Annotated in this window: 55 protein-coding genes, 2 tRNA genes and 2 pseudogenes (1 of these 59 running past the window's edge); 26 read left to right on the top strand and 33 right to left on the bottom strand. The window is 67.2% G+C overall.

Going from position 1 to position 54925, the window contains the following annotated elements; translation table 11 throughout:
- A protein-coding gene (minD, locus tag E4P24_RS01830; protein WP_188148025.1) for a cell division ATPase MinD crosses the window boundary here: on the bottom strand, positions 1 to 1320 show its 5' portion. Its footprint begins 462 nt before the window's first position; only the first 1320 of its 1782 coding nucleotides appear in the window; the start codon lies at positions 1318 to 1320; its stop codon lies beyond the left edge, outside the window.
- A gap of 156 nt (positions 1321 to 1476) precedes the next feature.
- Between minD and prf1 the strand changes: the two genes are divergently transcribed.
- Positions 1477 to 2721 carry a peptide chain release factor aRF-1 gene (gene prf1, locus E4P24_RS01825; protein WP_004044602.1) on the top strand — a complete coding sequence of 415 codons (1245 nt, stop codon included), beginning with the start codon at positions 1477 to 1479 and terminating at the stop codon, positions 2719 to 2721.
- A 57-nt stretch (positions 2722 to 2778) separates the two neighbouring features.
- Here prf1 and E4P24_RS01820 read toward each other — a convergent pair whose 3' ends face one another.
- The 11 genes from E4P24_RS01820 to ahaH form a co-directional block, all read right to left on the bottom strand.
- A complete protein-coding gene (locus E4P24_RS01820; RefSeq protein ID WP_188148024.1) occupies positions 2779 to 3162 on the bottom strand; it encodes a DUF6276 family protein in 384 nt (127 codons plus the stop codon).
- An 81-nt stretch (positions 3163 to 3243) separates the two neighbouring features.
- On the bottom strand, positions 3244 to 3951 hold the full coding sequence (locus E4P24_RS01815; RefSeq protein ID WP_163488493.1) for a V-type ATP synthase subunit D: 708 nt from the start codon (positions 3949 to 3951) through the stop codon (positions 3244 to 3246).
- A 198-nt stretch (positions 3952 to 4149) separates the two neighbouring features.
- Positions 4150 to 6126, bottom strand: coding sequence for a bacterio-opsin activator domain-containing protein (locus tag E4P24_RS01810; protein ID WP_188148023.1), 1977 nt, complete (start codon positions 6124 to 6126; stop codon positions 4150 to 4152).
- 129 nt (positions 6127 to 6255) lie between these two features.
- Positions 6256 to 7662 (bottom strand): ATP synthase subunit B, encoded by a 1407-nt coding sequence (locus E4P24_RS01805; protein WP_188148022.1) that lies wholly within the window; start codon positions 7660 to 7662, stop codon positions 6256 to 6258.
- Between the two features lie 4 nt (positions 7663 to 7666).
- Complete coding sequence (locus tag E4P24_RS01800) at positions 7667 to 9427, bottom strand: ATP synthase subunit A (RefSeq protein ID WP_188148021.1); 1761 nt, start codon at positions 9425 to 9427, stop codon at positions 7667 to 7669.
- 6 nt (positions 9428 to 9433) lie between these two features.
- Positions 9434 to 9754 carry a V-type ATP synthase subunit F gene (locus tag E4P24_RS01795; protein ID WP_004044608.1) on the bottom strand — a complete coding sequence of 107 codons (321 nt, stop codon included), beginning with the start codon at positions 9752 to 9754 and terminating at the stop codon, positions 9434 to 9436.
- Positions 9751 to 10797 carry a V-type ATP synthase subunit C gene (locus E4P24_RS01790; RefSeq protein ID WP_115802102.1) on the bottom strand — a complete coding sequence of 349 codons (1047 nt, stop codon included), beginning with the start codon at positions 10795 to 10797 and terminating at the stop codon, positions 9751 to 9753. The genes E4P24_RS01795 and E4P24_RS01790 overlap by 4 nt, the downstream gene beginning before the upstream one ends.
- Positions 10794 to 11378 carry a V-type ATP synthase subunit E gene (locus E4P24_RS01785; protein WP_004065384.1) on the bottom strand — a complete coding sequence of 195 codons (585 nt, stop codon included), beginning with the start codon at positions 11376 to 11378 and terminating at the stop codon, positions 10794 to 10796. The genes E4P24_RS01790 and E4P24_RS01785 overlap by 4 nt, the downstream gene beginning before the upstream one ends.
- Positions 11379 to 11399: 21 nt before the next feature.
- Positions 11400 to 11657 carry a F0F1 ATP synthase subunit C gene (locus tag E4P24_RS01780; RefSeq protein WP_004044611.1) on the bottom strand — a complete coding sequence of 86 codons (258 nt, stop codon included), beginning with the start codon at positions 11655 to 11657 and terminating at the stop codon, positions 11400 to 11402.
- Between the two features lie 174 nt (positions 11658 to 11831).
- Complete coding sequence (locus E4P24_RS01775; RefSeq protein ID WP_223173863.1) at positions 11832 to 14033, bottom strand: V-type ATP synthase subunit I; 2202 nt, start codon at positions 14031 to 14033, stop codon at positions 11832 to 11834.
- A complete protein-coding gene (ahaH, locus tag E4P24_RS01770) occupies positions 14020 to 14352 on the bottom strand; it encodes an ATP synthase archaeal subunit H (RefSeq protein ID WP_004044613.1) in 333 nt (110 codons plus the stop codon). Before ahaH ends, E4P24_RS01775 begins: the two co-directional genes overlap by 14 nt.
- A gap of 154 nt (positions 14353 to 14506) precedes the next feature.
- On the opposite strand from ahaH, the gene E4P24_RS01765 reads away from it, so the two are divergent.
- On the top strand, positions 14507 to 15130 hold the full coding sequence (locus tag E4P24_RS01765; protein ID WP_188148020.1) for a methyltransferase domain-containing protein: 624 nt from the start codon (positions 14507 to 14509) through the stop codon (positions 15128 to 15130).
- 66 nt (positions 15131 to 15196) lie between these two features.
- On the opposite strand, the gene E4P24_RS01760 is transcribed toward E4P24_RS01765, so the two are convergent.
- Together E4P24_RS01760 and E4P24_RS01755 are read right to left on the bottom strand one after the other, a co-directional pair.
- Positions 15197 to 15679, bottom strand: a complete 483-nt coding sequence (locus E4P24_RS01760) for a type IV pilin (RefSeq protein ID WP_115802100.1) — start codon at positions 15677 to 15679, stop codon at positions 15197 to 15199.
- A gap of 39 nt (positions 15680 to 15718) precedes the next feature.
- Positions 15719 to 17110 (bottom strand): hypothetical protein, encoded by a 1392-nt coding sequence (locus tag E4P24_RS01755; protein WP_115860570.1) that lies wholly within the window; start codon positions 17108 to 17110, stop codon positions 15719 to 15721.
- Positions 17111 to 17256: 146 nt separating this feature from the next.
- On the opposite strand from E4P24_RS01755, the pseudogene E4P24_RS01750 reads away from it, so the two are divergent.
- The 4 genes and pseudogenes from E4P24_RS01750 to E4P24_RS01735 all read left to right on the top strand — a co-directional run bounded on the left by E4P24_RS01750 (position 17257) and on the right by E4P24_RS01735 (position 21403).
- Positions 17257 to 18440: pseudogene (locus E4P24_RS01750) on the top strand (hypothetical protein).
- A gap of 69 nt (positions 18441 to 18509) precedes the next feature.
- Positions 18510 to 19307 carry an electron transfer flavoprotein subunit beta/FixA family protein gene (locus tag E4P24_RS01745; RefSeq protein WP_115860572.1) on the top strand — a complete coding sequence of 266 codons (798 nt, stop codon included), beginning with the start codon at positions 18510 to 18512 and terminating at the stop codon, positions 19305 to 19307.
- On the top strand, positions 19304 to 20257 hold the full coding sequence (locus E4P24_RS01740; protein WP_115860574.1) for an electron transfer flavoprotein subunit alpha/FixB family protein: 954 nt from the start codon (positions 19304 to 19306) through the stop codon (positions 20255 to 20257). Before E4P24_RS01745 ends, E4P24_RS01740 begins: the two co-directional genes overlap by 4 nt.
- 303 nt (positions 20258 to 20560) lie before the next feature.
- Positions 20561 to 21403 carry a polyprenyl synthetase family protein gene (locus E4P24_RS01735; protein ID WP_004065397.1) on the top strand — a complete coding sequence of 281 codons (843 nt, stop codon included), beginning with the start codon at positions 20561 to 20563 and terminating at the stop codon, positions 21401 to 21403.
- Between the two features lie 39 nt (positions 21404 to 21442).
- Here E4P24_RS01735 and E4P24_RS01730 read toward each other — a convergent pair whose 3' ends face one another.
- Both E4P24_RS01730 and E4P24_RS01725 read right to left on the bottom strand, forming a co-directional pair.
- Positions 21443 to 22576, bottom strand: coding sequence for a DUF373 family protein (locus E4P24_RS01730; protein ID WP_004044621.1), 1134 nt, complete (start codon positions 22574 to 22576; stop codon positions 21443 to 21445).
- A gap of 130 nt (positions 22577 to 22706) precedes the next feature.
- On the bottom strand, positions 22707 to 24596 hold the full coding sequence (locus E4P24_RS01725; protein WP_223173862.1) for a PAS domain S-box protein: 1890 nt from the start codon (positions 24594 to 24596) through the stop codon (positions 22707 to 22709).
- A 107-nt stretch (positions 24597 to 24703) separates the two neighbouring features.
- Between E4P24_RS01725 and E4P24_RS01720 the strand changes: the two genes are divergently transcribed.
- Positions 24704 to 25699, top strand: coding sequence for a radical SAM protein (locus E4P24_RS01720; RefSeq protein WP_013035304.1), 996 nt, complete (start codon positions 24704 to 24706; stop codon positions 25697 to 25699).
- Between the two features lie 48 nt (positions 25700 to 25747).
- On the opposite strand, the gene E4P24_RS01715 is transcribed toward E4P24_RS01720, so the two are convergent.
- The gene (locus E4P24_RS01715) at positions 25748 to 26434 is read right to left on the bottom strand and encodes a hypothetical protein (protein ID WP_188148019.1); all 687 of its coding nucleotides are present in this window, start codon (positions 26432 to 26434) and stop codon (positions 25748 to 25750) included.
- A 90-nt stretch (positions 26435 to 26524) separates the two neighbouring features.
- Here E4P24_RS01715 and E4P24_RS01710 point away from each other — a divergent pair, with 90 nt between their 5' ends.
- From E4P24_RS01710 to E4P24_RS01700, 3 genes are all read left to right on the top strand, one after another.
- Positions 26525 to 27007, top strand: coding sequence for a TRAM domain-containing protein (locus E4P24_RS01710; RefSeq protein ID WP_004065411.1), 483 nt, complete (start codon positions 26525 to 26527; stop codon positions 27005 to 27007).
- Between the two features lie 76 nt (positions 27008 to 27083).
- The gene (locus E4P24_RS01705) at positions 27084 to 27578 is read left to right on the top strand and encodes a Tfx family DNA-binding protein (RefSeq protein ID WP_004044626.1); all 495 of its coding nucleotides are present in this window, start codon (positions 27084 to 27086) and stop codon (positions 27576 to 27578) included.
- Positions 27579 to 27689: 111 nt separating this feature from the next.
- The gene (locus E4P24_RS01700; protein WP_115802095.1) at positions 27690 to 28475 is read left to right on the top strand and encodes an SDR family oxidoreductase; all 786 of its coding nucleotides are present in this window, start codon (positions 27690 to 27692) and stop codon (positions 28473 to 28475) included.
- A gap of 13 nt (positions 28476 to 28488) precedes the next feature.
- Here the strand turns inward: E4P24_RS01700 and E4P24_RS01695 are convergent, their stop codons facing one another.
- From E4P24_RS01695 to E4P24_RS01685, 3 genes are all read right to left on the bottom strand, one after another.
- Positions 28489 to 29136, bottom strand: a complete 648-nt coding sequence (locus E4P24_RS01695) for a hypothetical protein (RefSeq protein WP_004044628.1) — start codon at positions 29134 to 29136, stop codon at positions 28489 to 28491.
- 41 nt (positions 29137 to 29177) lie between these two features.
- A complete protein-coding gene (locus tag E4P24_RS01690; protein WP_115860578.1) occupies positions 29178 to 30182 on the bottom strand; it encodes a mannose-1-phosphate guanylyltransferase in 1005 nt (334 codons plus the stop codon).
- Positions 30183 to 30248: 66 nt separating this feature from the next.
- The gene (locus tag E4P24_RS01685) at positions 30249 to 30530 is read right to left on the bottom strand and encodes a hypothetical protein (protein WP_004065423.1); all 282 of its coding nucleotides are present in this window, start codon (positions 30528 to 30530) and stop codon (positions 30249 to 30251) included.
- 168 nt (positions 30531 to 30698) lie between these two features.
- Here E4P24_RS01685 and E4P24_RS01680 point away from each other — a divergent pair, with 168 nt between their 5' ends.
- From E4P24_RS01680 to E4P24_RS01670, 3 genes are all read left to right on the top strand, one after another.
- On the top strand, positions 30699 to 31634 hold the full coding sequence (locus E4P24_RS01680) for a hypothetical protein (RefSeq protein WP_004065425.1): 936 nt from the start codon (positions 30699 to 30701) through the stop codon (positions 31632 to 31634).
- A complete protein-coding gene (locus E4P24_RS01675) occupies positions 31635 to 32225 on the top strand; it encodes an RPA family protein (protein WP_004969002.1) in 591 nt (196 codons plus the stop codon).
- A 164-nt stretch (positions 32226 to 32389) separates the two neighbouring features.
- On the top strand, positions 32390 to 32803 hold the full coding sequence (locus tag E4P24_RS01670) for a ribbon-helix-helix protein, CopG family (RefSeq protein WP_004044633.1): 414 nt from the start codon (positions 32390 to 32392) through the stop codon (positions 32801 to 32803).
- A gap of 39 nt (positions 32804 to 32842) precedes the next feature.
- On the opposite strand, the gene E4P24_RS01665 is transcribed toward E4P24_RS01670, so the two are convergent.
- Entirely contained in the window at positions 32843 to 33304 is a 462-nt protein-coding gene (locus E4P24_RS01665) for a DUF5814 domain-containing protein (RefSeq protein WP_144859988.1), read from the bottom strand.
- 150 nt (positions 33305 to 33454) lie between these two features.
- Here E4P24_RS01665 and E4P24_RS01660 point away from each other — a divergent pair.
- Positions 33455 to 33527 (top strand) — tRNA-His (locus tag E4P24_RS01660).
- A gap of 585 nt (positions 33528 to 34112) precedes the next feature.
- A complete protein-coding gene (locus E4P24_RS01655; protein ID WP_188148018.1) occupies positions 34113 to 34937 on the top strand; it encodes a molybdopterin-binding protein in 825 nt (274 codons plus the stop codon).
- Between the two features lie 20 nt (positions 34938 to 34957).
- Here E4P24_RS01655 and E4P24_RS01650 read toward each other — a convergent pair whose 3' ends face one another.
- Positions 34958 to 36130 carry a M50 family metallopeptidase gene (locus E4P24_RS01650; protein WP_008606066.1) on the bottom strand — a complete coding sequence of 391 codons (1173 nt, stop codon included), beginning with the start codon at positions 36128 to 36130 and terminating at the stop codon, positions 34958 to 34960.
- 87 nt (positions 36131 to 36217) lie between these two features.
- Here E4P24_RS01650 and E4P24_RS01645 point away from each other — a divergent pair, with 87 nt between their 5' ends.
- The 5 genes from E4P24_RS01645 (at position 36218) to E4P24_RS01625 (ending at position 41165) form a co-directional block, all read left to right on the top strand.
- The gene (locus E4P24_RS01645; protein ID WP_115860580.1) at positions 36218 to 36607 is read left to right on the top strand and encodes a cupin domain-containing protein; all 390 of its coding nucleotides are present in this window, start codon (positions 36218 to 36220) and stop codon (positions 36605 to 36607) included.
- 140 nt (positions 36608 to 36747) lie between these two features.
- Complete coding sequence (locus tag E4P24_RS01640) at positions 36748 to 38802, top strand: DEAD/DEAH box helicase (protein ID WP_188148017.1); 2055 nt, start codon at positions 36748 to 36750, stop codon at positions 38800 to 38802.
- 71 nt (positions 38803 to 38873) lie between these two features.
- Positions 38874 to 40730, top strand: coding sequence for an SLC13 family permease (locus tag E4P24_RS01635; RefSeq protein ID WP_115802089.1), 1857 nt, complete (start codon positions 38874 to 38876; stop codon positions 40728 to 40730).
- A 49-nt stretch (positions 40731 to 40779) separates the two neighbouring features.
- Positions 40780 to 40852: transfer RNA gene (locus E4P24_RS01630), tRNA-Pro, on the top strand.
- Between the two features lie 121 nt (positions 40853 to 40973).
- A complete protein-coding gene (locus E4P24_RS01625; protein ID WP_115802074.1) occupies positions 40974 to 41165 on the top strand; it encodes a hypothetical protein in 192 nt (63 codons plus the stop codon).
- Positions 41166 to 41226: 61 nt separating this feature from the next.
- On the opposite strand, the pseudogene E4P24_RS01620 reads toward E4P24_RS01625, so the two are convergent.
- Both E4P24_RS01620 and E4P24_RS01615 read right to left on the bottom strand, forming a co-directional pair.
- Positions 41227 to 41511 (bottom strand): annotated as a pseudogene (locus E4P24_RS01620) (hypothetical protein).
- A 3-nt stretch (positions 41512 to 41514) separates the two neighbouring features.
- Complete coding sequence (locus E4P24_RS01615; protein WP_115802073.1) at positions 41515 to 43128, bottom strand: spermidine synthase; 1614 nt, start codon at positions 43126 to 43128, stop codon at positions 41515 to 41517.
- A 137-nt stretch (positions 43129 to 43265) separates the two neighbouring features.
- Between E4P24_RS01615 and E4P24_RS01610 the strand changes: the two genes are divergently transcribed.
- The gene (locus tag E4P24_RS01610) at positions 43266 to 43955 is read left to right on the top strand and encodes a hypothetical protein (RefSeq protein ID WP_188148016.1); all 690 of its coding nucleotides are present in this window, start codon (positions 43266 to 43268) and stop codon (positions 43953 to 43955) included.
- 66 nt (positions 43956 to 44021) lie between these two features.
- On the opposite strand, the gene E4P24_RS01605 is transcribed toward E4P24_RS01610, so the two are convergent.
- The 3 genes from E4P24_RS01605 to E4P24_RS01595 all read right to left on the bottom strand — a co-directional run bounded on the left by E4P24_RS01605 (position 44022) and on the right by E4P24_RS01595 (position 45484).
- Positions 44022 to 44621, bottom strand: coding sequence for an L-threonylcarbamoyladenylate synthase (locus E4P24_RS01605; RefSeq protein WP_006600763.1), 600 nt, complete (start codon positions 44619 to 44621; stop codon positions 44022 to 44024).
- 93 nt (positions 44622 to 44714) lie between these two features.
- Positions 44715 to 45221, bottom strand: a complete 507-nt coding sequence (locus E4P24_RS01600) for a redoxin domain-containing protein (protein WP_004045368.1) — start codon at positions 45219 to 45221, stop codon at positions 44715 to 44717.
- A complete protein-coding gene (locus E4P24_RS01595) occupies positions 45221 to 45484 on the bottom strand; it encodes a glutathione S-transferase N-terminal domain-containing protein (protein ID WP_004045367.1) in 264 nt (87 codons plus the stop codon). The genes E4P24_RS01600 and E4P24_RS01595 overlap by 1 nt, the downstream gene beginning before the upstream one ends.
- A gap of 260 nt (positions 45485 to 45744) precedes the next feature.
- On the opposite strand from E4P24_RS01595, the gene E4P24_RS01590 reads away from it, so the two are divergent.
- On the top strand, positions 45745 to 47058 hold the full coding sequence (locus E4P24_RS01590) for a hemolysin family protein (RefSeq protein ID WP_006600764.1): 1314 nt from the start codon (positions 45745 to 45747) through the stop codon (positions 47056 to 47058).
- A 67-nt stretch (positions 47059 to 47125) separates the two neighbouring features.
- On the opposite strand, the gene E4P24_RS01585 is transcribed toward E4P24_RS01590, so the two are convergent.
- Genes E4P24_RS01585 through E4P24_RS01575 form a run of 3 tightly spaced genes read right to left on the bottom strand, consistent with a single transcriptional unit; the run spans position 47126 to position 48807 of the window.
- Complete coding sequence (locus tag E4P24_RS01585; protein ID WP_115802071.1) at positions 47126 to 47401, bottom strand: hypothetical protein; 276 nt, start codon at positions 47399 to 47401, stop codon at positions 47126 to 47128.
- The gene (locus E4P24_RS01580) at positions 47398 to 48597 is read right to left on the bottom strand and encodes an inorganic phosphate transporter (protein WP_008606070.1); all 1200 of its coding nucleotides are present in this window, start codon (positions 48595 to 48597) and stop codon (positions 47398 to 47400) included. The genes E4P24_RS01585 and E4P24_RS01580 overlap by 4 nt, the downstream gene beginning before the upstream one ends.
- A 42-nt stretch (positions 48598 to 48639) precedes the next feature.
- The gene (locus tag E4P24_RS01575; protein WP_006600765.1) at positions 48640 to 48807 is read right to left on the bottom strand and encodes a hypothetical protein; all 168 of its coding nucleotides are present in this window, start codon (positions 48805 to 48807) and stop codon (positions 48640 to 48642) included.
- A 96-nt stretch (positions 48808 to 48903) separates the two neighbouring features.
- Between E4P24_RS01575 and E4P24_RS01570 the strand changes: the two genes are divergently transcribed.
- On the top strand, positions 48904 to 49872 hold the full coding sequence (locus E4P24_RS01570; RefSeq protein WP_188148015.1) for a winged helix-turn-helix domain-containing protein: 969 nt from the start codon (positions 48904 to 48906) through the stop codon (positions 49870 to 49872).
- Between the two features lie 207 nt (positions 49873 to 50079).
- Here the strand turns inward: E4P24_RS01570 and E4P24_RS01565 are convergent, their stop codons facing one another.
- Positions 50080 to 50598 carry a metallophosphoesterase gene (locus E4P24_RS01565; protein WP_188148014.1) on the bottom strand — a complete coding sequence of 173 codons (519 nt, stop codon included), beginning with the start codon at positions 50596 to 50598 and terminating at the stop codon, positions 50080 to 50082.
- Between the two features lie 161 nt (positions 50599 to 50759).
- Here E4P24_RS01565 and E4P24_RS01560 point away from each other — a divergent pair, with 161 nt between their 5' ends.
- The gene (locus E4P24_RS01560) at positions 50760 to 51704 is read left to right on the top strand and encodes a cation diffusion facilitator family transporter (RefSeq protein ID WP_188148013.1); all 945 of its coding nucleotides are present in this window, start codon (positions 50760 to 50762) and stop codon (positions 51702 to 51704) included.
- Between the two features lie 80 nt (positions 51705 to 51784).
- On the opposite strand, the gene E4P24_RS01555 is transcribed toward E4P24_RS01560, so the two are convergent.
- Positions 51785 to 52810: a low specificity L-threonine aldolase gene (locus E4P24_RS01555; protein WP_188148012.1), complete on the bottom strand. Its 1026-nt coding sequence runs from the start codon at positions 52808 to 52810 to the stop codon at positions 51785 to 51787.
- A gap of 115 nt (positions 52811 to 52925) precedes the next feature.
- On the opposite strand from E4P24_RS01555, the gene E4P24_RS01550 reads away from it, so the two are divergent.
- Positions 52926 to 54008 carry an aminopeptidase gene (locus E4P24_RS01550; RefSeq protein ID WP_188148011.1) on the top strand — a complete coding sequence of 361 codons (1083 nt, stop codon included), beginning with the start codon at positions 52926 to 52928 and terminating at the stop codon, positions 54006 to 54008.
- A gap of 279 nt (positions 54009 to 54287) precedes the next feature.
- The gene (locus tag E4P24_RS01545) at positions 54288 to 54440 is read left to right on the top strand and encodes a hypothetical protein (protein WP_004045356.1); all 153 of its coding nucleotides are present in this window, start codon (positions 54288 to 54290) and stop codon (positions 54438 to 54440) included.
- Between the two features lie 5 nt (positions 54441 to 54445).
- Here E4P24_RS01545 and lrp read toward each other — a convergent pair whose 3' ends face one another.
- A complete protein-coding gene (gene lrp / locus E4P24_RS01540) occupies positions 54446 to 54904 on the bottom strand; it encodes an HTH-type transcriptional regulator Lrp (RefSeq protein ID WP_004045355.1) in 459 nt (152 codons plus the stop codon).
- Positions 54905 to 54925 lie beyond the last annotated feature (21 nt).

The following is a 54925-nucleotide window of genomic DNA, read 5'->3' as shown; positions in this document are numbered from 1 at the left end:
CGGGTCGTCGGACGCGTCGGCGGCCAACGGGTCGGCCGGCGCGTCGTCGCCGGGGTCGACCGCGGAGTCCACGGCGGGGTCTGCGGCGGACTCGGACGCGTCCGCGCCATCGGCAGGGTCGGGTTCCGCGGGGTCGTCCGGCTCCTCGACGGTGCTGGCGGAAAACGGAATCGACGCCGCGAGGTCGTCGTCGGTGTCCGAATCGACTGCTGGCTCCGGTTCGGTCTCGGCGTTCGGTTCCGCCTCCGGTTCGGTCTCGACAGTCGATTCTCCCTCGGGTTCGGCTTCGACGTTCGGTTCGGCCTCCGATTCGAGTTCGGGGTCCGCCGTGGCCCGGCCTTCGTCCGCGACTGCGGCGGCGTCGGGGTCGGCCACGGAGTCCGAACCCGAATCGAGGTCCGGGGTCGCCGCCGGACCGGCTCCGTCGTCGACCCCGCCACCGCTGTCCTCGACGAAGTCCGAGTCGGGGGCAGGTTCGGGGTCGGGCTCCGGGTCGGCGGCGTCCGCCGGTTCGTCCGTCTCGTCCGTCTCGTCCGTCTCGTCCGCCTCGTCCGTCTCGTCCGCCTCGTCCGTCGCGTCCGCTTCGTCCGCCTCGTCGTCCAGACCCGGAACCGGGACCGGCGTTCCGGTGAGCGCCTCGGCGAGCGCGCGATACCCCGCGGTCGCGATGCTGTCGGGCGAGTGAACGACGACCGGGTCCCGCGTGCTGAGCGCTTCGCGGATGGCCGGGGACTCGGGGACGACAGCGATGACGCCGGTATCGAGGAGCGAAGCGACCACGTCGGCGTTCGGCTTCGACTGGTCGACGCGCGTGAGGACGACGCCGACCACGTCGGCACCGATGCGGTCTGCGAGCTGTCGGGTCTTTTCCGTGTCACCGAGCGCCTCGCGCTCCGTCGTGGAGACCAGGATGACCTCGTCGGCGAGCTTCAGCGGGACGAACGTGTCGTCGCTCAGCCCCGCACCGGTGTCGATGATGACGATGTCGTAGCTCGCTTCGAGCGTCGAGATGACCGGTTCGAGCTCCTTGGCGTTCGCCGTCGCGAACGCTTCGAGCGCGTTCGAGCCGGGGAGCACCGAGAGTCCCGCCGGTCCGTCGTAGACGGCGGTCTCGACCGCCGCCTCGCCCGTCAACACGTCGTGGAGCGTCGCCCCGTCGGGGTCGACGCCGAGCGCGCCGGCGAGGTTCGGCATCCCGAGGTCACCGTCGACGACGACGACGTCGTGACCGGCCATCGCGAGCGTCGTCCCGAGGTTGGCCGTGCTCGTCGTCTTTCCAACCCCGCCTTTCGCGCTGGCAACTGCGTACACCCGGGCCATAATTCCAACGTCGAAGTCCACCCGTGACAGCAACATAAATGTTCTCCGACCGCGCTCGTCTCCGCACGTCGGTTCGGACGGCCGCTCGTGCGTCGAGATACCGCGGCACGTGCCCAGTCAAAGGTTACTTAGCCGCTGGAGGGACTAGGTGGAGTGATGAGTAGCGACGCCGAGGAGGCGAGCGAGGACCGCCGAAAGTACGAATTCAAGAAGGTCATCGAGGACCTGCGAGAGTACGAAGGGTCGGGAACGCAGCTCGTCACCATCTACATCCCCGAAGACAAGCAGATTTCCGACGTGGTCGAACACGTCATCACGGAGCACAGCGAAGCGTCTAACATCAAATCGAAGCAGACGCGAACGAACGTCCAAGACGCCCTGACGAGCATCAAGGACCGACTCCGGTACTACGGGAACTTCCCGCCGGACAACGGCATCGTGATGTTCTCCGGCGCGGTCGACGCCGGCGGCGGCCAGACGACGATGGTCACCAAGGTACTCGAAAGCCCGCCGGAGCCGATTCAGTCGTTCCGGTACCACTGCGACTCGAACTTCCTCACCGGGCCGCTCGAAGACATGCTCATGGACAAGGGCCTGTTCGGCCTCATCGTCCTCGACCGCCGCGAGGCCAACGTCGGCTGGCTCAAGGGCAAGCGCGTCGAGCCGGTCAAGAGCGCCTCGTCGCTCGTCCCCGGCAAGCAGCGAAAGGGTGGTCAGTCCGCCCAGCGTTTCGCCCGCCTCCGCCTCGAAGCCATCGACAACTTCTATCAGGAGGTCGCCGGCATGGCCAACGACCTGTTCGTCCCCAAGCGCCACGACATGGACGGCATCCTCGTGGGCGGCCCCTCGCCGACGAAAGACGAGTTCCTCGACGGCGACTACCTCCACCACGAACTGCAGGACCTCGTCGTCGGGAAGTTCGACGTGGCCTACACCGACGAGTCCGGCCTCTACGACCTCGTCGACGCCGGGCAGGACGCGCTGGCCGACCAAGAGGTCATCAAGGACAAAAAGCAGATGGAGGAGTTCTTCGAGAAGCTCCACCGCGGCAACGAGTCCACCTACGGGTTCGAGGCGACCCGCAAGAACCTCGTGATGGGGTCGGTCGACCGCCTCCTCATCTCCGAGGACCTCCGAAAGGACATCGCCGTCTACGACTGTGGCGGCCAAGAGGAGTACGAGCTCGTCGACCACCGTCACGACACGCCCACCCACGAGTGCGACGACGGCTCGGAGGCCGAACTGAAAGACCGCGAGGACGTCATCGAGTGGCTCATGGACCTCGCGGACCAGCGCGGCACCGAGACGAAGTTCATCAGCACCGACTTCGAGAAAGGCGAACAGCTCTACGACGCGTTCGGTGGCATCGCCGGCATCCTCCGGTACTCCACCGGCGTCTAAGCGACCTCCTCCTCGGCGTCTTCACGCCACGCGTTCGACGGCACGGAGCGACGGCACTCAGAGAAACGCGTCCAACTGGCGCTGCCGGCGAGCGACGTCGAAGTGGGGGGCCGTCGCCGTCTGCTGGAGCCGGTCGAGCGTGAGGTGCACGTCGGTCCCGGATCGCTCGGCGAACTCGACGCAGTCGACGATACCGGCGCGGTTGAGCGCGAGCGAGTCGAGCATACCGACGAGGAGCGCGACCGCCGCGCCCGCGTCGCCGTCGGGAAGCGCGCCCGCGAGCGGCCGCGACGCACCGTCGCTCGGCGGTGCCTCGGTCGAGTGCAGTCGGAGACAGTCGGCGCACAACCCGACGGTCAGCGCCGCCTCGGGCGCGTGGGATTCGAGCGATTCCGGCACCGCGAAGACGGCGAGGTCGCCGTCGCAGTCGGGACAAGACATGAGACGCTCTACGCGCCGATAGGATGAAAAACGGTCGGAGACCCGACCGAGAGAGGAGTCGAGAGAAGACAGGCGGCCCCGTCAGTCTGCGGTCGCCGTTTCCGCGTCTGCGTCCGCGTCGGCTTCGGCCGCCGCCTTCTCCGCGGCGCGTTCTTCCTTTTCTTCTTCTTCCTTCTTCGCCTTGATTTTCTTCAGGCGGAAAATCTCCTCGCGCTCCTGTTCTTCGAGCTTCTGCTCGATGTACTCCTGGTTCTCGTACAGCTCCGGGAGCAGTTTGAATTCGAGCGCGTTGACGCGGCGCTTCGTCGTCTCGATCTCTTCGAGCATCTTCTTCATCGCCGTCTCGACCTCCGCCGCGAGGATGATGGATTCGAGGAGTTCCTCGTAGGCGTCCGCGGCCTCGTCGATGCGGGCCGAGGAGCCGAGGAGTCCGTAGCCGCGCTGGTCGAGGCTCTTTTTCACGCGCGAGGACTCGATCTGCGGGACGACGACACCCATGATGTTCTTCGACTGCGTCGTGATTTCGGGGTACTCCTTCAGCGCGGAGGCCGCGCCGCGGACCGCCACGTCGCCCTCCATGGCGCGGGCCATGTTGATCTTGTTCTGCGCGCGCTCGTAGTCCTGATTGAGGTTGGCCCGCACGTCCTGGGCCTGGTCGAGGATGTCCATGAACTCCATGATGAGCCCGTCACGCTTCTGTTCGAGCGTGTCGTGGCCCCGCTCGGAGAGTTCGATGCGATCTTCGATCGCCATCAAGTTCTTGCGGGTCGGCTTGACGTCTTCGGCCATCGTTGCCGGGGGTTGTTCGCCTGGGGTGTTAATCTTTTACTGTCTGGCCGGCCGGACCGGGCGAAATCGGGCGTGCTTGGAAGTGTCACGTCCGCAGGTCGAGACCGCGATTCAGTCCGCAGGTCGCCACGGGTGCTGAAGTCGGCGCACCGGAGGCGGTAGCCGTTGAGCGACCGTCAAAAAACCGGAGCCGCCCGACTAGTATGGGTCGCTGTCGAAAAATCGGGAGATGAGTTTGCGCTCCGCGGCGTGCAGGTGCTGGTGGAACGTCGCCCGCGAGACGCCCATCGTCTCCGCGAGTTCCTCGCCGGTGACGGCGTGGGGCCACTCGAAGTAGCCGCCGAGGTAGGCGAGTTGGAGGGCCGACTGCTGTCGGTCGGTGAAGTCGTCGGTGACGCTCGCGACGAACTCGCGGCGCGCCTCCGGCGGTTCCGACCGGTTCGTGACGGAGCGGAGTTCGGCGTTCGCCGCGACCGTCTGCAAGTCGTCGAGGAGCGCCCGGCCCGCCACGCGGTCGGAAATGATGACCGTGAGCCGACAGCCGAGGCGGTCTACTTCGAGGTCGACGAGCCGCCCACCCGCGTCGGCGACGAGGTGAAGGAGCGACCCGTCGTCGAAGGTGAGCTCGTAGAGTTCCGCGTCGTCGCCGCGGGGGAGAACGTCGACGCTTCGAAGGCCGTCGAGGTCGGTGTCGGCTTCCTCGAACTCGGTCGCGGGGTGCGTCGAGACGAACAGACTCACGGTCCCGTCGTCGTGTTGGGCCGAACCGCGATACGAGAGTTCGCAGTCGCCCGCGACGGCGAGTCGGACCAACGGCTGGCTCTCGTCGCGCACGTCGAGTTCGAGTTCGAGCCGCTCGTCGGACAGCAGGGAGCGCCGGCTCTCGAAGGCGTCGATGGCCGCGCCGACCGCTCTCCCGAGCGTCCCAAACACCACCCGGACTTGGTCGTCGAGTTTCGCAACGTCGGTGTAGACCGTCAAGACGCCGTAGAGCGTCCCGCTGTGGACCAACGGGACCGCGATGACGGAGCCGAACGGGACGAGTGTCTCGGCGTAGACGCTGCCGTCGCCGACGGCCGCCGACTGGACGGTCCGCGTCTCCGCGGCGCGAGCGGTGGGGTCGTCTGAGTTCGACCGGTCGATTTCGAGGCCGTCGAGGAACCCCGTGTCGGTTCCGGCCCACTCGTTGGGGACGATGACCGCCGGCGAGAGGTCGCAGTGGCCGACCCACGCGCAGTCGAACGAGCCGGCGGCGGTGACCCGGTCGCAGACGGCGGCTTCAAGCTCCTGTCTGCTCTCCGCGCGGACGAGCGCGCTCGTCACGTCCTCCAACAACCCCTCGATGTGATCGACGAGCGTCTGGAGGCGCGCGCGCTCCTCATCGACTCTGGCAGCATATCGCTCGGCGGCCGCCTCGGCGCGCACGCGCTCTGTGATGTCGGTCTGGAAGCCGACGTAGTGGGTCACCTCGCCGTCCGGCCCGCTCAGCGGCGCGACATCGACCCGGTTCCAGAACGTCTCGCCGTCCGCGCGGTAGTTCAGCAGTTCGACCGACGCCGACTCCTCGGCCTCGATGGCGCGGCGAAGTTCGGCGACTCGCTCGGGGTCCGTGTTCGGTCCCTGAAGATATCGGCAGTTCCGCCCCAACGCCGCGTCCGCCGAGTAGCCGGTCATCGTCTCGAACGCCTCGTTGACGTAGACGAGCGGGCGGTCGGGCAGCGAACAGTCCGCGATGGTGATGCCGACCGGAGCCTCGTCTATCGCCTGTTCCTTCAGGTCCTCCGTAATCTTGCTCGCGGCCGCCGCGCCGCGGCGACGCCACGCGACGGCGCTCTCGATACGCTCGGGGAGCCGCTCGAAGAGGTTCGAATCGACGACCGGAACCACGTCGGCCGCGCCGGCGTCGCGGGCGGCCGCCGCCGAGAGGTCGCCATCGGTGGGGACGACGACGACCAGCGGGACCGCGATTGCCCCGTTAGCTGCTTCGACGGCGGCGAGGCGGTCAGTCCCGAGCACGACGCAGTCGGCCTGTTCGGCCTCGGCGCGCCGACCGGCCGCATCGACGGACTCGGCGACCGACACCGAAAGCGGCGAGAGTGCGTCCACGAGTCGCTCCCGATCGACGGCGGGACCGACGACCGCGAGGACGCGAGCGGGAGACGAAGTGGCGTCCATGCGGAGTCGTCGTGGCCGAGACGTAAGGAAGTTCTCGCGGGCGACGCGCGGCCGCGCGGCTCGGAGGACGAACCGCGCGAATAGAAGAGGAGAATCGAACCGAGGGACGAACGCGGCGTTCGCCGCGGTCTAGGCTTCCGCTTCGACCGACTCGGCGTCTTCGTCGTAGTAGTCCTCGATGAGCTCTTCGTCGATACGGTTGAGCTCAGACTTCGGAAGCGTCGACAGGAGGTCCCAGCCGATGTCGAGGGTGTCCTCGATGGACCGGTCCGTGTCGAAGCCCTGATTGACGAACTCGGCTTCGAAGCGCTCTGCGAAGTCGAGGTACTTGTTGTCACGCTCCGACAGCGCCTCGCGACCGACGATGTTCACGAGGTCGCGCAGGTCTTCACCCTCCGCATACGCCGCGTACATCTGGTCGGACACGTCGGCGTGGTCCTCGCGGGTGAGGCCCTCGCCGATACCGTCGTCCATGAGACGCGACAAGGACGGAAGCGGGTTGATCGGTGGGCGGATACCCTGCGAGTTGAGGTCGCGGTCGATGTAGATCTGGCCTTCCGTGATGTAGCCGGTCAGGTCCGGAATCGGGTGCGTGTCGTCGTCACCCGGCATCGTGAGGATGGGAATCTGCGTGACAGACCCTTCGCGTCCCTCGATACGACCCGCACGCTCGTAGAGCTGTGCGAGGTCAGTGTACATGTACCCCGGGTAGCCACGGCGACCGGGGACCTCTTCACGAGCCGCGCCGATTTCGCGGAGCGCCTCGCAGTAGTTGGTCATGTCGGTCAGGATGACGAGGACGTGGTAGTCCTTGTCGAACGCGAGGTACTCGGCGGTCGTCAGCGCGAGTCGCGGCGTGACCGTCCGCTCGACTGCGGGGTCGTCCGCGAGGTTCGTGAAGACGACGGAGCGCTCGAGTGCGCCCGTGCGCTCGAAGTCCTCCATGAACTCGTTGGCCTCTTCCTGCGTGATACCCATCGCGCCGAAGACAACTGCGAACTCCGATTCTTCGCCGCTGTCTTCGTCCTCGGGCACCGTCGCCTGACGGGCGATCTGGAGCGCGAGGTCGTTGTGGGGAAGCCCCGACGCGGAGAAGATGGGGAGCTTCTGACCGCGGACGAGGGTGTTCATGCCGTCGATGGCGGAGACACCGGTCTGGATGAACTCCTCGGGGTACTCGCGGGAGTAGGGGTTGATTGCCGCGCCGACGATGTCCCGACGCTCGTCGGGGACGATCTCGGGGCCGCCGTCGATGGGCTGGCCGGACCCGTCGAGCACGCGCCCGAGGAGGTCCTCGGTCACGGGCATCTTGAGGGTCTCGCCGAGGAACTTGACGGACGCGTTCCTGTCGATACCGGTCGTGCCTTCGAACACCTGAATCGCGACGAGGCCCTCGGAGGATTCGAGGACCTGTCCGCGCTTGGTCTCGCCTTGGGGCGTCTCGATTTCGACGATTTCGTCGTAACCGATCGGCTCGTCGACCTCGGCGAACACCAGCGGGCCGCTGATTTCGGTGATGGTCTGGTATTCCTTCATGGTCTCAGTACAGCTCGCGGAGCTGCTCGGTGATCTCTGCTTTGAGGTCCTCGATGTACGCCTCCCAGTCTTCCTGCACACCGATGCGGTTCAGCCGGGGAGCCGCCTCGATGGCCTGAATCTCTTCGACGGGGACGCCGGCTTCGAGCGCCTTGAACGCCTCGTCGTTGAACGTGTGGATGGCGGTGAGGATTCCGTACGTCTTCTCGGGGGAGCAGTACGTGTCCGTCGGGTGGAACGCGTTCTGCTGGAGGTACGCCTCGCGGAGGTAGCGAGCGATTTCGAGGGTCAGCTGCTGGTCCTCCGGGAGGGCGTCCTTACCGACGAGCTGAACGATTTCCTGCAGTTCGCTCTCCTCGTCGAGCACGTCGACGGCCCACTGGCGCTCTTCTGCCCAGTCGTCCTCGACGTTCTCGACGAACCACGGGTCGAGCTGCTCTTGGTAGAGCGAGTACGACTCGTTCCAGTTGATGGCCGGGAAGTGACGGCGCTCTGCGAGGTCCGCGTCGAGCGCCCAGAACGTCTTGACGATACGCAGGGTATTCTGCGTGACCGGCTCGGAGAAGTCGCCGCCCGGCGGCGAAACCGCGCCGATGACGGAGACGGAGCCTTCCTCGCCGTTGACGGTCGTGAAGTAGCCGGCGCGCTCGTAGAACTCGGAGAGACGCGCGGCGAGGTACGCGGGGTACCCCTCTTCGCCGGGCATCTCTTCGAGGCGCGACGAAATCTCGCGCATGGCCTCTGCCCACCGAGAGGTGGAGTCGGCCATGAGCGCAACGTCGTATCCCATGTCGCGGTAGTACTCCGCGATGGTGATGCCGGTGTAGATACAGGACTCGCGGGCCGCCACGGGCATGTTGGACGTGTTCGCGATGAGGCACGTCCGAGCCATGAGCGGGTTACCCGTCTTCGGGTCGTCGAGTTCCGGGAAGTCCTCGATAACCTCGGTCATCTCGTTACCGCGCTCGCCGCAGCCGACGTAGACGACGATGTCCGCGTCGGCCCACTTGGCGAGCTGGTGCTGCGTGACCGTCTTCCCGGAGCCGAACGGCCCCGGAATCGCGGCCGTTCCACCCTTCGCGATGGGGAACAGGCCGTCGAGGATGCGCTGCCCCGAGACGAGCGGTTCGCGCGGGGTCTTCTTCTCCGCGGCGGGGCGAGCCTGACGCACCGGCCACTCCTGGTGCATCGTAATCTCCTCGCCGTTGTCGAGTTCGACGACCGTCTCGGTGACGGAGAACTCGCCTTCCTCGACGGCGACGACCTCGCCGCCCTCGAAGTCCGGCGGGACCATGACCTTGTGCTCGATGGTCACGGTCTCGGGGACCGTCCCGACGACGTCGCCGGGGGCGACCTCGTCGCCCTCGGAGACGGTGGGTTCGAACTCCCACTTCTCGTCGAGGTCGATACCCGGCGCGTCGACACCGCGGTCGAGGAACGCCGAGTCCATCTTCGACTCCAGCACGTCCAGCGGACGCTGGACGCCGTCGTAGATGGCGTCCATCATCCCCGGACCGAGGTCGACGGTCAGCGGTTCGCCCGTACTCTCGACGGGTTCGCCGGGACCGACGCCGGAGGTCTCTTCGTACACCTGAATAGTCGTGAGGTCGCCCTCGATTTCGATGACCTCGCCCATCAGCCCTTCGTCGCCGACGTAGACGACGTCGTTCATGCGGGCGTCGAGGCCACGGGCGGTCACGACCGGACCACTCACGCTTGCGATGACACCGTCCTCGCGAACGGAATCTTGTGTTGCCTGACTCATGTTTGGTTATTCGTCCATCAGATCGATACCGATTGCTCTCTTGATCTGGTCACGGAGGCCACTCGCGCCGCCGGAGCCGCCGAGCGTCACGAGCGTCGGCTCGATGCTGCGCTCGACCGACTGCCGGGCGTTACGCGAGAGGTGGTCGAGGTCGTCTTCGTGCATCACGATGATGCCGACGTCCTCGTCCTCCAGCGTCCGCGTCACGGCCTCGTCGAGTTCGTCGTCCTTCGCTTCGTCCGGGACGTTCTCGAACTTGCGGACGCCCGCAAGCCGAAAGCCCGTGGTGAAGTCCGGACTGCCGATAACTGCGATTTCCTGGCTCATAGGATGACCAGCTCCGCTTCTATTGCATCGGGGTCCAGCCCGGCTTCGCGGCCGCGGGCGATGGCCCGGATGTTGTCGACCTCGCGCTCCTTGGCGAGGATGTACGAGACGATTGGCGTGACAGAAAGCGGGAACACGTAACCGAGCGTGTCCGCGTACTCCAAGAGCGCCGCGTCGAGGGCGCGCTCGAAGCCGATGAGGCTGTCTGCCGCTTCGAGGTCCGAAAGGGCCGCCGAGAGGCGGTCGCCGTATCGGCTGTCACGAATTTTCGACACCAGCTCGTCCGGGCTGGTCGCCAGCGACGCGAGCTCCGTCGCGCGGAACAGCGTGCCGCCCTCGATGAAGTAGTCGACGGGGTCGAGGTCGGCACCGCTGCGAGCGATGCGGAGCGCGTTGCGGGCGTTTCGGAAGTCGATTTCGGCTTCGAGGAACTCGCGGTACTGCTTTGCCTCTTCGCCGACGACCAGGTCGTCGAGCAACTGCTCGTAGAAGGCGCGGTCGACCGCGTTCTCCAGCGGGACGAGGACGCCGACTTCCTCGTACTCCTCGTAGGCGGCCGCGAGGCCGTCACCGAAAATGGTGCCGGAGAGGACGCTGACGACCTCTTCTATCTCGCCCGCGTCGAGCAGTCGCGAGATGAGGCGGTCGTCGAACTCGCCGGCGCGGATGAGGTCGGATTCGACCTCCTCGCGGGACGCACCGGAGTAGAGACCGCGGATAACCGTCTTCACGTTCCACGCGTCGAACTTGCGGAGATACCGCGCGATGAGGTCGTAGAGGCGGCCGTCTGCCCAGTCGAGGATATCGTTGAACTGCTTCGCCAGATTCTGGTTCAGCGCGTACTCGATGAGGTCGACGCCGGAAAAACGGCTGCCCAGCGCGTTGACCTCGGTCTCGTACTCCGATTCCTCCATGAACCGAGCGATTTCGGCCGGTCCCATGCGGACCAGTTTGCGGTACTCCTCGTCGCCGAACAGGGCACTACGTCGCGCTCGAACGCGAGCGATGACGTATTCGGGATTCGAGCCGCCGGTAGTGCTCATTGGTCGTCGAACAGTCGCGCACTCACTTCCTTCAGGTTGTCCTCCCAGACCGTGTCGAGGACCGAGTCGAAGGTGTTGTTCACCCGGACGCGCGAGTTCGACCCCTCGACCACGACGCCACCGAGGCAGTCGCGCTCGCCGGCGAACTCGTAGCCGTCGTAGTCTTCGAGGATGCTCGAAAGCAGCTCCTCGTCGTCGGCGCGGCCGTAGACGGAGACTTCGTCTGCGTCTTCGAACTCGACCGCCGCCGCGTCGAGCAGCGAGCGGGTGAGCTCTTCGCGACGGTCGCCTTCCAGCTCGGCGAGCTCGCGTTCGACCTGCTCGCGGACGCGCTGGAGCACGTCTCGACGGGCGCCGAGTCGGGCCTGCTTGGCTTCGAGCTTCGCGCTGGAGAGCGCCTGTTCGCGCTCCCGTTCGAGCTGTTGCTCGACGTCCGCCTTCCGCGATTCGAGGAGCTCTTCGGCGTCGGCCTCGGCCTCGGCGACGATCTCGTCTGCCTGTTCCTGGCCGTCCTGCCTGATGTCCTCTGCGCGTGCGCGGGCTTCGTCTCGGATGTCCTCAACGACGTTGTCCAAACTCATAATGGGAAAGAGAGGGGGTGCTTAGGCCGCGAAGACAACGACCAGTGCGAGGATGACGAGGGTCTCGGGGAGAACCGTGAGGACCAGCCCGTTGACGAAGAGGTCGTCGTCTTCCGCGATGGCACCCATCGCGGCGGAGCCGATGCCACGCTCCGCATAGCCTGCGGCGAAGGCGGCGATACCGACGGAGAGGGCCGCCGCGGCGTCGGCGGTGATAGCGGGCGAGGAAGCGGCTTCACTCTGCAGTGCAGTCATGAGGGGTTCGATTGCTTCAATCATTGTGTGTTCCTGAGTACCGGATTGTCGTCTCCGAACGTCCGTATGTGCTGTTAGCCGTATCATAAAGGTTCCCAAAACGTCTGGAGCGGTCTGCCTACGGCGGCGGAATCGTCGTCATTGCAAAAAGCAGTCGCTCCGAGCGGACAAAAGTCAAAAAAGAATCGACGATGAGGGTTAGTCTTCGGTCGTGAACTCGCGGTCGTAGCCGAACGGGTTGTACGCGCGGCCGCCGCCCTCGAAGAACTTGTTGAAGAACTCGACGTACTCGAGACGCACGGCCTGCAAGCCGGCGCTCGTGACGCCGAGCGCGAGGACGACCAGGTGACCGACGACGAGGACGAGCAGTCCGCCCACGACGCCCGCGGCACCCGTGTGGAAGATGCCGCCGAACAGAATCTCGGTCACTTCGTGGCCGTGATAGCTCACCGTTCCTGCCGCTTCGAGTGCAGCAGCGTCGGGCATTCCGCCGAGCCCGAAGTGCCAGCCGCCGTGGTCGTCGACGTACACGCCGAAGACGAGCAGGTTGACGGCGAACGCCATCGACGCCTTCGCGATGAGGACCGCGCCGAGACGCGTGTACGACAGGACGTTCGAAAGCGGGGCGGCGAACTCGACGAGTTCGGCCAGTTCGGCCGTCCCGAGCAGCCCCGCGCCGAGGAAGTACAGCCCGAGGCCGATCCAGCCGACGGTGAACGAGAAGCCGGAGAAGCCGAGCGGGATGAGCCCGTCGGCCGCGAACGTGGTGAACAGGAACTCCGGCGGGACGCCACCGAGCGCGTCGCTGAAGATCCAGATCCACAGGCCGTTCAGCATGAGGATCCACGAACCGCTTTCGAGGACCGCCTCCTTCGCGCCGTGGAGTTCGTAGTTCTCGAAGAAGTCGAGAATGTACCCCACGTTGATGTGGAAGATACCGACGGCGACGCTCACGGTGAGCCAACCGAGGGCCCACTCAGAGGTGGCCGGCGACAGCCCCTTCTCGATGGGCGGGTGCGACAGCCCGAGCATTCCTTCCCAGAAGTACTGGGTGATGAGGTGGAAGCCGAATATCTCGCCGTAGAGGATGCCGAACAACGTCGTAAACAGCCCCGCGGCGAGGGTGACGCCACCCATGCTCTTGAGCGCACCGTCCTCAAACTTCGAGTAGAGGAAAAAGCCGATGGCGGTGTAGATGACACCGTACCCGAAGTCACCGATCATGAACCCGAAGAACGTCGGGAACGTCAGGAACAGGATGATGGTCGGGTCGAGCTCGTGGTAGTTCGGGCGGTTGACCGCCTGCACGAGGATTTCGAACGGCTTGACAGCGCCGCTGTTCTTCTGGACGACCGGCGGGTCGTCGTTGGACATCGAGACCGTTCCGCCGTCGGTAACGGCGGCCGTGCCGCCGGTCTCGGTGACGTCCTCCCGCGCGTGGTCGTGTCCGTCACGCGAGAACTCGGCGCGTTCGAGCTCCTCGACGGCGACGTGCTCGCCGACCTCGTCTTTGAGCGTGCCCGCGAACGTGTTGTAGCGCTCCGTCGGAATCCAGCCCTCGGCGACGAAGGCGTTCTCCGTCGTCGCGAACGAAAGCGGCGCTTCCGTCTTCTGGACGTCGATTGCGAGTCGCTCTTCGGCGGCGAGGAGGAACTCGCCCTCCTCGACGGCGATGTCGTGGAGCTCGGATTCGACGGTCTCGAGCTTCGACTCGATTTCGCGCTTCTGCTGTTCGAGGCTGCGGATGTGCTCTTCGGGGCTTCCCGAGGCGTCCGGGACTTCGAGCGTGGCGAACTCGACGCCGACCAGCGCGTCGGCGAGCGCCATCTCGTCGGCACCGTCGACCGGCCGACCGAAGACGGCGTGCGTGCGCTCGCCCGAGAAGATCTCGTAGGCGCTGATGTCGTCGGCGTCGACGACGGCGCGCTCGACGGGCTCGACCTTCCCCTGTCCGACGACGACCTGCAGGGTGTCGTACCCCGAAAGCAGGTCGAGGTCGAGTCCGAGGTCGACGAACGGCTCCATCGCGTCGATTTCTTCGTCCACCGCGCGGAGCTCGTTTTCGAGCTCGGAGCGGCGGTCGTCCAGTTCATTGACTTCGGCTCGAATCTCTTCGAGGGGCTCGCCGAGCGCGTCGTCGGGGACGATGCGCTGCCGGCCGGAGTCGGTGTCTTCGACCCCGAGGATGCTCTTGAGCGAGCGGACGGTGACGAGCTTGTCGGACGCGCTCTCGGCGCCCTCGATGGGCGACCCCGTCTCGAATCCGAACTCCTCCTGCCACGAGCCGTCGTATTCGGTGACGTGCAGCAGTCGGAGGTCGTGGACGGTCTCGATGACCTCGGGCATGACGCCCTTGGAACCGGTCACCGAGACCTTGCTCATCTGCTCAGGTCTGAGCATCCACCGCCTCCTCGAATTTGCCGATGGCGAACTCGACCGCGTCGTCGATGTGGTCTTCCGCCTCGGCAACCAGTTCGTCGCGGGCGTCCTCGCCTTCTTCGAGGATGCGTTCCCGCTCCGTCTCTATGTCCGCGCGTCCCTCCTGAAGACGCTCGGATTCGAGCTCTGCGGCCTCTTCTTCGGCCTCGGAGCGAATCTCATCGGCTTCCTCACGCGCCTCCGCGACGAGCTCCTCACGTTCGGCCTCGGCCTCTTCAACGATGTCGTCGGCCTCCTGCTCGGCCGTTTTGATTCGTTCGAGAACCTCTTGTCTCGGCATACTCGTATCACAGGAACGTTGCACAAGCGCTGTATAAGGTGTTTGCGGAAAGTCTGTGACAGACGCTCGGGAAACGCGGCGATTTTCCCCCTCGAACGCCGACCGGCGCGGCGAATCCGCACCGTTATCATCGGCGAGTTCTAATCCCGGCGCGATGGGAGTCCTCGAAAACAAAGCGCGGGCCCGCCTGTTCTACAAGTACCTCTCGAAGGTGTACGACCGGGTGAACCCGTTCATCTGGAACGAGGAGATGCGCGACGAGGCGCTGGAGATGCTCGACATCCAGCAGGACGACCGCGTCCTCGACGTGGGCTGTGGCACCGGCTTCGGAACCGAGGGACTGCTCCGCTACACCGACGACGTCCACGGCCTCGACCAGAGCATCCACCAGATGCAGAAGGCGTGGGAGAAGTTCGGCAAGCACGACGAGGTCCGGTTCTACCGCGGGGACGCCGAGCGGCTCCCCTTCGCTGAGGACTCGTTCGACGTTATCTGGTCGTCCGGCTCCATCGAGTACTGGCCGAACCCGGTCACCGCGCTCGAAGAGTTCCGCCGGGTGGTGAAACCGGGGAGCAAGGTGCTCGTCGTCGGCCCCGACGACCCGAAATCCGGCGTCTTCCAGAAGCTTGCGGACGCCATCATGCTGTTTTACGACGAGGAGGAGGCCGACCGGATGTTCGAGGCCGCCGGCTTCGTCGACATCGAACACCACATCCTCCAACGCCAGCAGGGGAGCCCGCGGGCTATCGTCACCATCGCGCGCGCACCCGAGGAATAATCGCTGACCGCCGCGGTCGACGCGGCCGCTCGTGTTCGTCGCTGTCAGCGCATCGTCGCGACCGACTCACGACGCTGTCGCTTCGAGCGCCGCGACCGGCGTGTCGCCGTCGAAGACGCGGACGGTCACCGTCGCACCCGGCTCGATAGTCGGGTCGTTCGTCCCCGCGAGTTCGAGGGTCGCCGTCTCACCGACGGTCCACCGGGGGTCGGCCGCGGCGTTGAACGGGCCGGTTGGGCCGGGCCGGAACCCGCTGGCCGAGAAGAACGGCACGGGCGGTTGGTGCGCGAGCGACTCACCGTCCACCGAGATACGAACCGCGAGCGAGTCCACGTCGAGCGGCGCGCCACCCTCGTGAGTCAGCGACAGCGTGTCACCAGAGACCCCGAGCGACAGCGCCGTGGGTCGAGTCGGCGTCGGCGAGGCGTCGGCCGCGTCGAACGCCGCCGCGCCGACAGCGGCCGCGACGACGACCACGAGACCGATGAGGAGCACGCTCCCGATGAGTACTGACGAGCCGCGGGTCGAGCGGCGGAACTGACGAGGCATCGAGACGGGGTGGTCCCGTCATGGGATAAGAAGCTCCGGTCAGCCGACCGTCGGAGAACCGACCGTTGGCGAGTCGCCGGGTGCGCCCTGCGGGACCGTCCGGGAGGGGCCGGGCGACTCGGTCGATTCGGTCGGCGTCGACGTGACCGTCGGGGACGTGTCGTTTTCCGTGTCGGTTGGGTTCGCGGCGAGGGTGGGCGTGGGCGTCGGATCGGCCGTGAGCACGACCGCCGAGTTGCCCTTGATGACCGTGACGGTGTAGGGCGCTGACGGCGAGACGGTCCAGAGCGTCCCGTCGGAGCCGGTGTGACCCAACAGCGTGCTCTCCTGGCTGGCTTCGAGTCCAATCGTGACGTTCGCGTCGACCGGGTCGCCCGTCTCGCTTTCGTTCAACTGGATGCGGAGCGGTCCGCCGGGGTAGGTCCGGTCGACGGTGAGCGCCAGCCCGTCTCTGACCCCGGTGGCGGTGGCGGTGGTCGAAATCGACCTGAGGGGACGCGTCTGGGACTCCTTGAACACGCGTCCGCTTCCGGTGTCAACGTACGCCGTCAACTGCCCGTAGTTGTAGTTGATTCGCACGCGGTGGCTGTCGCCGGCACTGATGACGTTGGTCCCGTTCTGTGCGGTGCGGCTGGAGTAGATGGTCGGGTAGTTCTCCGCGACGATGTCGAGCGCCTCCTCGTAGGTGACCGTGCGCTGGTCGCGGTCGCGGAGGTCCGCGCGGTAGGCCTCGCGGACGTACTCGCCGTCGGCGACGACGCTGAGGACGACCCCGGTCTCGCTCGTCCGCACGGAGAACCGCGCGGCGTCGGCCTCGCCGGTCATGACCGCGACCGCGTGCGTCCGAACGGGGCCGGTGAACGTGTCGAGTTCGCGTTCGAGCGCCGCGAGCCGCCCGGAGCTAATCGAGAAGTCCGACGTTCGGCTCGTGACGTCACGGAGGGCGACGCGCCGCTCGTTGAGCGCCCGCGCCTCGGCGTCGATTCGCGCGAGTTCGATGAGGAGCTCTCGCGCGGTGAGGTTGTCGTCGTTGAACCGTTCGATGACGGAGCGCTGTGCGCTCTGGAGCGCGATTGCGCGCTGCTCGATGCCGTTTAGCTCGTCGAGGATGAGCTGTTGTCGGGTGCTGTCGTCGCTCGCGGACTCGATGCGCTCGAGAGACGCCCCCGTCTGAATCCGCCCGCCGGCCCTGAGCGCGGAGAAGTCGAGAGAGGGACCGAGGTCGACGTGGTGGGCTTCGACCGTCGACCGGACCAGCTCCGACGACGGGATATCGAGGACGTGAATCGTCTCGTTGGACGGCGACTCGACCTGTGCGTGGGTCGCCCCATCGAGCGCCGACGAGTGGGACGAGCCGTCGGTCGGACCGACCGCGCCGAGCACCGGCGACGCCACGAGGAGCATGACGACGACGAGTGGGAGGGCCTTCATCGCCGTGAGGGTACACGGGGGCAGTACTAAAATGACCCTCTTGCTGCTGTCGACGACGGCGACGGCGGGGGCGTCTCTCGACGGCGTCTGACGCTGTTGAATCGATGGAAAGCGTTTTCATCGCCGGACGAAACGGATTTACGTATATGCGGAGCGCCGCCCTCATCGTTGCCCTCCTCACCATCGTCGCCGGCGTCGCAGTCCCAGTGACGGCCACGGACGTGGCCGCGGCCGGCACGCAGAGCGCGGACGCGGTCGCCGGCGTTCCCGACACCGATGTCACCGATTCGAGCGCGGACGCGGACGAGACAGCGACGCTCGCGAAGCTCGGTCGCGGACCGCTCGCCGCCCAACAGACGACGCTCGAACGGTCACCGGAGACGGAAATCTCGATTCAACTACGCGCTGATCGCTCCGCGAACTGGCGGGTCGAGACGCGCTACGAGCTCGAGACGCAAAACGAGACCGCGGCGTTCGAGGAGTTCGCACGGGAGTACGAGCAGGGAACCGCCGACGCCGGTCCCGACGCGGCGTTCTTCGAACGCGTCAGTCAGACGGCCGCCGAGCAGACCGGCCGGTCGATGGCGGTTCAGAACGCGACGACGAGAGGCTACGTCGAAAACGAGACCGGCGTCCTCGTGTTGACGTTCACTTGGACCAACTTCCTCGAACAGACCGACGAGGGACTGCGTCTCGGTGACGCCTTGTCGGCCGATGACGACGGGACGTGGCTCACGTCGCTTCGGTCGAATCAGAACCTCACGATTCAGACGCCGCCGGGCTACGCCGTCAGCGACACGAACCTGCCGCTCGAAAACAACGCCCTCGTCGTCGAGGGACCACGGACTTTCGAATCGATTGACCAGTTGACCGTGACGTACGTCTCGACGGGCCCGGAACAGACGATTCCATGGACGCTCGTCGGCGGCGGCGCGGTCGTCCTCGCGGTGTTCGTGGCCGGCGTCGTCCTGTTCACGCGGCGGCGGCCGAGCGGGGCGGAGCCGGCCGGGGCGTCGGTGAGCTCCGAACCGCGACAGGAGCCGACGCCGGAGCCGACCGACGAGTCCGCACCGGACGACGACGACGGTGAGGAGCACGACGAGGTCGACGTCGACCTCGACCTGCTTTCGACGAGGAGCGGGTCGAACTCCTCTTGGAACGGAACGGCGGGCGGATGAAGCAGGCGAACATCGTCAAGGAGACCGGCTGGTCCGACGCCAAGGTCTCACAGCTCCTGTCGGCGATGGCCGACGAGGAGCGCGTCGAGAAGCTGCGTCTCGGCCGCGAGAACCTCATCTCGCTGCCCGACGAGGACGAAGACGAGGAGTAATCGGGCGACGGCGTCGCGGACGGCCGCGGTGCGAAAACGTTTATTCGCCCCGGTCGGTAGTGAACGTTGATGAAAATTCTCGTAACCGTCAAGGAGGTAGCCGAGGTCGAAGAGGACTTCGAACTCGACGGGCTCCGCGTGGCGGACCAGTACCTCGACTACGACCTCAACGAGTGGGACGAGTACGCGGTCGAGGAAGCCGTCCAAATCGCCGAGGAGAGCGACGACGACGTGGAGGTCGTCGCCGTCACCATCGGCCCCGAGCGGTCGGAAGAGACCATCCGCATGGCGCTCGCCAAGGGCGTCGACCGCGCGGTCCGCGTGTGGGACGACGCGCTCGACGGCGTGGACCTGCTCGACGTGGCCGCGAAGACGCGCCTCCTCTCGGCGGTCGTCGAAGACGAGGACCCCGACCTCGTCCTGACGGGCGTGCAGGCCAACGACGACAGCTTCGGCGCGACCGGCGTCTCGCTCGCCTCGGCAATCGGCTTCGAGTGGGCCGCGGTCGTGAACGCCCTCGACCTCGACGCCGACGGCGGCGTGGCGAACGTCCGTCGCGAACTCGAAGGCGGCGTGGAGGAACTCACCGAGGTCGACCTCCCCGCGGTCCTCACCATCCAGACCGGCATCAACGAGCCGCGCTACGCCAGCCTGCGCGGGATTCGACAGGCCCAGTCGAAGGAAATCAAGTCGCTCGCGCTCTCCGACCTCGGCCTCGACGCCGCGGCGGTCGAATCCGACCTCGTCCTGACCGACGTGTACGAGCCGGAGACAGAGTCCGACGCGACCTACTTCGAGGGTGACGCCGGGGAGCAGGCCGCCGACCTTGCGACCGTCCTCCGGGAAAAGGGGGTGGGCGCGCAATGAGCGACGTGCTCGCCGTCGTCGAGCACCGCCGCGGAAGCCTCCGCGACGTGTCGTTCGAACTCGTGACGGCCGGGAGCGACCTCGTCGGCGACACCGGCGGCGACCTCCACCTCGCGGTCATCGGCGGCGACGTGGACGCCTTCGCCGGGGAGCTCTCGCTCGCCGGCGTGGACGCGATTCACACCGTCGCCGAGGGCGACGAGTTCAACCACGACGTGACCGTGCAGGCCGTCGAAGCGCTCGCCGAGGAACTCGACCCCACGTACGTCCTCATGGGCAACACGGTCAACGGCCTGGACTACGCTCCCGCGGTCGCAGAGCGCCTCGACCGCCCGCTCGTGACCGACGCCATCGGCCTGGAGAACGACGGCGGTCTCGTCGTCACCCGCGAGATGTACGCCTCGAAGGTCGAATCGACCGTCGAAGTCGACGCCGACCGCGCCGCGGTCACCGTCCGCCCGGGCGAGTGGGACGCCACCGAGGAGCCGGGCGAGCCCGCCATCGAGGCGTTCTCGTTCGACCTCGATGAGTCTCGCGTGCGCTCGCGCGTGACCGGGTTCGAGGAAGTCGGCAGCGGCGACGTGGACATCGCCGACGCCGACGTACTCGTCTCCGTCGGCCGCGGCATCGAAGAGGAAGAGAACATCGAACTCGTACAGGAGCTCGCCGACGCGCTCGGCGCGACGCTGTCGTCGTCGCGGCCCATCGTCGACAACGGCTGGCTCCCGAAGGACCGGCAGGTCGGCCAGTCCGGGAAGGTCGTCACGCCGAAGTTCTACATCGCAGTCGGCATCTCCGGCGCGGTCCAGCACGTCGCCGGGATGAAGGGCGCCGAGAACATCGTCGCCATCAACACCGACCCCGACGCGCCCATCTTCGATATCGCTGACTACGGTATCGTCGGCGACCTCTTCGACGTGGTGCCGGAGCTCATCGAGCAGTTCGAATAGAACCTTTTGCGCTGCGGGCGGCCTGAGGCCGCCCTCGGCAAAATCTTCACCAAAAACGCTCCTCACTCACTCCAGCGCGGCAGGTCGCGCTTCCGTTCGCTCGTCGGTCCGCTCGCTCGGGTGCCCCCTCGCTCACGGCACAGGGCAGCGTGGACGAACGTGAAACGCCCAGCGTGAGAGAACGTGAAAGGGCACACAATCTCGACCTCGCTGACGGGTCAGGAACCGCCGACGGCGACCGCCTCCGCGCTCGGTTTTCGGAAATCCGGTACGTACTTCCCTACCCAACCCTACGAACCGACAATGGAATACCTGGAGCGCCGGGTCACGATGGTAAACGACCGCCTCGAGGAGGTCGTCTCGGCGGTCGAGCCGTCGGAGCTCGCCGACCAACTCGACCACGTCGCTCTCGCGGGGGGCAAGCGCGTCCGCCCCGCCGTGACCATCCTCGCCTGCGAGGCCGTCGGTGGCACCCCCGAAGACGCCGTCGACTTCGCGGTCGGCGTCGAACTCGTCCACAACGCCTCGCTCGTCGTCGACGACATCATCGACCGGTCCGACATCCGCCGCGGCACGCCGAGCGCGTGGGCCGAGTACGGCTACGGCCCGGCCATCATCGCCTCCGACGGCCTGCTCGGCGAGGCGTTCGCCCTCCTGTCGTCGTCCGACCGCGCCACCCGCATCGTCGCCGAATCGATGGTCGAACTCGGTGAGGGCGAGGCGACCGAACTGGTCGCGGTCCCCTCGAACGAAGCCGAGTACATGCAGCTCGCCCATCGCAAGACGGGCGCGCTGTTCCGCGCTGCGGCCGAACTCGGTGCAGTCGCCGCGGGCGGCGACGCCCACGTCGTCGAGGCGTTCGGTGACTACGCGGCCCGCGTCGGCGTCGCCTTCCAAATCCGCGACGACGTGCTCGACGCCACCGCGGACGCCGAGGAACTCGGGAAACCCACGGGACAGGACGCCGAGATGGGCCGGCCGTCGCTCGTGCAGGTGACCGACCTGACCCCCGAGGAAGCGAACCGCCGGGCCCGCAAGCAGGCCGACGAGGCGCTGTCGGCGCTGGACGACTCGGGCGTCGACGACTCGGAGCCGCTGGAGTATCTCCGCGACCTCGCGGAGTTCGTCATCGTCCGCGAGAGCTGAGGAGTCGAGAGGAAACACAGTCGGCGGGGGGAACGCCGATTACGCCGGTTGCTCGTTTTCGCCGTCGGAGCCGGTCGGGTAGCGCGACTCCGCCACCGCGAACGTGAGCGTGCTCAGCACGCCGAGGAGCGTGCCGACCGTGAGCGCGACGGCGAGCCCGGGGAGGTAGAACGTCTGGACGCCGACGACGCCCTCGGGGAGGAAAAACCCCGAGAGCGCGTACAGTACGATGGCGATGGCGAGCACGTAGAACGGCGCGTTGAGATAGCGCCACTTGAAGCGGTCGTGGAGGTACTCGTCCGTCACCTGCCCGAGGCTGCTGGTGATGCCGGCGGCGGCGAACCACTCGACCGCGCCGTGGACGAGCGTGGCGAGGACGAGCCCCGCCGGGGGGTCGCCCGCGACGCTCTCCGAGACGGTTTCGAGGAGTTCGACCCCGCGGACGCCGCCGACGACGAGGAGCGCCGCGGCGGCGACGTAGGTGATGATGGTGACGCGGCCGGCGTAGAGGACGTTCCGGGCGCGGTCGGCCGCCTCGTCGACCGCTGATTCGAGGCCGAGGCCCCGGAACAGCGTGTACAGGCCGAGCAGCGCCGAGATGAGGCCGAGAACGACCGCGCCGGGCACGTCGAAGAAGCTGGCGATGGTGACGAAGGGGTAGATGAGAAGCAGGATGCCGAGCGGGACGAGGATGGTCCCGCGGGTCTCGGGGTCGGCGAGCACCTGCTTCATCGTGTAGTACATCGATTCGAGGTTCTGGGCCTGCCTGACGACGACCCGGCGAACCCCGTCGATGGGGACGCGCGAGCGGATGACCGGCAGGACCGACTCGTCCTGTGCGCCGTCGGTGATGACGATGGCGTGGACGGGCTCGCCGGTCGAGAGGCTCGCGAGGACGGTGTCTATCTCGTCGCCGATGGCTCGGTTCGCCTTCACGTCGCTACCCTCCAACCCGGTGACCGCCGCGACTTCGACCTCCTCGTCCTCCGATTCGAGGAGTTCGTCGTGGACCTGAATGCCCTGAAAGAGGACGTTCACGTCGGAGTCCTCCGGGTCCGCGGTGGCCAGCGCCACCGCGGCGTCCTCGACGCGCTGTCGGCCGACGACGGGCGTCGACAGACCCGTCTTGCGGCCGAGGTCGTCGTCGAGGTCGACACAGAGGACCAAGAGCATCGTTGACTCCTATGCCACGGGGATATATCTGCTTTCGGGGGAGCGGTCGCGGTGGCGCGGTCCGTCGGTCTCACCGAGCGAGCGGTCGACCTCGGGCGCGCGGTCGCGACCCGCCCGTGAGCCGCGGCGCTCACTCCGCCGCGCCGGCCTCGCCGACGGGGTCGAAAAGCACCTCGAAGCGCGCGCCGGCCGCGCCGTCGACGATCCGAACCGCCCAGCCGTGGGAGTCGGCGATCTGCCGGACGATGCCGAGTCCGAGGCCGTTTCCGTCGCCGTCTTTGGTCGAAAAGCCGGCGTCGAAGACGCGGTCGCGAATCGACGCCGGGATGCCGGGCCCGTTGTCCTCGACGAAAAAGCCGCGGCGCGACGGAAGCGCGCCGACGCGAATCACGAGGCCCGTCGGCTCGTCGCCGCGGTCGGCCGCGCCGGCGCGGCCGTTTCGAGCGTGCTGAAGCGCGTTCCGAAACAGGTTCTCGAAGAGGCGCGTCGTCCGGCTCTCGTCGGCTTCGACCACCGGAAGCTCGCCGATTTCACAGCGGACGTGGTCGGCGTTCGACGAGCACATCTCCCAGCCGGTGGCCGCGGCGTCGGCCAGCGAGACCTCCATCGCGTCGAGGACGGAGCGCTCGTCGCGGGCGAGAGACAGCACGTCTTCGACCACGTCGGTGATGCGTCGGTGGGCGCGCTCGACGTGGTCGAGGTGGCTGTCGTCGTCGAGTTCGCGTGCGAGTTCGAGCCGGCCCTGTGCGACCGCCAGCGGGCCGCGGATGTCGTGCGAGAGGACGCGGGCGAAGGCGTCGAGCCGGGCGTTCTGCTGGGCGAGTTCGCGCTCGTGGCTGATGCGTTCCGTGAGGTCGGAAATCACGCCGAGGATGTTCGTCACGTCGCCGTTCTCACCGAGGAGCGGGACCGCGCGGGCGGTGGCCCAGTGGATACGCTCGCTCCCCTCGGGAACGAATCGGAACTCGTACTCGTACTGGTCGTCGACGGCACCGTCTCGGATGTCGACGAACATCTCGTCGATAGCCCGCGTCAGTTGGTCTCGGTCGTCGACGTGGATGAGGTCGAGGAACGAGTTCGGGTCATCGTAGAGAAGCGACACGTCGCGTCCCCAGACGCTCTCGAACTGGTCGTTGATGTAGACGATGTCGAACTCGGTGGGCTCCGAGATGAACACCATATCCGGGAGCGACGAGATGATTTGGCTGGTGAGACGCTCGGACCGTCTGAGGAGTCGTTCGGACTCCAGTCGGGCCGTGACGTCCATCGCGGTCCCGACGACGACCGGCTCGCCGTCGACCGTCGTCCGCTGACCGGTGATTTCCAGCGCGGTCAGCTCGTCGGCGTAATCACGGACGCGAACGGTGTACGACATCGATTCGACGCTGCCGTGGGACCTGTTTCGAAGGCTCTCTTCGACGATGGCGCGGTCTTCTTCGACGACGAACTCGGTGATGGGTCGGCCGACCACCTCGTCCGTGTCGTAGCCGAGCAAGTTCGAGAGATACTCGTTGACGAACGCGACCCGGCCGTCGCGTATCACGTACAGGCCGACGAGCGACTGCTCGGCGACGACGCGGAGCCACGCGTGCAGTTCGTCGAGTTCGGTCGACTGGCGGGCCGCGGCGACCGCCTTCGAGATGCGGTGGGCGAGCACCGCGATTTGAGCGTCGGTCGGTCGCTTGTCGACCACGTCGGCGACGCCGGCGGCGACCGCCTCGCGGACCGTCTCCTCGGAGTCGAGCCGGGTGAACAGAATCACGGGCGGCGGGTTCGGCAGCTCGCGGACGCGAAGGAGCGCGTCGAGACCGCCGGTGCCGTCGAATTCGAACTCGGTGACGATACAGTCGAACGGCGACTCGGCGTGCGCGTCGACCGCCGCGGTCGGCGCGTCGACCGCCGCGACATCGAGGCGGTCACAGCCGCTGAGCGCCGACATCGTGTCCGCGGCGGACTCGGTGTCGTCGACGAGGAGCACCCGTACCGGGCCCTCAGCACGAACGACGGAACCGAGAGACATGGCGTGTTGTCAGTCACAGACAATAATAATCGTACCGGCGAGCGGGAGGTGCTCCGGGCGAAGTCGGACGCCTTTTGACGATGCACCAAGTATGGTTCCGTAATCGAATGATCTCGAAGGGATGCGAACAGTGCGCCATGGGCGGGAAGATGGTGCTGTTCGTCTACGGGTACTGCGACCAGCGCGATTGTTTCTACTGCCCGCTCGGCGAGAATCGCAAGAACGTCACCGACGTGTACGCCAACGAGCGGAAAGTCGAGTCCGACGCCGACGTCATCGAGGAGGCGAAACGCATGGACGCGCTCGGGTCGTCCATCACCGGCGGCGAACCGCAGGAGGCGCTCGACAAGACCTGCCGATACATCTCGCTTCTCAAAGACGAGTTCGGTGAGGACCACCACATCCACCTCTATACGGGAATCACTGGCGGCCGCGAGAACATGCGCCGCCTCGCTGAGGCCGGCCTCGACGAGATTCGGTTCCACCCGCCGCTCGAACTCTGGGGCGACATGCACGGCACCGAATGGGAAGATATCCTCTACATCGCCCGCGAAGAAGGCCTCACCCCGGCGTTCGAGATTCCGGGCATCCGCGCGGAACCGGAGTTCCTCGACTTCCTCGACGAGGGGGCCGCGGAGTTCTGCAACATCAACGAGTTCGAGATGTCCGACGGGAACTACCGCCGGATGCAGGAGAAGGGCTACGAACTGCAAGACGGCCACATGTCGGCGGTCGACGGCTCGAAGGAGGCCATCCTCGACGAGATGGGCGACCACGAGCGCGTCTACTTCTGTACCTCCGTGTTCAAGGACGCCGCCCAGCACAGAAATCGCCTGAAGCGCATGGCCCGCAACCTCCGCCGCCCCTTCGACGAGGTGACGGACGACGGCACGCTCGTCTACGGCAAGACCTACACCCCCGCCGAGCGCTTCATCGAACTCGGCGTCCCCGACGAGTTTTACAGCATCAAGTCGAACCACGTCGAGGTCGCGTGGTGGCTCCTCGAAGAGATGATCGAAGACGGCGACGTCGACGACGGCGAAATCGTCGAGCAGTACCCGACCTACGATGGCACGGTGGTCGAGCGGACGCCGCTGGCCTGAGTTCGGCGTTCTTTTTGGTCCAGATTTTTGCGGAGTTTCACGCGCCCGCTACGACCGAAAGCGATGGGGTTGTCCCCGGTTTCTCGCGAGCGCGACGGACAGACTCGGCGTGAGCGCCGCGGCGACAGCCGCGGCCGTGGTCGGCCCGAGAGGGAGACCCGTCGCGACGCCGGCGGCCGCGACCGCGACGCCGACGAACACGCCCGCGGCGATGCCGGCGCGCTGTTGGCGGTGTGTCGGCCTGAATCCGCGGGCGTCGGCGTAGAGCGCGCCCGAGAGTCCGAGAACGAACCCGAGGAGCGCGCTCGTCGTCCCGAGGCGCGGGGCGAGCGCGAGAAACGCCGCGCCGACGACCGCACAGCAGGCGAGCGACTGGACCGGCGACAGCGGGTTCACGTCCGCGCCGAACCGGACCGCGTAGGCGACGGGCGGAAGCGACACCACGACGGCGGCGAACACGCCGTCGAGCGGTTCGACCGTCGCGCGTTCGAGGACGGCGGCCGCCGCGGTCAGGAGGCCGATGGCTACGCCGAGGCCGAGGACGACCCGCGGCGGCAGCGCCTCAGAGGGGTCTTCGGACCGGAGGACGCCGAAGGCGGCGAAGGGGTAACAGACGGCGGCACCGAACAGGAGCGGGCGAAACAGCGCGCCCGAAAGAACCGCCGCGGAGACGGTCGCAGAGAGGCCGAGGAAGACGCCGATAAGGAGTGCGAACTCGGGGACGCGTTCTGCCATACCGCGGGGTTCGAGCGCGCGAGGGAAAGCGTTTCGGCGGGCGACGGGCTACCCGCAAGCGTTTAGAGTGCCCCTAGTGTACCTCCCCGCATGTCCGACTGTCCACTCGCGGACGACTGCCCGAGCTTCTCAGAACGAATCGCGGGCATGGGGTGCCAGTACTACGGCGACCGCGGCGGCGCGGAGTGGTGCGACCACTACGAGCGCCCCATCTCCGAGCTCAAACAGCAGCCCGTCAAGCCGGGGGAGGAGGTCATCGTCACCGTCGAGGACATCCACGAGAGCGGTGCCGGCGTCGGGCGGACCGAAGACGGCTTCATCGTCTTCGTGGACGGGCTCCTGCCGGACGCGCGCGCCATCGTCCGCATCGACCGGGTGAAGGGGAGCCACGCCCGCGCGAAGAAAGTCGTCGAGCGCCTGCCACTCGACCCCGAAGCCGAGGGGGACGAGGCGGGAGAGACGAGCGGGGCGGGCGAGTCAACCGGGGCGGACGCCAAATCGAAGGGAAGCGGTCGCGACGGTCCGAAGCGCCCCGAGGCGCTCGGCAGCCGAGACAACTTCTGGGGCGAGTAACGCCGAGTCGGCGGCGGCGTCCCGTGGACAGTCAGCCTGCTGTATCTTTTTTCACCCCCGAGACCTACCCCGAGGTATGAGCGACGCCGGACGCGACGACGAGACGGTCCCCGACGTAGACCAACTGCTCGACAGAGCGGGGTTCGACCCGGAGACGAGCGTCCTCACGCGACGGCAGGCGGAGGTGCTCGCGCTGCGCGAGCGTGGGGTCCGCCAGTCGACCATCGCCGACTTCCTCGGCACCTCGCGCGCGAACGTCTCCAGCATCGAAGCCAGCGCCCGCGCCAACGTCGAGAAGGCCCGCGAGACGGTGACGTTCGTGGACGCGCTCACCGCGCCGGTCCGCGTCGAGGTCCCGACCGGAAGCGACCTCTACGACGTGCCCAAGCAGGTGTACGACGCCTGCGACGAGGCGGGCGTGAAGGTGAACCAGACCGCGCCGGACCTGATGAAAATCGTCTCCGACGCCGCCGGCGACGCGGTGGAGGGACGTGAAATCAAAGAACAGCTGTTCGTCGGCGTCACGAGCGACGGCCGGGTTCGCGTCCGCCGGCACGCCGACGGCGTCTGAGCCCGTACAGCGCGCAGCCGACCGCACCGACCCGCCGTTCTGACGGCCCGATTCGCCACACGTCGTGCCGCGAGGCCCACGCTTTTGCTCGCGGCGGTCGTCGCCCCGGACATGGAACTCGGACTCGACGGCGACACGGTCGTCGTCACGGCGAGTTCGGCCGGTCTCGGGCGCGCGAGCGCCGCGGCGCTGGCCGACGAAGGAGCGAACGTCGTCGTCTGCGGGCGCGACCCCGAGCGCCTCGCGGCGACCGAATCGGAGCTTGGCGACCTCGACGGCGACGTGCTCGGCGTCGAGACCGACATCACGAACAAGGGAGACGTGGAGGCGCTAGTCGAGGCTGCCGTCGAGGAGTTCGGCGGCGTCGACCACGTCGTCACCTCGGCCGGCGGCGTGCCGCCGGGCGGCTTCGCTGACCTGACCGAACAGGAGTGGTACGGCGCGTTCGACATGCTCGTCATGAGCGCCGTCTGGACCGTGCGGGCGGCGCGGCCGCACCTCGAAGCGAGCGACGCGGGGACGATTACCTGCATCACCTCCACGTCGGTCAAGGAGGTCATCGACGACCTCATCCTCTCGAACGCGGTCCGCCGCGGCGTCATCGGCCTCGTGAAGTCGCTGTCGCGCGAACTCGCGCCGGGCGTGCGGGTGAACGCGGTCCTGCCGGGCGCACACGAGACGAGTCGCATCGAGGAACTGGTCGAGGCGGCCGTCGAGCGCGGCGACCACGACACGTACGAAGAAGGCCTCGACTCGTGGTCCGACGGGATTCCGCTGGGCCGCGTCGGTGATCCGCGCGAACTCGGCGACGTGGTCGCGTTCCTCGCCAGCGACCGCGCGAGCTTCGTCACCGGGGCGTGTGTCCCGGTCGACGGCGGGCGGCTGCGGAGCGCCTGAGCCGCCCCGCCGGTCACGGCGCAATTTTTGAGGGAGACACCGACGCCGCCACGCCCCGGTGGACCCGCGACCTGAGCGCGAGGTGCGAGAGTCCCACGAGGAGCAGGCCGGCGAAGTACACGAGAAGCGCCGCGCCGACGAGGTCGGCGTTTAGGTCGATGCCGACGACCGACGGGACGGTGCCGCCGTAGCGCTCCCACGCCACGGGGCGCGTCGAAATGACGGCGAAACAGCCGTACGCGACGACGCCGAGCGCGAGCTGAAACAGGTGCGGAACGTCGGCCAGCGCGAGCCATCGTCCCCTCCCGCGCTCGTCGCCGAAGACGCCGCCGCGGACGCGTTCGTGTCTGAACGGGGAGTCCGACGACCCCGCGAGCGCCGCCTCGATGACGGCGAGATGCTTCGCCACGAAGAGCATCTGGTTGTGAGTGAGAATCACCTCGACGAACACGAGACCGATGAGAATCGGAACCATCCCGAGATACACGAGGTGGCCGGCGTAGAGCGCGTAGCCGATGACGGCGGCGATGGCGGCCATCAGCCCCTGAATCCGCCTGCTCTGTTGGTCGATGAGGTCCTGTTTTTCGCTCTGGAGACACTCGTACTGCGTCAGTAACTGCTCGACGCGCTGTCGTCGGTTCGGGAGGTGCCTGTCGCCCATACTGTCAATCAGGCTGAACTACGCGACGAAGAACCGTTCGGTCAGAACATCTCTTTCCGCTTCAGCCGCGACACCACCTCGCGAACTTTCTGCGCCTCCTCTTTCGGGACGACGAGCACCCGGTCGTCCCACGCGACGACCGCGAGGTCGGAGACGCCGACGAGCGAGACGGTCGCGCCGTCGGTGGCGACGACGTTGTCCGCGGCGTCGACGAACACCGGGTCGTCCCCGAGCGCGACGTTGCCGTTCTCGTCGGCGTCGACGATGCGTTCGAGGGCGTCCCACGAGCCGAGGTCGTCCCACTCGAAATCGGCCGGGACGACCGCCGCGTCGGCGGCGCGCTCCATCACCGCGTAGTCGATGCTGACGCCTTCGACCGCCGCGAAGCCGGCGTCCGCGTCGCCGTCGTCGAGGGCGTCGAGGAGGGGGGAAAGCGGCGAGTCGCGCGCGGCGGAAAACAGCGCTTCGGGCGTCCACGCGAACATCCCGGCGTTCCAGAGGTAGCCCTGGTCGACGTAGCGGGCGGCCGTCTCGGCGTCCGGTTTCTCGTGGAACGCGGCGAGGTCGCGGGCGTCGCCGCGGTCCGCGCCGGGTTCGATGTAGCCGTAGCCGGTCTCCGGGCGAGTGGGTTCGACGCCGAAGGCGACGAGGGAGTCGGTGTCGGCGGCGACGCGCGCCCCGCTGGTCATCGCCTCGGCGAAGCCGTCGCCGACGTGGTGGTCGCTCGGGAGGACGACCACGACCGGGTCGTCGTACGATGCGGCGATGCGGTGGGTCGCGTAGACGAGCGCCGGGCCGGTGTCCTTGGCCGCGGGCTCGACCACGACCTCGGCGTCGGGCGCGTGGTCAGCGATGTCGTCGGCGAACGCGGGACGCGTCGAGACGACGACGTGGTCAGCGAAGTCGGCGCGGGCGACGGTCTCCGCGAGCAGCGAGCGGTCGCCGCCGAGCGGGAGGAACTGCTTGGGCCGGTCGCTCCGGCTCGCGGGGTACAGGCGGGTGCCGGTGCCGCCGGCGAGGACGAGCGCGACGAGTGGGCGGTCCATACGGGCCGGTGGTGCCACAGCCTCAAAACCGTACCACGTCGCGGTCGGCTCGCTCCCCCGCGTCGCCTACCACGTCTCGACCATCCCCTCGCGGATGTCCTCGACGCAGCCCTGGCAGTCGGGGTGGTCGGGGTCGAAGCAGGCGGGCCGGCCCTTCCCGTCAACGGCGACGGCGCGGCGCTCGGCGTGGCGGCGACAGACGAGCTTCGCGCGGCCCTCGGCGTCCCGCGGGAGCGAGTTCGCCGGGGCCGAGTCACGACCGTCTCGGTAGGCGCGCTTGGCCTCCTCGTAGCGCTTGCCGGCCGAGCGGGCGGCGCTGCGGATGATGCTTTCGAGGCGGTCGTCCATGGTGTCGAATGCGTCCCCGTGGCTATCAATTCCTCGCTCGGTGCGACGGTTCCGGCGCGCTCTCCGGCGTGACGTTCACTTTCACTCCGGCTCAGACATTTTTATATGAATACGCATCCAACCTCGATATGCCTCCCAATGGAAACCAAGGTGGAGGCGAGGTAGACCATGACTGATTTGCGAACCCATGCGGCTGAGATAGCCGACCAGTTCTCGGACCACTTAGACGTGTCCGCGGACGAAGTCGAAGAACGATTAGAGAGCCTCGTCAGCGAGTACCGCGTCCCCGTCGACGAAGCGCGGCGGAGCGTCGTCAACAGTTACCTCGACGAGGCCGGCATCGAGCGCGACGAGCTCGCCGGCGGCGCCGGCGGGAACGAACAGACCCTGCTCAACGACATCGACCAAGACGAGCAGTGGGTCGACGTCCGCGCGAAGGTCGTCGAACTCTGGGAACCCCGGAGCGAGTCCGTCGCGCAGGTCGGCCTGCTCGGCGACGACTCCGGGCGGATGAAGTTCATCGCCTTCACCACGTCCGAACTCCCCGAACTCGAAGAGGGGAAGTCGTACGCGCTCGGCAACGTCGTCACCGACGAGTACCAGGGCAACTTCTCCGTGAAGCTCAACCGGACGACGAGCATCACCGAACTCGACGAGGAAATCGAAGTCGGCGACGACTCGACCAGCGTCGAGGGCGCGCTCGTGGACATCCAGTCCGGAAGCGGCCTCATCAAGCGCTGTCCCGAGGAGGGCTGTACGCGCGTCCTCCAGAACGGGCGCTGTTCCGAACACGGCAGCGTCGAAGGCGAGTTCGACCTCCGAATCAAGGCCGTCGTCGACGACGGCGACGAGGTCCACGAAGTCATCTTCAACAGAGAGATGACGGAGGAGCTGACCGGTATCGAACTGGACGAGGCGAAGCAGATGGCCATGGACGCCCTCGACACCACCATCGTCGAAGAGGAGATGCGCGGTGACCTCGTGGGGTTCTACTACCGCGTCACCGGCCCGACGCTGGGCCGGTACGTGCTCGCCAACGAAGTCGAGCGGCTGCGCGAGCCGGCGGACGCAGAAGAACTGCTCATCAAAGCGAGGTCGATGTAAATGAGTTCCAACGAAATCCCCACCCGAGAGGTCGCCCGGCGCGTCTTCGCACAGGAGTTCAATGACGCCGGTTACACGTTCAAAGAGTCGGACGACGAGCGCGCGCCCGTCTATCTGCTGCTCCCGACGGGAGAGAGCGCCAACCGCGTCTTCCTCGTCGGCACGCTGACCGAGAAGGAAGACGTCGGCGAGGACAACGAGTACTGGCGCGGTCGCATCGTCGACCCGACGGGGACGTTCTTCGTCTACGCCGGCCAGTACCAGCCCGAGGCCGCCAGCGCGCTGCGCGACCTCGACGCGCCCGCCTACGTCGCGGTCGTCGGCAAGCCGCGGACCTACGAGACCGACGACGGCAGCATCAACGTCTCCGTCCGCCCCGAGTCCATCACCGAGGTCGACGCGGCCACGCGCGACCGCTGGGTGACGGAGACCGCGGACAAGACGCTCGACCGCATCGCGGCGTTCGACGACGAGGGCGACGAGTACGCGCGGATGGCCCGCGAGCACTACGACCTCGACCCCGAGGAGTACAAGCGCGCCGCCATCGCCGCGCTCGAAAGCCTCGAACAGGCCGACGAACTGAGCGCGTAAGCGGGCGTCTCGCTCCGTTTCGTGCGCGTCGGCCTGAACGCCGACCGAACACAACCGACGGCCGAGTTCCACCGTCACACGCCCCTTTTTGCGACGAATCACGACGCCCGGGACCCCTCGTCTGACGAACCATTAAGTGGCCTCACCACGGACCGACCAATATCATGGGCAACAAGAACAAGACCATCTCGTTTCGCGTCAACGAGGACGCGTTCGAGACCCTTCGGGAGATAGCCGAGGAGCGGGACATCTCCCTGTCCGCCGTCTTCCGCGACTACGTGGACACGTTAGTTGCCCACGACGGTCAGGTGCAGGTCGTCCCCAAACACGAACTCGAAAAGCTGCGCGAGGGCGAAGACGAGTCGTTCCCGCCGACCGTGGAGGTTCCCAAGAGCTTCATCCGCGAGCACGAACGCCTCGAACTGGAGGCCGAACACCTCCGCGAGCAACTCGAAGAGCACAAAGGCTACGTGAACTACCTGCGCGAGCAGGTCGAAAACGACCACGACGACGTGGAGGAGGTCATCCAACTGGAAGACCTCGATACGGGCGACGAGCCGTCGTTCCGCCTCGGCTAAGCGTCGTCGTCTCCGCCGCGGCGTCCGCGCCCACCGATTTCAGCGAGGACCGACGAGGTCCTGCTTCGCCCGCCGCGCCTCGTTCTGCATCTCTCTGTCTCCTTCCACGTCCGCGAGCGCCTCGACCGATTCGAGCGTCCGGACCGAGTCGTCGAGGAACGAAAGCACGTCGCCGGGGTAGGCGTACACCATGTAGTCGTCGCTCATCACGTCCACGATGGCGTCGGGGCCGAGGCCCTGCGCGCGGAGTTCCAGCAGGTACTCGATGAACTGGCGCTCGGGGTAGCCGGTGTAGATGTCGTCCGAATTCTCGCAGTCGAGGAAGTCCTGCGCGAAGTCGAGCAGGCGGTCGCGGGTGGCGTCGTCCACCTTGGCGAGGCCCTCGCCGGAGTAGAGGATTTCGAGGGTCGCACCGCTGAAGACGCGCTTGGGGATGTTCGTATCCAGTTGCGAGACGATTTGGCGGTGGTTTTTGAGATAGATCTTGTCGGTGATAGCCACTGCTACCCGGGAGTTCGGGCCACCGCGGCAAAAGCGTCCCGCTCGCCGTCGCGGAGTGGTCGATGGGGGCGACCTCTGTTACGTACTGTCATTCCGGGACCGTAGCGTAACGTATTTTAGTCGTAGCGAATTAGGAAGGGTTGCAACGTGTCCGGGTTGGGGTAGTGGACTATCCTTCAGCCTTGTGGAGGCTGAGACGCGGGTTCAATTCTCGCACCTGGACCTTCTTCACATTCTCACTCTTTCGAGCGTGTGCTCGCGCCAGCGAGCACCGCGAGTACCATGGAGAATGTGCGAAGTCGAACCCGAGAGAATTGAACCGGGGAGCGATGCGAACGGAGTGAGCAGAGCGACCGGGGTTCACGCGAGTGAAACGAGCGTGAATACGTGAGGTGGAACCTCACGGCGTTCAATTCTCGCACCTGGACCTCTTCTTTACATCTCGACCGGTGAGCGCCGCAATCGAAACAGGAGCATCTCGAACCGCCCGCCAGACCCAAGTGCGTCACACACTAACATTCATCACGGGATGAGCACCCAACTCCGCGCGGACGACTCGGTGTTCGACCGCATCCGCGACGCGATACTCAACCGCGGCGACCCGGAGGACAACGAAGACCCCGTCGGCCCAACAGTTCCGACGGGCTAATCGGTCGGTCCACGAGGTCGTCGTCGGTCCACCTCGCTTTTCGGCGCTCGAACCGTCGGGCGCGACCAGTTCCGAAGCGGCGGTATGGCCGTCGTCGACAACGCGAAGGGAACGCCGGAAACGGGCAGGTCTTTCGTCTGGAAGTACTAGCACTCGGCCATGCAAATCGCCATCCTCACCGTCGGCAACGAACTGCTCGCGGGAGACATCGAGAACACGAACGCGACGTGGTTAGCCCGGCGGCTCACCGAGGGTGGGGCGACGGTGGCGCGGATTCAGACGGTTCCCGACGACCACGGAGTCATCGCCGAGACGGTCGCTGACTGGGCGGCCGTCTTCGACGCGGTCCTCGTCACGGGCGGCCTCGGCGGGACGCCGGACGACATCACGATGGAGGCCGTCGCCGCCGGTCTCGACCGGGCGTTCGTCGTCAACGAGGAGGCCGCGGCGCAGGTCGAATCGACCATCGCGGCGATTCTCGAACGCCGGCCGGACATCGACTTCGACCTCGAACCGGAGTGGTACGCCTCGATGCCCGCCGACGCCGAGGTGCTCCCGAACGAGGAGGGGCTCGCGCCCGGCTGTCGGGCGGGGAACGTCTACGTCTTGCCGGGCATCCCCACGGAGATGAAGCCGATGTTCGAGTCCATCGCCGAGCGGTTCGCCGGCGACGTTCGGTCGCGGGTGGTCTACGCCGACGCGCCCGAGGGAGCCGTCGCCCGCGAACTCGGGGAGGTCACAGAGCGCTTCGGCGTCGGCGTCGGGAGCTACCCCAACAGCGGCGGGCCGACGCGAGTCAAACTCACCGGCGGCGACCCGGCGGCGCTCGACGAGGCGATGGCGTGGTTCCGGTCGAACGCGACGGTCGACCTCTACGAGAGCGAAGCGGCGGTCGAGGCGGCGCGCGAAGCGGAGACGGACGGCGAAGAACGAAGTCAAATCGGCCGCGACGACGGACGGTTGGGCAGCCGCGACGGCGAGTAATCTAGCCAGCGAGCGACTGGTCAGCGAAGCTGTGCGAGGCCGGCGTCGGAGCGGGGCATGGCGTCGAGCGACCCGCGACTGCGGATGATGTTGAAGGCGGTGACGAGGTCCGACCGGGAGACGAGGCCGACGAGTTCGCCCGCCTCGTCGACGACCGGGAGGCGGCCCACACCGCGTTCCTGCATGAGGGCGATGGCGTCCATCGCGTCGGCGTCGGGGGTGATGGTCGCCAGTTCGTCGCTCATGATGTCGTCGACGCGGAAGGCGTCGCGCTCGACCTCCTTGACGCCGCGGGCGTCGTCGAGGGTGACCATGCCGACGAGGTCGCCGTTTCTGAGCACCGGATACCCCGTGTGGCGCTCGACGAACATGCGTTCGAGAAGCTCCGCGACGGAGGTCTTCTCGTCGACCACGTCGAGGTTCTCGCGGCCGGTCATGATGTCGCGGACGACCACGTCCTGGAACGTCGCCTTGAGGACCGTCTGTTGGGCCTCGCCGGACGCGCCCATGTAGATGAAGAAGGCGAGGGCGACGAGAAACAGGTTGAAAAAGAGGCCGAACAGGCCGAGCAGGAATGCGAACACCTTACCGACCTCGGCGGCCATCTGCGTCGCTTTCGCGTGCGGGCGGTTCCGCGCGAGGAGCGCCCGGAGGACGCGCCCGCCGTCCATCGGGAAGCCGGGGAGCATGTTGAACACGGCGAGAGAAACGTTCACCAACGCGAGATAACCGAGGACGAACTGCGCGGGGGCCTGCGACTCGGGGAGCAACAGGAAGCCGGCGTAGGAGGCGACGCCGATGGCGACCGAGACGACCGGGCCGGCGACGGCGATGGTGAACTCCTGTTTCCAGTCCTCGGGTATCTCCTTGAACCGGGCGACGCCGCCGAAGAGCCAGAGCGTGATGGACTCGATTTCGTAGCCGTAGCGCATGGCGACGAGCGAGTGGCCGAACTCGTGGAGCAGGACGCCGGCGAACAACCCGATGGCGGCCGCGCTCCCGAGCACCCACTGCATCGACCCCGCGGAGATGGCCGCGCCGTCGATGGTCGAGCCGAAGAGGTCGTTGACGATGGCCGCGAGATTCGTCACGTCCGAGCCGATGAGCCACGCGAAAAGCGGGAGAACGATGAGGAACGTGAGGTCCAACTTTATCGGGATACCGAAGACGCTACCGATGCGGATTCCTCGCATACCCGTAGGTAGCCGCGGAGGGGCCTTAAGCAGTCAGGGCGGAGAGACGGGGAAATGCTTACGCGGGCGGGCAATCGACGGGGAGATATGAGCGATTCCCGACCGGAGCCGGTGGTCAAGCGGAGCGCGGACATCGAGTACGAGGCGGTCGGCGCGGCCGACGGGATGTCGAAGGGCGTCCTCGTCTCCGAGGCCGACGGCGCGCCGAACTTCGCCATCCGGCGGTTCGTCCTCGACCCCGGCGCGTCGGTCCCGAAACACACGAACGAGGTCGAACACGAACAGTACGTCCTCTCGGGACGCTACGTCGTCGGCATCGGCGACGAGGAGTACGAGGTCGAAGCCGGGGACTCGCTTCTGATTCCCGCCGGCGTCGTCCACTGGTATCGAAACGAGTCCGACGAGGAGGGGGCGTTCCTCTGTGCGGTCCCCAACGGCGACGACGCCATCGAACTCGCCGCCGACGCCGACGCCTGAGCGCGGTTGCCGTCAGTGGCCGTCGGTTGCCCTCGGGGGTCGGGGCTCGAAGACACGGTACGAAGGCGTGTGCGGGTCGCTATCGAATCTGAGCGGTCGCAGGCGAATCGCTGAAATACCACGTCGCCGTAGCAGGGACCGTGTCTAAACAGGTCACCCGCGTCGACACGCTGTTTCTCCACCAGACGGGCGACGACTACCTCGTCGTCGCCCGCCGGGACGGAAAGCGGGTGCTCCGCGGCAAGCTCGAACTCAAAGAGACGAACGCGGGGCCCCGCCCCCTGCGCTTTCTGGTGACGCGGAAGGGAGAGGATTCGCCGCGCGACCCGAGCCAGTTCGTCGAACTCGCCCGGTCGGCCGCCCGCATCCGCATCTCGCAGCAGACGCCGAAGGACGGCCGCGACGAGCTAAAGGAGATGCTCGACGGCTACCAGCTCGAGGCGCTGACGGTGCGGACCTGCCGCCGCTGTGCCGTCAACGGGCGCTACTCGCCTATCACCGACGACACGGCCATCAAGGCCGAACACGAGCACATCTGCCGCGACTGCGCCGTCCAAGAACTGGAGGGCGAACTCTCATTCGCGGGCGGGCTCACGCAGGCTGCCCAAGAGCGCCTGGAGGAACTGCTGTACGAGACGGGCGACCTGACCCGTATCACGAACCTACTGCAAGGCGAGTTGGACCCCGACCTGACGAAGTTCGACACCATCAGCGCGACGACGGAGGACGTGGAGTTGGTCGAGACGAGCACGCTCGACCTCCACCCGAACCTGAAATCGATGCTGACGGAGCGCTTCGACACCCTGCTCCCCGTCCAGAGCCTCGCCATCGACAACGGCCTGCTCGACGGCGACGACCAACTCGTGGTGAGCGCGACGGCGACCGGGAAGACGCTCGTCGGCGAACTCGCCGGTATCAACCGGATGCTGAACGACGACGGGAAGATGCTGTTTCTCGTCCCGCTCGTCGCGCTCGCCAACCAGAAACACGAGGACTTCAAGGAGCGCTACGGCCACCTCGGGAAGGTGACCATCCGCGTCGGCGCGAGCCGAATCAACGACGACGGCAACCGCTTCGACCCGAACGCCGACGTCATCGTCGGCACCTACGAGGGTATCGACCACGCGCTCCGGACGGGCAAAGACCTCGGCGACATCGGCACGGTCGTCATCGACGAGGTCCACACCCTGAAAGAAGAGGAACGCGGCCACCGCCTCGACGGGATGATAGCCCGCCTGAAACACTACTGCGAGTCCCGCGCGGACCGCAGCGAGGGTTACGGCGGCGCGCAGTGGATTTACCTCTCTGCGACCGTCGGCAACCCGAAGTGGCTCGCACAGAACCTCCGGGCGAACCTCGTCGAGTACGAAGACCGCCCCGTGCCCATCGAGCGCCACGTCACCTTCGCCGACGGCCAAGAGAAGCCGCGAATCGAAAACCGCCTCGTGCGGCAGGCGTTCGACTCGAAGTCCTCGAAGGGCTACCGCGGTCAGACCATCATCTTCACCAACTCCCGGCGGCGGTGTCACGAAATCGCCCGGAAGATGGACTACAACGCCGCGGCGTACCACGCCGGCCTCGACTACGGCCAAAGAAAGCGCGTGGAGCGACAGTTCGCCAATCAGGACCTCGCGGCCGTCGTGACGACCGCCGCGCTCGCCGCCGGCGTCGACTTCCCGGCGTCGCAGGTCATCTTCGACACGCTGGCGATGGGCATCGAGTGGCTCTCCGTCCAGGAGTTCAGCCAGATGCTCGGCCGCGCCGGCCGCCCCGACTACCACGACAAGGGCGTCGTCTACCTGCTCGTCGAACCCGACGCGAGCTATCACAACACGATGGAGATGACCGAAGACGAGGTGGCGTTCAAACTCCTCAAAGGCGAGATGGAGGAGGTTCGAACGGTGTACGACCAGTCGTCGGCCGTCGAGGAGACGCTGGCGAACATCGTCGTCGCCGGCACGAAGGCCAAGGCGCTCAACAACCGGATGCTCGGTGAGTTGCCGACGACCCACGCGGTGGGGAAGCTCTTGGAGTGGGGCTTCATCGACGGCCTCGACCCGACGCCGCTCGGCCTCGCCGTGACCCGGCAGTTCCTCTCGCCGAAGGAGGCGTTCGCCATCCTCGACGGCATCCGAAAGGGGTCGTCGCCGTACGAAATCGTCGCCGACCTCGAACTCGACGAGGAAGGCCGGTAGCGACGACGCGCTCGGCCGAGAGACAGTCCGAATCCCGCACGCTTTTTGGCCGCCGACGCGTCGATGACCGCGTGGTAGCGATAACGCCGGACATCCTCGTCGTCTTCGCCGTCATCCTCGTCGCGCTGGCGTTCTTCGCAACCGAACCCGTCCCGGTCGACGTGACGGCCATCGGCGTGATGGTGTCGCTGATGCTGATTCAGCCGGCCTCCGAGGCGCTCGCCTCGGCCGGGATGCTCGGCGCGCCAATCGTCCTGTTCGAGTCCTACCCCGGCGACGCGCTCTCGGGGTTCGCCAACACGGCGACGCTGACCGTCCTCGCGATGTTCATCCTCAGCGAGGGCGTCCAGCGGACCGGCATCATCCAGCTTCTGGGCGCGAAGATATCGACGTTCACCGGCGACAGCGAACTCCGACAGCTCGGCGCGACCGTCGGCGTCGTCGGTCCCATCTCCGGCTTTATCAACAACACCGCCGCGGTCGCCATCCTGCTCCCGATGGTGACCGACCTCGCGGAGCGCGGGCGAACCTCGCCGTCGAAGCTCCTCTTGCCGCTGTCGTACGCGTCGATGTTCGGCGGCATGCTGACGCTCATCGGTACGTCGACCAACATCCTCGCCAGCGACGTCTACTCGCGCATCACGGGCGAAGCGCCCTTCTCGATGTTCGAGTTCACCGCGCTCGGCGCGGTGGTGATGGCCGTCGGCGTCGTCTACCTCATGACAATCGGCCGTCGGCTCACCCCGGAGCGAATCGAACCCCGACGGGACCTGACCGAGGAGTTCGAGATGGCGGAGTACCTGACCGAGGTCGTCGTCCGCGAGGACTCCCCGCTCGTGGGCCAGCAGGTCCAGCGGGCGCTCGTCGAGACGGAGTTCGACGTCGACCTCCTCCAACTCATCCGCGGCGAGAGCGTCTTCCTCGAACCGCTCGGCCCGAAGGAGATTCAGCCGGGCGACGTGTTCACCCTCCGAACCGACCGCAACACGCTCGTCGAACTGCTCGACGTGGAGGGCCTCGACCTCGTGCCGGCGACCGTCACCGAGGACGAACTCGAACTCGCCGACCGCGGCCAGAACCTCGTCGAAGTCGTCGTCGCGCCGGGGTCCGCGCTGGTCGGAGAGTCGCTCGCCTCGGCGAGTTTCAGACAGCGGTACGACGCGACCGTGCTCGCGCTCCGCCGGGGCGGCGAACTCATCCGCCGACGGATGGACAACCTCCCGCTCCGCGTCGGCGACACGCTGCTCGTGCAGGCGACCGTCGAGAGCATCGAGCGCCTCGACAACAACCGCAACTTCATCGTCGCCCAGGAAATCGAGCGCCACGACTACCGCGAGTCGAAGATTCCCGTCGCCGTCGGCATCGTCGCCGGCGTCGTCGCGCTCGCCGCGCTCGGCTTCCTGCCCATCGTCGTCGCCGCGCTCCTCGGCGCGCTCGCCATGGTCGCCACGAAATGTCTCCGGCCGACCGAACTGTACGACGCCGTCCAGTGGGACGTTATCTTCCTGCTCGCGGGCGTCATCCCGCTCGGCATCGCAATGGAGAACTCCGGGGCCGCCGGCCTCCTCGCGGAACTGGTCGTGATGACCGGCGACTACCTCCCCCTCATCGCCGTCCTCGGCGTGTTCTACTTCGTGACGGCGCTCCTGACGAACGTCATCTCGAACAACGCGAGCGTCGTGCTCATGATTCCGGTCGCCATCGAGGCCGCGGCGACGCTCGGCGCCGACCCGTTCTCGTTCGTCCTCGCGGTCATGTTCGCGGCGTCGACGGCCTTTATGACCCCCGTCGGCTACCAGACGAACCTGTTCGTCTACGGTCCCGGCGGCTACAAGTTCACGGACTACATCCGCGTCGGCGGCCCGCTCCAGTTGCTTCTCGGCGTGGTGACGACTATCGGCGTCGCGTACTTCTTCCCCCTGACCTGACGGGGCGGAACGAAACCCTTTACTCCGCGACGGGGAGAGCCGTATGTGCGGGACCGTGGGTTAGCCTGGTATACTTCGGGCCTTGGGTGCCCGTGACCCCGGTTCGAATCCGGGCGGTCCCATTTTGACTCTGACCTGATACGTGAGTGCCGCATGTCGTGTTCGGGAGAGGGCCGCAGGAACGAGAACCACGAGACGGCGGCGGGAAGACTTTTGCAACGAGCGGGAAACGTCTCGACTGAGATGTCAATCCAGCCGCTCGATGTTCTCGGCGGGGTCATGTTCCTCGCCGGCCTCGCGGTCGTGACCGGCGTGGTCGCGTCCGCGGTCGCCGCGGGTCAGCGCCTCGGCGTCGGTGCTCTGCTCATGGTGCTCGGAACGGCCGCCGTCGCCGGGCCGCGCATGTATCAAACAGCCCTCGAAGCGACGAACTAACCGGCATCGCCCCCATCCGGCCCGTTTTTCTGGCCGTCAGGTCGAGTGTGCGGCCGCAGAGTTACCGCCGCTCGGTTCGATACCAGAATCGACAGCCGACGGGCGGCTCGCCGGCGTCGACATCGAGTCGGCGGAGAAACAGGTCGCGGACCGCGAAGGTGACGACCAGTTCGACCGAGCCGTCGCCCGCACGTTCGACCGCCTCGTCAGCCGGTCGGTCGCTGCCGGCCGGGCGCGCGCGGGCAACCTAATGGCCGTCGCGTTCGACGGTCGACTCGACGACGCCCTCGGTCCAGCGGTCGCGGTCGTGCGTCGGCTCTCTGGCGTGGATTCTGTCGTGAACCATCGCCTACGCCGCCCTCACGGCCGTGCCGGCGACCGCGCTCCGGGTAGTGGCGTTCCTGTCGGCCGCGCGCTGTTCGGTCTCGTTCGTCCGCTGGACGACGTAGCGTTGGCCGACCATCGGGTCCAAGAGGCTATCGACCGGGGCGCGGTCGTCGGTGAGGAGCGGCACGTCGTCGGTGGGTTCGTCGTTCCGGTACGATGTGAGTTCGGCCGCGAGGTCGATGCCGATATTCCGGTTCCGGTTCCGACGTTGAAGCTCCTCGGCGGTCACGAGCGTCTCGTCTTTCGTCGCCACGACCTCGATGTTCTGGACGACGACGCGCCCGGCGGTGGGGAAGCTGTACACCTGCGGGTAGACCGACTGTATCGTCTTGTACTCCGCGCGGTAGAACTGCGAGGCCGGGCCGCTGGGCGCGGAGATGACGTTGGCGAACAGGACGCCGTCGTCGTCGAGGCGGTCCGACGTGAGCTGCATGAACTCCTGTGTCGTCAGCTGGAACGGGACCTTGTCTTTCTGGTAGGCGTCGAGGACGATGAGGTCGTACGTCCGGTTCGTCTCCCGGAGATACTGCCGGCCGTCCATCGTGTGGACGTTGAGTCGCGGCGACTCCTCGACGCGGAAGTACTCCTCGGCGACGTCGACGACTTCGGGGTCGAGTTCGACCACGTCGACGGTCACGTTCGGGTACTTCTCCAAGAACACGCGCGGGCCGGTGAACCCGCCGCCGCCGACGAACAGCACGCGGTCGATATCGTCGGACAACAGGAAGGGGACGTGAAAGTACGACGTGTAGTCGAAGACGTGCCGCGTCGGGTCGTCGAGGTCCATCGCGCTGTGGGGCTGGCCGTCGAGGTAGAGCGTCCGCGTCCCGCCCGCGTCGGCGACGCGAAGCTCTTGGTAGGCAGTCTGGGTGTGGTAGACGGTGCTGCCGCGGGAGTCGAGACCGACGCCGCCGGTCGCGGACGCGAGGACGAGGATGGCGGCGATGCCGACGCTCCAGACCGCTTCCTCTCGACCGATTTCGGGTCGGACGAGCGCGAGCGCCGTCACGACCGAGACGAGGCCGAAGACGAGTCCGATGTTGGTGACGCTCAGGGACGGGATGAGAACGTACGTGGTGGCGAACGCGCCGATGATGCTCCCGACGGTGCCGACGGCGTAGACGTGCCCCGAGGCCGACCCCACGTCGGTCCGCCCGGAGAGTTCCGCCGCGTAGGGACTGATGAAGCCGAGGAAGTAGGTCGGCGGCCCGAACAGGAGCGTGATGGCGGGGAGCGACGCGAATCGGCTCGGGACGGGGAGGCCGGCGGTCGACTGGATGAACAGGTCGCCGAGGAGAATGACGCCCGCGATGTACGCCGCCGTGCCGATGAAGACACGGGCGAGCGCGCCGTTCGACGCCTGTTCGGCCTGCTGTCCGCCCCGGTGGTAGCCGAGGCTCAGCGCCGCGAGGAAGACGCCGATGATGCTCCCCCACGTGTAGATGCTGCTGCCGAACTCGGGAGCGACCATTCGCCCGGCGAGAATCTCCAGACCCATGCTCGTGACCCCGGAGACGAACACGGCGAGTTCGGGCCGCGTCATCCGGAGCCACGAGCCGGCGGCGGTCGATGCCATGTCAGTAAGCCAAGGGACACGACCGTATTAATTCACGCACGGCGGCGAATCAGACGACGCGAGTCCGGTTCGGGACCCGCCGCCTCCGCGGCGCGCTCGCGCGAACGTTCTTGTCCGATGCCGGGTCCAGCCCTCCCGTGTCCGCTCTCGTCGCCGCCTCCGACCTCGCTCGCGCCGCGTACTGCCCGCGACAGCTCTACTACGCCCGCCGCGACGACGACCGAACGCCGCCGCCCGCGGTCCGCGAGGTTCGCGCGCTCGCCTTCGACTACCCCGACCTGCTCGACGCGACCGACGACGAACTCGCGTCGCGGCCGATTTCGGTGTCGCCCGCGGCGTACCGCGAGCGCCTCGCCCGACTCCGCGAGCGCGACGACTGGGACGCGCTCACCGACCCCGTCGCCCGCGACGAACTCCTCGCGGGCAAGGACTGCCGCGGCGTCGCGCACAAACTCGTCGGCGCGCCCGACGGCGAGGGGGACCGACCGCCAGTGCCGGTTCCCTCGCTCGTCTCGCCGGGCGAACCGCCCGAGCGCGGCGTCTGGGAGCCCCAGCGCGTCAGGGCCGTCGCGCTGGCGAAGGCGCTCGCGTGGGAGCGCGAGGCACCGGTGCCGCGGGCGCTGGTCGAGTACCCGGCGGTCGGCGTCGTCCGGACGGTCGGGCTCACGACCGGGAACAAGGCGGCCTATCGGCGGGCGCTCCGCGTCGCCCGCGACCTCGATTTCGTCCCGTCGCGGCTCCGCGACTCCGCGAAATGCGAGTCCTGTACCTATCGGGAGCGCTGCGGCGTGAAAACGTGGTCGCTGTCGTCGTTACTCGGTCGATGAGGGCGGCGTCCGCGGTGACTCCGGGTCGCCGTGGCTCAGGGTTGCCTCGTCGTCGCGCCCGTCGGGTTACGCGTCGTCGTCGTGCTCGTCTAACCACGCCTCGATGTCGTCGGCCATCGCGCCGCGGCGGTGGACGACGCCGCGGCCGGGGTCGACGACGGTGCTCTCGGTTCCGGGTGTCGTCCCGCCGTCGAGGACGACGGCGACCGCGTCCCGAATCTCGTCGGAGAGCTGCGAGGGATGCGTGATGCTCCCGGTTCCGGAGCGGTTGGCGCTGGTCGCGGTGACCGGCGTCCCGGCCGCGCGGAAGAGGTCGACCGCGAGTTCGTGGTCGGGGATGCGGACGCCGACGCGGTCTTTCCCGGCGACGAGCGCGTCCGGCAGGCTGTCGCGTCGCTCCACGACGACCGTCACCGGACCGGGGAGGAACCGGCGCATGAAGGCCTCCTCGCGGTCGTCGACCTCGACGAACTCCAGCGCGGCGTCCACGTCGGGGAAGCCGGCGGAGAGCGGGTTGTCTCGGTCGCGGCCCTTGATGTCGAAGACGCGTTCGACCGCGTCGGCGTTCGTCGCGTCCGCGCCCATGCCGTAGACCGTCTCGGTCGGGTAGACGACCGCCTCGCCGCGGCGGATGGCGGCGGCGGCACGCTGTACGTCGTCGCTCATGTACGAACCGACGCGCAACGGGCGAAAAAGCGTGACGAAACGGCGATTCCGCGCGGGCGAATGCGGTCGACGCGGCGAGCGTCGGGAAGCGGCTTACAGGTCGTCGAGGGCGTCGGCGATGCCCTCGTAGTCCGGGAAGTCCGGCCACTCCGCGGCGACCCAGCGGTACTGGACCGTCCGCTCCTCGTCGAGGAGGAACACGGCGGGGCGGTGTTCGGTGACGCCGGCCATGCCGTCGAGGTCGTGTTCGAGGTCGTAGTCGGCGGCGACGCCGGCCGCGGGGTCCGAAAACAGGCGGGCGTCCACGCCGCGCTCCGCGAGGAACGACTTGTGCTCGTACGGCGACGAGATGGAGACGCCGACCGTCTGTACCTCGTCGGGGACGCCGCGGTCGCGGAGTTCGTTCCAGACGTACGTCGCGGGGAACGCGCCCGCCATCGTGTGAAACACGAGGAGGACGGGCCCGTCGTCGGTGAGGTCCGAGAGGGCGGCGTCCTCCCAGAACTCCGCGTTGACGAGCGGGCGGGTGAAGTCCGGGGCGGTGTCGCCCACGGACGGGGCGTCGTGGTCGGGCAGGGAGACGACATCGAACTCCGGCATCAAGCTCCCTCCCCGTAGGTGTGTTCGAGGTAGTCGACGATGTTCGCCGACTCGGACATCGTGACGCCGGTGTTGTCGTCGACGATGGCCGGGACCGAGCGCTTGCCCGAGACGCGCTTGACGACGTTCCGGTCGGAGTGCATCGGCTCGACGAACCGCGACTGGTAGGCGAGACCCTGTTCGTCGAGCGTGCGGACGACCCGCTCGCAGAACGGGCACGCTTGCAGTCGGTACAGCGTAATCGCCGGTTGCTCGTCTGCCATGGGCGGCTGTTAGGAAGAGCGTCGCCTAAGCCCTTCGCTCGCGGGCATCCGCGCCGCAACATCGGTTCGACGGCCGGACCGGGGAGAACGAACGACGCGCCGGCCGAGGCAGTGTCGAGGGCAACTCTTAATTCCGGTCCCGCGCAAGACAGTGTAGTTACATGGGTTTGCCGCCGATACAGTTACCTCCAGCCTCGACACTCGCGGCCGCACAGGTCTCGAATATTCCGCTGGACGACACGACGATCACAGTCCTCGGCGTGGCTGCGATTATCGTTCTCGTCGGTCTCTCGGCGTTCTTCTCCTCGTCCGAGATCGCGATGTTCTCGCTCGCGAAGCACCGCGTCGACTCGATGGTCGAAGAGGGGATTCCGGGCGCGGAGCGGGTCAAGTCGCTCAAAGACGACCCGCACCGCCTGCTCGTGACCATCCTCGTCGGCAACAACATCGTCAACATCGCGATGTCGTCGCTGGCGACCGGGCTCCTCGCCGTCCTCGACTTCGGCGCGGGCGAGTCGGTCCTCATCTCGACGTTCGGTATCACCACGCTCGTCCTCCTGTTCGGTGAGAGCGCACCGAAGTCCTACGCCGTCGAGAACACGGAATCGTGGTCGCTCCGTATCGCACGCCCCCTGAAGTACGCCGAGCTACTGTTGCTCCCGCTCGTCGTCCTATTCGACCACCTGACGCGGCTCGTCAACCGCGTCACCGGCGGGCAGACCGCCATCGAGACGACGTACGTCACCCGCGACGAGATTCAGAACCTCATCGAGACGGGCGAGCGCGAGGGCGTCATCGAGGAGGAAGAACGCGAGATGCTCGACCGCATCTTCCGCTTCAACTCGACTATCGCCAAGGAGGTCATGACGCCCCGCCTCGACATGACCGCCGTCCCGAAGGACGCGACCATCGACGAGGCCATCGAGACGTGCGTGCAGGCCGACCACGAGCGCGTCCCCGTCTACGACGGGAACCTCGACAACATCATCGGCATCGTCAACATCCGAAACCTCGTCCGCGAGAAGTACTACGGCGAACGCGGCGTCGGCATCGCCGACATCGTCTCGCCGACGCTCCACGTCCCCGAGTCGAAGAACGTCGACGAACTGATGGCCGAGATGCAGGACACCCGGATGCAGATGGTCGTCGTCATCGACGAGTTCGGGACCACCGAGGGGCTCATCACCCTCGAAGACATGGTCGAGGAAATCGTCGGCGACATCCTCGAAGGCGACGAGGAAGAGCCGTTCGAGTCGGTCGACGAGAACACCTACCTCGTCCGCGGCGAGGTCAACATCGACGAGGTCAACGAGATGCTCGACATCGAACTCCCCGAGGGCGAGGAGTTCGAGACGCTCGCCGGCTTCATCTTCAACCGCGCCGGCCGCCTCGTCGAGGAGGGCGAAGAAATCAGCTACAACGACATCGTCATCCGCATCGAGCAGGTCGACAACACGCGCATCATGAAAGCACGCATCCGGACCAACGCGGGCATCGAAGCCGCCGACGGCAACGGCGACGACGACGAGGAGAACGGCGGCGACGAGGAAGCGGAAGTCGAGCCCGACACCTGACCTGACCTGACGACGCGACGGAGTCGCCACCGCCGACACCCGGTCGAACCCGTTTTCCGACCGCGAGTTATCCGAGGAGCGTAACCGACAGCACCACGAGCACCAGCGACGCCAGCGCGAGAACCACCAGTCCGGTCGCGTCGGCGGTGCCGTCGCCGAGCCGTCGCGCCCGTCCGCGGAAGCGAATCGCCAGCGCGAACGCGCCGAGGCCGACGGTCCCGAAGGCGAACCCGCGGAGCGAGATGCCGGTCACGACCGCCATCGCGACGTGGTAGACGCCGAAGGCGGCCCAGAGCGCGGACACGAGGGTGGTAAGCGCGACGCGGAGCGCACGGACGTTCACACGCCGAGTACGCTCGACGCGAGCGTAAAGACGCCGTAGCCCAGTCCGAGCGCGAGGGCGAGCGAGCCAATCCACGCGAGAACGGTGTAGAGCATCTTCCGCCCGGAGACCCCCGAGCCGCCGGCGGCGTAGCCCGAACCGATGATGGCGCTGACGATAATCTCGTTAAAGGAGACGGGGACGCCGAGCGCGACGGCGGTCTGGGCGATGGCGAACGAGGGAATCATCGCCGCGATGGAGCGCCGCGGCCCGAGCGAGGAGTAGTCCTGCGCGAGCGCCTTAATCATGCGCGGCGCGCCGGTCCACGACCCCGCGAGGAGGCCCAGTCCGCCGCCGACGAGGAGCGCCGGGAGCGGGACCGCGACCACGTCGAGGAGGGGAACGAGCGGCCCGATGGCGAGACCGACCTGACTGCCGCCGGCAGAGAAGGCGACGAGGCCGCCGAGAACGAGCAGGAAGCGCCGCTGGCCGCGAGTCTTGTCGGTCGTCACCCAGCGGCCGACTACGGCGGCGGCGGCGAGCGCGACGAGAAGCGAGGCGGCGACGAACCAGCCCGTCTCGCCGAGGACGCCGAGACCGGTCAGTTCGACCGCGGCGGCCCGGGCGACCGAGGCCGACCCCGACGCGCCGCCGAGTCCCGCGAACTCCATGTTGGCGACGAGCAGACCGACGAGGCCGGCGAGCGCGGGGACGGTCCACCGCTCGGAGACGCCGTCGGCGCGGAGGAGTCGGGCGGTCGCGTACGACGCGCCGCCGCCGACGAAGGGCGTGAGCACCCACAGCGAGACGATTTGTTGGTACTTCGACCACGCGGGGTCGCCGCCCATGGCGAGGCCGACGCCGACGACCGCGCCGGTGACGGTGAAGGCGGTCGCGATGGGGTAGCCGGCGAAGACGCCGATTGCGACGAGCACCGCGGCGGTGAGGAGCGCGACGACCGCGGCCCCCGCGGTCAGCGTGACGCCGCCGATGAGTTCCGTCCCGACCGCGTTGGTGACGTTCGCACCTTGCAGAAACGCTCCGGCGAAACCGAGCAGGCCGACGATGAAGCCCGCGCGCATCACCGAGATGGCGTTGGCTCCGACGGCGGGCGCGAACGGCGTCGACCCCGACGACCCCGCGCCGATGGCCCACGCCATGAACAGGCTGGCGAGCGCGGCGACGACGAACGTGGCGAGCGTTCCGGCGGCTACCACGGGGCGACACCTCGGCGGTCGTCGGCAGTTGTCCGGTCCATGTCAGCGGCGGCGCGCCTCGTCGTAGCCCTCACTCAGTCCGAGGAGCGTCCGCCGGACGAGGAGATAGCCGAAGAAGACGAAAAGCAACAACGCGGCGAGCAACCCGACGAACACGGGATTCCCCGCGAGAAAGTCGACGAGGCCGTCTACGACCAAAGGGTCGGTCATGTGGGTGGGTTCGGCGGGCACGAGGTATAGCAATTTCGGCGAGGCGTCGTGAAAGAATACGAACACTCATGGGAAGCGGTGAGTAACGCCGATTCGATGGCCGACCTCATCCCCTCCAGCCCGGGCGACCCGGACGACGACCGGGACGACCGAGACCCCAAGGTCATCGGCCTCGACAGCGACGAGGCGGACGACCTCCTCGGCGCAATCTCCTCGTCGACCGCCCGGACGGTCCTCGCGTCGCTCCACGAGTCGCCGGCGACGCCCTCCGACCTCGCCGCCGAAATCGACACGTCCCTCCAGAACGTCCAGTACCACCTCGGCAACCTCTCGGAAGCGGGCCTCATCGAAGTCGCGGACACGAGGTACTCCGAGAAGGGCCGCGAGATGAACGTCTACACGCCCGCTGACCGGGCGCTCGTCGTCGTCGCCGGGCGCGAAGACGAGACGAAGGGTCTGAAGGGCGCGCTCACGCGCCTCATCGGCGGCGTCGGCGTCCTCGGCATCGGCGCGGCCGTCGTGAACCGGCTCGCCCGTGTCGGGTCGGTGCTTCCGTTCGGTCTCGGAGGCTCGACCGGCGGCGCGGGCGACTCCGGTGCCGGCCAGAGCGGCGGCTCGGGAGCCGACCTCAACGCGACCCGGACAGCCGATTCGGTGAACGCCACTCCCGCGACGGCCGAGACGGCATCGACCCCGACGAGGACGGCCACAGAGACGGTGACGACCGACGGCGGCGGTGGGTTCAGCATCGCCGAGGCGACCACGACCGCGGATTCGACGACGCAGACCGCGGAAGCGACCCGAACCGCGGTCGAGTCGACGCCGACCGTGACGGAAGCCGCGCAGACCGCGACGGAGACCGTGACCGCGACGCCGACGCCGACGCAGACGCCGGTTCCGGACACGACGGCCGCGCAGACGGCCACGGAGACCGCGGCGCGGGTCACGTCCGGGTCGGGCGGACTCGCCGAGACCATCGGGACGCTCTCGCCGGGGACGCTGTTCTTCCTCGGCGGGCTGACCGTGCTTCTCGCGTGGGTCGCGGTGGGCGTGCTGCGTGACTAAAACGGCTGTTTGAGCTTACGGTGCGTATTTGATACCCTCACCCGTAGGAGTGAGTGCGAGGTCGCGCGTGGCCCCCGACGACGACGGGGCTGCCATCCGTGCCCCCTGCCCCTCTCCCCGTCGTCTCGCGCGGCCTCGGACTGCCCCCCAACAGACCCGCTCCGGTCTGTTCCCGCTGCTTCTTCCGGCCCTCCACCGGACTTCGCCCTATTCGTCGGGGACGATACGGAACGTCTCGAACGTCTCGCCGTCGACCGTGACGAGTCGCCCGCGGAGGCCGCCGTCCGGCAGTTCCTCCAGTTCCGCGTGCGCCTTGCGGTTGCCCCGCGGTTGGGCGTGGCTCCCCGGGTTGAGGAGCGGAATCGCCCCGGTGCCGTGGAAACCCGGCCGGTGGCTGTGCCCGAAGATGACCGCGTCGGCCCCGCGCTCGCGGCCGAACATCGACAGCGCGGTGTTCCCGCCGCGGCGGGTGTGCGTCACCGCGAACTCGACGCCGCCGTAGGTGACGTTCCGCGCCGCGGGAATTCGGTCGCGAATCTCGGAGCCGTCGTTGTTGCCGTACACCGCGAGGAAGCTGTCGGCCTCGTCGACGAACGCGTCGAGGACGGACTCGCGCATGAAGTCGCCCGCGTGGACGACGAGGTCGGCCTCGCGGACCGCGTCGAGGGTTCTGTCGGTCAGGCGATGACCGTCCGTGCTGTGGGTGTCGGAGACGACGACGAGCATGCGCGGGGCTAGGGACCGGAGGGATTGAAACCTACCGACTGCGGTGTCGGGTCGTCGGGACCGGTCGAGGCTGGTCGGGGACACGGGGTCGCCGCGGTCGGCGAGCAGTGTCCCGGTTCCTCGTCGGTAGCTCTATCCGAGCGGGGGGAGTGGCCCACGATATGGCAGGCAGTACGTCCGTCGTCGTCGCCGCGCTCTTCGCGAACGGGGCGATTGCGATTCTCAAGTTCCTCGGCTATCTCGCGACCGGGAGTCCCTCCATGCTCTCCGAAACGTATCACTCCATCTCCGACACCGGCAACCAGGTGTTTCTCCTCATCGGCATCCGCGACAGCAAGCGCGGCGAGACGCAGTCGCATCCCTTCGGCCACGGGAAGTCGCAGTTCTTCTACTCGTTTCTCGTCTCCGTGATGCTGTTCGGTATCGCCGGCTGGGAGTCGGCCAAACACGGCTACGACGCCCTGATGCACCCCGGCCACGGCGGGGGCGGTGAGGCGCTCGTCCTGCTCGGTTTCGAAATCGAGCCCGTGTTGGTCAACGTCGCCATCCTCCTCGGCGCAATCGCCTTCGAGAGCTACGCCTTCCTGAAGGCGAACGCCGAACTCCGCCGGCAGATAGAGGAGTACGAGTGGAGCGGCCTCGTCGAGGCCTTCCGGCAGACGAGCGACGTGACGACGCTCACGGCGTTCACCGAGGACACCGTCGCACTCACCGGCGCGGTGCTCGCGCTCGTCGGCATCGGCCTCACCGAACTCACGGGCAACGAACTGTTCGACGCCGGCGCGGCGCTCCTCATCGGGATACTGCTCATGGGCTTCGCCATCGCGCTCGCGTGGGAGAACAAGCGCCTTCTCATCGGTGAGAGCGTCCCCGTTGACGAAGAACAGGCCCTCCGCGACATCGTCAAAAACGACCCGCGGGTCGTCCATATCGACCACTTCCGCGCGTCCTACGTCGGCCCCGAGAAACTGCTCGTCGCCCTCGACGTGAGCTTCGACCCCGAACTCGACACCGAAGAACTGGACGACCACATCACCGAAATCGAGTCCGAACTCAGGGCGGCCGACGACCGGGTGCACTTCGTCTACATCGAACCCGAACTGTAATCAGAACGGACCGAGTGGGCCGCCACCGACCGACCGCGACTCACCGCGGCTTCCACCGACTCACTGCGGTATCCACCGACTCACCGCGATTCGACCGCGTCGGCGACGAGTTCGACCGCTGTTTCGACATCCTCACGCGAGACGTTCAGATTCGTCGTAAAGCGGGTGTGGTACTCGCCGAACGTCCCGCCGAGGACGCCCGCGTCGTCGCACAGTTCGACGAACTTCTCAGCTGTTAGCCCCGCGTCTTCGGAGTTGACGACGACGATGTTCGTGTCGGGGGTGGGGACCGACAGGCCGGAGACGGCGTCGAGACCCTCGGCGAGGACGCGGGCGTTTTCGTGGTCGTCGGCGAGGCGTTCGACGTTGTCGAGCGCGACGAGCCCCGGCGCGGCGATGAGACCGGCCTGCCGCATCCCGCCGCCGAACTGCTTTCTGACGCGGACGGCCTCCTCGATGAACGCCTCGGGACCGGCGAGTATCGAGCCGACGGGCGCGCCGAGCCCCTTGGAGAGACAGAACATCACCGTGTCCACGCGTTCGACCATCGCCGTCGGGTCCTCGTCGAGGGCGACGCAGGCGTTGAACAGGCGCGCGCCGTCGAGGTGGACCGGAATCCCGAGGTCGCCGGCGGCGTCGGCCGCAGCGTCGATATCGGCTTTCGGAATCGCGACGCCGCCGCGGGCGTTGTGGGTGTTTTCGAGGCAGAGGACGCCCGTGCCGGCGACGTGAAGCGACTCCTCGCGGGCGTCGGCGCGGACCTGTTCGGGCGTCGGCGCGGCGCGCTCGCCGGCGTCGTAGGCGCGGACTTGCAGGCCCGAGAGTTGGGCGAAGCCGCCGACCTCCCACTTGTAGACGTGCGCCTTCTCGTCCACGAGCGCCTCTTGGCCGGGGTCGGCGTGGACGCGGACGGCGATTTGGTTGCCCATCGTCCCCGACGGCACGAACAGCGCGGCCTCCTTGCCGACCAGTTCGGCGGCGCGCGCTTCGAGTTCGTTCACGGTCGGGTCGTCGCCGTACACGTCGTCTCCGACGGCGGCGTCGCGGGCGGCCTCGCGCATCTCGTCGGACGGGAGCGTGACGGTGTCGCTTCGGAGGTCAATCATGCGCGGAGAGACCGCGCCGACGGAGATATAATCGGTGGTCCGCGGGGCGTTGTCGGCCGCGTCGCAATATTTGCGCTTCGAAAGGTGTTTGCCCCGGGGACACACACGACGCGGTATGGACCCGCGCATCCGCGAGCACGCACAAACCATCGTCGACCACTCCACGAGCGTCGAAGCCGGTGACAACGTCGTCGTCTCCGCGCCCTCGGTGGCCGAGGACCTCGTCACGGCCATCCACGAACTGCTCGGCGACCGCGGCGCGAACGTCGTCGCGATGGACGCGAACCCGCGGTTCACCCGCGCGTTCCTCCGCGCCGGCGACGACGACTACGAGACGCCCGAGCACGTGCTGGCGCTCTACGAGGAGACGGACGTCATCATCCGCGTTCGCGGCGAGACGAACGCGACCGAACAGAGCGACGTGCCGCCGGAGACGAACGCCGCGTACAAGCGCGCCTACAAGCCCGTACAGGGCGAGATGCTCACGAAGCGCTGGTGTCTCACCCAGTACCCCGCGAAGGGAAGCGCCCAGCTCGCGGGTATGAGCACCGAAGCCTACGAGAACTTCGTCTACGACGCCGTCACCCTCGACTGGGACGCGCAGGGCGAACTCCAACAGCAGTTGGTCGACATCCTCAACGACGGCGACGAGGTCCGCATCACGTCGGGCGACGAGACCGACGTGACGATGAGCATCGCCGGCAACACCGCCATCAACGACACGGCCGAGCACAACCTCCCCGGCGGCGAGGTGTTCACCGCGCCCGTGAAGGACTCCGTGAACGGCGAGGTCCACTTCGACCTGCCGCTGTACCGGCAGGGCCGCGAGGTCTCCGGCGTCCGCGTCCGCTTCGAGGACGGCGAGGTCGTCGACTACTCCGCTGAGGGGAACGAGGAGGTCTTAGACGGCGTGTTCGACACCGACGAGGGCGCGCGCTACCTCGGCGAACTCGGCATCGGCATGAACCGCAGCATCGACCAGTTCACCTACAACATGCTGTTCGACGAGAAGATGGGCGACACCGTCCACATGGCCGTCGGCTCGGCGTACCCCGAGACGGTCGGCGCGGACAACGAGCTCAACGAGAGCGCCGAGCACGTCGACATGATCGTCGATATGTCCGAGGACTCGGTCATCGAGGTCGACGGCGAGGTCGTCCAGCGAGACGGCACGTTCGTCTTCGAAGACGGGTTCTGACCGGACCGCCGGCTCCGCCGGGCAGCAAAAACTCGCAACATTTCGTCTCCAGTTTATCCACCGAGGAATCGCGCCACGTCATCGGGTTTTCCAGTCGAAACAGTAGCCTTCGAACGGCCGCCGAAATCGACCCGGAAACGCGGGGTTCGGACGGAGCGTATCGACCGAAAACCGTAGATTCTCCAGTCGAAGCGGTTCCCGTCCGGATACAGACAATTTGATGACAACTATACACACACGCCAGTAGATTTATTCCGCCCAGTCGACGAACACGAACCGATGCCAGCGGTTCAGTGCCGGGAGTGTGGACGCGACGTGGCGGTCCACGAGATAGAGACGACGACGAAGACGACGCCCGACGGCTTCGACACGCGATATCGGTGTCCCTACTGCAAGTCGGAGATGCGCGACGTAAAAACGCGAATCGTCTGACGGCGTTACTCTTCGAGGTCGAGGTCGAACTGCTCGTTTTCGGTGACGGCGTTGAGCACGACCGAGGTGTTGGACTCGCGGATGTCCGCGTCGGTGAGCAGTTTCTTGATCTGCGTGTTCATGCCGTCGGTGTCGCGGAACTTGCCGATGGCGATGATGTCGTAGTCGCCGGTGACCTCGTACACCGAAATCATCTGCTTTTCGGCGCGGAGGCGCTCTGTAATCTCGGGGAGCGCGGAGCCCTCGACTTTGAGTTGGATGACCGCGGTCACGTCGTAGCCGAGCGCGTCGTAGTTCACCCGCGGCGTGTAGCCCTCGATGACGCCTTCGTCTTCGAGGTCTCGCAGGTGGTTCGAGACGGTCGTCACCGACACGTCGAGCTCTTCGGCGAGGCTTCGCAGACTCGCTCGACCGTCGCCGAGGAGCGCATTGATGAGCTTCGCGTCGAGGTTTTCGTACGTCATTACATCCAAAGACCGTCCGGG

This window comes from Haloferax sp. AS1 (genome assembly GCF_014530665.1).
GTDB lineage: Archaea > Halobacteriota > Halobacteria > Halobacteriales > Haloferacaceae > Haloferax > Haloferax volcanii.
Note: the sequence above shows the minus strand (reverse complement) of the source record. Positions and strands in the feature narration are given on the sequence as shown.

Bases quoted from the DNA above. Each gene is read 5' to 3' on its own strand.
- prf1 (WP_004044602.1), top strand. From the start codon at position 1,477: ATGAGTAGCGACGCCGAGGAGGCGAGCGAGGACCGCCGAAAGTACGAA.
- E4P24_RS01820 (WP_188148024.1), bottom strand. From the start codon at position 3,162: ATGTCTTGTCCCGACTGCGACGGCGACCTCGCCGTCTTCGCGGTGCCG.
- E4P24_RS01815 (WP_163488493.1), bottom strand. From the start codon at position 3,951: ATGGCCGAAGACGTCAAGCCGACCCGCAAGAACTTGATGGCGATCGAA.
- E4P24_RS01810 (WP_188148023.1), bottom strand. From the start codon at position 6,126: ATGGACGCCACTTCGTCTCCCGCTCGCGTCCTCGCGGTCGTCGGTCCC.
- E4P24_RS01805 (WP_188148022.1), bottom strand. From the start codon at position 7,662: ATGAAGGAATACCAGACCATCACCGAAATCAGCGGCCCGCTGGTGTTC.
- E4P24_RS01800 (WP_188148021.1), bottom strand. From the start codon at position 9,427: ATGAGTCAGGCAACACAAGATTCCGTTCGCGAGGACGGTGTCATCGCA.
- E4P24_RS01795 (WP_004044608.1), bottom strand. From the start codon at position 9,754: ATGAGCCAGGAAATCGCAGTTATCGGCAGTCCGGACTTCACCACGGGC.
- E4P24_RS01790 (WP_115802102.1), bottom strand. From the start codon at position 10,797: ATGAGCACTACCGGCGGCTCGAATCCCGAATACGTCATCGCTCGCGTT.
- E4P24_RS01785 (WP_004065384.1), bottom strand. From the start codon at position 11,378: ATGAGTTTGGACAACGTCGTTGAGGACATCCGAGACGAAGCCCGCGCA.
- E4P24_RS01780 (WP_004044611.1), bottom strand. From the start codon at position 11,657: ATGATTGAAGCAATCGAACCCCTCATGACTGCACTGCAGAGTGAAGCC.
- E4P24_RS01775 (WP_223173863.1), bottom strand. From the start codon at position 14,033: ATGCTCAGACCTGAGCAGATGAGCAAGGTCTCGGTGACCGGTTCCAAG.
- ahaH (WP_004044613.1), bottom strand. From the start codon at position 14,352: ATGCCGAGACAAGAGGTTCTCGAACGAATCAAAACGGCCGAGCAGGAG.
- E4P24_RS01765 (WP_188148020.1), top strand. From the start codon at position 14,507: ATGGGAGTCCTCGAAAACAAAGCGCGGGCCCGCCTGTTCTACAAGTAC.
- E4P24_RS01760 (WP_115802100.1), bottom strand. From the start codon at position 15,679: ATGCCTCGTCAGTTCCGCCGCTCGACCCGCGGCTCGTCAGTACTCATC.
- E4P24_RS01755 (WP_115860570.1), bottom strand. From the start codon at position 17,110: ATGAAGGCCCTCCCACTCGTCGTCGTCATGCTCCTCGTGGCGTCGCCG.
- E4P24_RS01745 (WP_115860572.1), top strand. From the start codon at position 18,510: ATGAAAATTCTCGTAACCGTCAAGGAGGTAGCCGAGGTCGAAGAGGAC.
- E4P24_RS01740 (WP_115860574.1), top strand. From the start codon at position 19,304: ATGAGCGACGTGCTCGCCGTCGTCGAGCACCGCCGCGGAAGCCTCCGC.
- E4P24_RS01735 (WP_004065397.1), top strand. From the start codon at position 20,561: ATGGAATACCTGGAGCGCCGGGTCACGATGGTAAACGACCGCCTCGAG.
- E4P24_RS01730 (WP_004044621.1), bottom strand. From the start codon at position 22,576: ATGCTCTTGGTCCTCTGTGTCGACCTCGACGACGACCTCGGCCGCAAG.
- E4P24_RS01725 (WP_223173862.1), bottom strand. From the start codon at position 24,596: ATGTCTCTCGGTTCCGTCGTTCGTGCTGAGGGCCCGGTACGGGTGCTC.
- E4P24_RS01720 (WP_013035304.1), top strand. From the start codon at position 24,704: ATGATCTCGAAGGGATGCGAACAGTGCGCCATGGGCGGGAAGATGGTG.
- E4P24_RS01715 (WP_188148019.1), bottom strand. From the start codon at position 26,434: ATGGCAGAACGCGTCCCCGAGTTCGCACTCCTTATCGGCGTCTTCCTC.
- E4P24_RS01710 (WP_004065411.1), top strand. From the start codon at position 26,525: ATGTCCGACTGTCCACTCGCGGACGACTGCCCGAGCTTCTCAGAACGA.
- E4P24_RS01705 (WP_004044626.1), top strand. From the start codon at position 27,084: ATGAGCGACGCCGGACGCGACGACGAGACGGTCCCCGACGTAGACCAA.
- E4P24_RS01700 (WP_115802095.1), top strand. From the start codon at position 27,690: ATGGAACTCGGACTCGACGGCGACACGGTCGTCGTCACGGCGAGTTCG.
- E4P24_RS01695 (WP_004044628.1), bottom strand. From the start codon at position 29,136: ATGGGCGACAGGCACCTCCCGAACCGACGACAGCGCGTCGAGCAGTTA.
- E4P24_RS01690 (WP_115860578.1), bottom strand. From the start codon at position 30,182: ATGGACCGCCCACTCGTCGCGCTCGTCCTCGCCGGCGGCACCGGCACC.
- E4P24_RS01685 (WP_004065423.1), bottom strand. From the start codon at position 30,530: ATGGACGACCGCCTCGAAAGCATCATCCGCAGCGCCGCCCGCTCGGCC.
- E4P24_RS01680 (WP_004065425.1), top strand. From the start codon at position 30,699: ATGACTGATTTGCGAACCCATGCGGCTGAGATAGCCGACCAGTTCTCG.
- E4P24_RS01675 (WP_004969002.1), top strand. From the start codon at position 31,635: ATGAGTTCCAACGAAATCCCCACCCGAGAGGTCGCCCGGCGCGTCTTC.
- E4P24_RS01670 (WP_004044633.1), top strand. From the start codon at position 32,390: ATGGGCAACAAGAACAAGACCATCTCGTTTCGCGTCAACGAGGACGCG.
- E4P24_RS01655 (WP_188148018.1), top strand. From the start codon at position 34,113: ATGCAAATCGCCATCCTCACCGTCGGCAACGAACTGCTCGCGGGAGAC.
- E4P24_RS01650 (WP_008606066.1), bottom strand. From the start codon at position 36,130: ATGCGAGGAATCCGCATCGGTAGCGTCTTCGGTATCCCGATAAAGTTG.
- E4P24_RS01645 (WP_115860580.1), top strand. From the start codon at position 36,218: ATGAGCGATTCCCGACCGGAGCCGGTGGTCAAGCGGAGCGCGGACATC.
- E4P24_RS01625 (WP_115802074.1), top strand. From the start codon at position 40,974: ATGTCAATCCAGCCGCTCGATGTTCTCGGCGGGGTCATGTTCCTCGCC.
- E4P24_RS01615 (WP_115802073.1), bottom strand. From the start codon at position 43,128: ATGGCATCGACCGCCGCCGGCTCGTGGCTCCGGATGACGCGGCCCGAA.
- E4P24_RS01605 (WP_006600763.1), bottom strand. From the start codon at position 44,621: ATGAGCGACGACGTACAGCGTGCCGCCGCCGCCATCCGCCGCGGCGAG.
- E4P24_RS01600 (WP_004045368.1), bottom strand. From the start codon at position 45,221: ATGCCGGAGTTCGATGTCGTCTCCCTGCCCGACCACGACGCCCCGTCC.
- E4P24_RS01595 (WP_004045367.1), bottom strand. From the start codon at position 45,484: ATGGCAGACGAGCAACCGGCGATTACGCTGTACCGACTGCAAGCGTGC.
- E4P24_RS01575 (WP_006600765.1), bottom strand. From the start codon at position 48,807: ATGACCGACCCTTTGGTCGTAGACGGCCTCGTCGACTTTCTCGCGGGG.
- E4P24_RS01570 (WP_188148015.1), top strand. From the start codon at position 48,904: ATGGCCGACCTCATCCCCTCCAGCCCGGGCGACCCGGACGACGACCGG.
- E4P24_RS01565 (WP_188148014.1), bottom strand. From the start codon at position 50,598: ATGCTCGTCGTCGTCTCCGACACCCACAGCACGGACGGTCATCGCCTG.
- E4P24_RS01560 (WP_188148013.1), top strand. From the start codon at position 50,760: ATGGCAGGCAGTACGTCCGTCGTCGTCGCCGCGCTCTTCGCGAACGGG.
- E4P24_RS01555 (WP_188148012.1), bottom strand. From the start codon at position 52,810: ATGATTGACCTCCGAAGCGACACCGTCACGCTCCCGTCCGACGAGATG.
- E4P24_RS01550 (WP_188148011.1), top strand. From the start codon at position 52,926: ATGGACCCGCGCATCCGCGAGCACGCACAAACCATCGTCGACCACTCC.
- E4P24_RS01545 (WP_004045356.1), top strand. From the start codon at position 54,288: ATGCCAGCGGTTCAGTGCCGGGAGTGTGGACGCGACGTGGCGGTCCAC.
- lrp (WP_004045355.1), bottom strand. From the start codon at position 54,904: ATGACGTACGAAAACCTCGACGCGAAGCTCATCAATGCGCTCCTCGGC.